The sequence below is a fragment of the Cytobacillus sp. FSL R5-0569 genome (genome assembly GCF_038007265.1).
In the GTDB taxonomy this organism is placed as follows: Bacteria; Bacillota; Bacilli; order Bacillales; family Cytobacillaceae; genus Cytobacillus; species Cytobacillus kochii.
Genome location: NZ_JBBOWW010000001.1, coordinates 4,495,706 through 4,553,376, shown reverse-complemented (window position 1 = coordinate 4,553,376; position 57,671 = coordinate 4,495,706). Strand labels below are relative to the sequence as shown.

At 38.0% G+C, this 57,671-nt stretch carries 57 protein-coding genes (2 of these 57 running past the window's edge); 44 read left to right on the top strand and 13 right to left on the bottom strand.

The window, feature by feature from the left end; all coding sequences use genetic code 11:
* The 9 genes from MKX78_RS23050 to MKX78_RS23010 all read left to right on the top strand — a co-directional run.
* Positions 1–861, top strand: the 3' portion of a protein-coding gene (locus MKX78_RS23050; RefSeq protein WP_307316401.1) for an alpha-D-ribose 1-methylphosphonate 5-phosphate C-P-lyase PhnJ. Its footprint begins 6 nt before the window's first position; the window shows 861 of its 867 coding nt (coding positions 7–867); the start codon falls outside the window, past its left edge; it ends in the stop codon at positions 859–861.
* A complete protein-coding gene (locus tag MKX78_RS23045; RefSeq protein WP_307316403.1) occupies positions 854–1,693 on the top strand; it encodes an ATP-binding cassette domain-containing protein in 840 nt (279 codons plus the stop codon). The genes MKX78_RS23050 and MKX78_RS23045 overlap by 8 nt, the downstream gene beginning before the upstream one ends.
* Before the next feature lie 15 nt (positions 1,694–1,708).
* Positions 1,709–2,914 carry a phosphonate metabolism protein PhnM gene (gene phnM, locus MKX78_RS23040; protein ID WP_095371453.1) on the top strand — a complete coding sequence of 402 codons (1,206 nt, stop codon included), beginning with the start codon at positions 1,709–1,711 and terminating at the stop codon, positions 2,912–2,914.
* Positions 2,911–3,621, top strand: coding sequence for a phosphonate C-P lyase system protein PhnL (locus MKX78_RS23035; RefSeq protein WP_307316405.1), 711 nt, complete (start codon positions 2,911–2,913; stop codon positions 3,619–3,621). Before phnM ends, MKX78_RS23035 begins: the two co-directional genes overlap by 4 nt.
* Positions 3,621–4,451 carry a PHP domain-containing protein gene (locus MKX78_RS23030; protein ID WP_095373574.1) on the top strand — a complete coding sequence of 277 codons (831 nt, stop codon included), beginning with the start codon at positions 3,621–3,623 and terminating at the stop codon, positions 4,449–4,451. Before MKX78_RS23035 ends, MKX78_RS23030 begins: the two co-directional genes overlap by 1 nt.
* Positions 4,452–4,568: 117 nt before the next feature.
* Complete coding sequence (locus MKX78_RS23025) at positions 4,569–5,594, top strand: PhnD/SsuA/transferrin family substrate-binding protein (protein WP_307316411.1); 1,026 nt, start codon at positions 4,569–4,571, stop codon at positions 5,592–5,594.
* Positions 5,595–5,615: 21 nt separating this feature from the next.
* A complete protein-coding gene (phnC, locus tag MKX78_RS23020) occupies positions 5,616–6,377 on the top strand; it encodes a phosphonate ABC transporter ATP-binding protein (RefSeq protein ID WP_307316414.1) in 762 nt (253 codons plus the stop codon).
* A gap of 11 nt (positions 6,378–6,388) precedes the next feature.
* Positions 6,389–7,177, top strand: a complete 789-nt coding sequence (gene phnE, locus MKX78_RS23015; RefSeq protein ID WP_095371457.1) for a phosphonate ABC transporter, permease protein PhnE — start codon at positions 6,389–6,391, stop codon at positions 7,175–7,177.
* Positions 7,177–8,016 carry an ABC transporter permease subunit gene (locus MKX78_RS23010; RefSeq protein WP_307316416.1) on the top strand — a complete coding sequence of 280 codons (840 nt, stop codon included), beginning with the start codon at positions 7,177–7,179 and terminating at the stop codon, positions 8,014–8,016. The genes phnE and MKX78_RS23010 overlap by 1 nt, the downstream gene beginning before the upstream one ends.
* 27 nt (positions 8,017–8,043) lie before the next feature.
* Here MKX78_RS23010 and MKX78_RS23005 read toward each other — a convergent pair whose 3' ends face one another.
* On the bottom strand, positions 8,044–9,213 hold the full coding sequence (locus MKX78_RS23005; protein ID WP_095373575.1) for an MFS transporter: 1,170 nt from the start codon (positions 9,211–9,213) through the stop codon (positions 8,044–8,046).
* A gap of 346 nt (positions 9,214–9,559) precedes the next feature.
* Here MKX78_RS23005 and MKX78_RS23000 point away from each other — a divergent pair, with 346 nt between their 5' ends.
* Both MKX78_RS23000 and MKX78_RS22995 read left to right on the top strand, forming a co-directional pair.
* Positions 9,560–10,849, top strand: a complete 1,290-nt coding sequence (locus MKX78_RS23000) for an MFS transporter (RefSeq protein WP_307316419.1) — start codon at positions 9,560–9,562, stop codon at positions 10,847–10,849.
* A gap of 83 nt (positions 10,850–10,932) precedes the next feature.
* Positions 10,933–11,922 (top strand): ornithine cyclodeaminase family protein, encoded by a 990-nt coding sequence (locus MKX78_RS22995; protein ID WP_341052563.1) that lies wholly within the window; start codon positions 10,933–10,935, stop codon positions 11,920–11,922.
* A 49-nt stretch (positions 11,923–11,971) separates the two neighbouring features.
* Here the strand turns inward: MKX78_RS22995 and MKX78_RS22990 are convergent, their stop codons facing one another.
* A complete protein-coding gene (locus tag MKX78_RS22990; RefSeq protein ID WP_095371461.1) occupies positions 11,972–13,459 on the bottom strand; it encodes a peptide MFS transporter in 1,488 nt (495 codons plus the stop codon).
* 724 nt (positions 13,460–14,183) lie between these two features.
* On the opposite strand from MKX78_RS22990, the gene MKX78_RS22985 reads away from it, so the two are divergent.
* The 7 genes from MKX78_RS22985 (at position 14,184) to MKX78_RS22955 (ending at position 20,605) form a co-directional block, all read left to right on the top strand.
* Positions 14,184–15,359: a ParM/StbA family protein gene (locus tag MKX78_RS22985; protein WP_095371462.1), complete on the top strand. Its 1,176-nt coding sequence runs from the start codon at positions 14,184–14,186 to the stop codon at positions 15,357–15,359.
* A gap of 10 nt (positions 15,360–15,369) precedes the next feature.
* Positions 15,370–15,951: a hypothetical protein gene (locus MKX78_RS22980; RefSeq protein WP_307316429.1), complete on the top strand. Its 582-nt coding sequence runs from the start codon at positions 15,370–15,372 to the stop codon at positions 15,949–15,951.
* 128 nt (positions 15,952–16,079) lie between these two features.
* Positions 16,080–16,817, top strand: coding sequence for a hypothetical protein (locus MKX78_RS22975; RefSeq protein WP_341052560.1), 738 nt, complete (start codon positions 16,080–16,082; stop codon positions 16,815–16,817).
* A gap of 221 nt (positions 16,818–17,038) precedes the next feature.
* Positions 17,039–17,935 carry an NAD(P)/FAD-dependent oxidoreductase gene (locus tag MKX78_RS22970; protein ID WP_307316435.1) on the top strand — a complete coding sequence of 299 codons (897 nt, stop codon included), beginning with the start codon at positions 17,039–17,041 and terminating at the stop codon, positions 17,933–17,935.
* A 20-nt stretch (positions 17,936–17,955) separates the two neighbouring features.
* Positions 17,956–19,617, top strand: a complete 1,662-nt coding sequence (locus MKX78_RS22965; protein ID WP_307316437.1) for a glycoside hydrolase family 13 protein — start codon at positions 17,956–17,958, stop codon at positions 19,615–19,617.
* Positions 19,618–19,665: 48 nt separating this feature from the next.
* Positions 19,666–20,142, top strand: coding sequence for a Cys-tRNA(Pro) deacylase (gene ybaK, locus MKX78_RS22960; protein ID WP_095371467.1), 477 nt, complete (start codon positions 19,666–19,668; stop codon positions 20,140–20,142).
* 130 nt (positions 20,143–20,272) lie between these two features.
* Complete coding sequence (locus MKX78_RS22955; RefSeq protein ID WP_095371468.1) at positions 20,273–20,605, top strand: hypothetical protein; 333 nt, start codon at positions 20,273–20,275, stop codon at positions 20,603–20,605.
* Between the two features lie 64 nt (positions 20,606–20,669).
* Here the strand turns inward: MKX78_RS22955 and MKX78_RS22950 are convergent, their stop codons facing one another.
* Positions 20,670–22,010: a YjiH family protein gene (locus tag MKX78_RS22950; RefSeq protein WP_095371469.1), complete on the bottom strand. Its 1,341-nt coding sequence runs from the start codon at positions 22,008–22,010 to the stop codon at positions 20,670–20,672.
* A 206-nt stretch (positions 22,011–22,216) separates the two neighbouring features.
* Here MKX78_RS22950 and MKX78_RS22945 point away from each other — a divergent pair, with 206 nt between their 5' ends.
* Genes MKX78_RS22945 through MKX78_RS22935 form a run of 3 tightly spaced genes read left to right on the top strand, consistent with a single transcriptional unit; the run spans position 22,217 to position 24,891 of the window.
* Positions 22,217–23,020, top strand: coding sequence for an ABC transporter permease (locus MKX78_RS22945; protein ID WP_307316446.1), 804 nt, complete (start codon positions 22,217–22,219; stop codon positions 23,018–23,020).
* Positions 23,021–23,028: 8 nt separating this feature from the next.
* The gene (locus MKX78_RS22940; RefSeq protein ID WP_307316448.1) at positions 23,029–23,826 is read left to right on the top strand and encodes an ABC transporter permease; all 798 of its coding nucleotides are present in this window, start codon (positions 23,029–23,031) and stop codon (positions 23,824–23,826) included.
* 45 nt (positions 23,827–23,871) lie between these two features.
* Positions 23,872–24,891, top strand: a complete 1,020-nt coding sequence (locus MKX78_RS22935; RefSeq protein ID WP_307316449.1) for an ABC transporter ATP-binding protein — start codon at positions 23,872–23,874, stop codon at positions 24,889–24,891.
* Between the two features lie 36 nt (positions 24,892–24,927).
* On the opposite strand, the gene MKX78_RS22930 is transcribed toward MKX78_RS22935, so the two are convergent.
* The 3 genes from MKX78_RS22930 to MKX78_RS22920 form a co-directional block, all read right to left on the bottom strand.
* Positions 24,928–26,661, bottom strand: coding sequence for an ABC transporter ATP-binding protein (locus MKX78_RS22930; protein ID WP_095371473.1), 1,734 nt, complete (start codon positions 26,659–26,661; stop codon positions 24,928–24,930).
* Positions 26,636–27,430, bottom strand: coding sequence for a MerR family transcriptional regulator (locus tag MKX78_RS22925; protein WP_095371474.1), 795 nt, complete (start codon positions 27,428–27,430; stop codon positions 26,636–26,638). Before MKX78_RS22925 ends, MKX78_RS22930 begins: the two co-directional genes overlap by 26 nt.
* A gap of 438 nt (positions 27,431–27,868) precedes the next feature.
* Positions 27,869–29,188, bottom strand: a complete 1,320-nt coding sequence (locus MKX78_RS22920; protein WP_095371475.1) for a short-chain fatty acid transporter — start codon at positions 29,186–29,188, stop codon at positions 27,869–27,871.
* Between the two features lie 96 nt (positions 29,189–29,284).
* On the opposite strand from MKX78_RS22920, the gene MKX78_RS22915 reads away from it, so the two are divergent.
* Both MKX78_RS22915 and MKX78_RS22910 read left to right on the top strand, forming a co-directional pair.
* Positions 29,285–30,349: a PQQ-dependent sugar dehydrogenase gene (locus MKX78_RS22915; RefSeq protein WP_307316452.1), complete on the top strand. Its 1,065-nt coding sequence runs from the start codon at positions 29,285–29,287 to the stop codon at positions 30,347–30,349.
* Positions 30,350–30,466: 117 nt separating this feature from the next.
* Positions 30,467–30,979, top strand: a complete 513-nt coding sequence (locus MKX78_RS22910) for an SRPBCC family protein (RefSeq protein WP_095371476.1) — start codon at positions 30,467–30,469, stop codon at positions 30,977–30,979.
* A gap of 61 nt (positions 30,980–31,040) precedes the next feature.
* Here MKX78_RS22910 and bshB2 read toward each other — a convergent pair whose 3' ends face one another.
* The 5 genes from bshB2 to MKX78_RS22885 form a co-directional block, all read right to left on the bottom strand.
* Positions 31,041–31,712, bottom strand: coding sequence for a bacillithiol biosynthesis deacetylase BshB2 (gene bshB2 / locus MKX78_RS22905; protein WP_095371477.1), 672 nt, complete (start codon positions 31,710–31,712; stop codon positions 31,041–31,043).
* Between the two features lie 21 nt (positions 31,713–31,733).
* A complete protein-coding gene (locus MKX78_RS22900; RefSeq protein WP_370873353.1) occupies positions 31,734–32,087 on the bottom strand; it encodes a YojF family protein in 354 nt (117 codons plus the stop codon).
* 192 nt (positions 32,088–32,279) lie between these two features.
* Entirely contained in the window at positions 32,280–33,107 is an 828-nt protein-coding gene (pdxK, locus tag MKX78_RS22895) for a pyridoxine/pyridoxal/pyridoxamine kinase (protein WP_095371479.1), read from the bottom strand.
* A gap of 105 nt (positions 33,108–33,212) precedes the next feature.
* Positions 33,213–33,770, bottom strand: coding sequence for a peptide deformylase (gene def / locus MKX78_RS22890; protein WP_307316458.1), 558 nt, complete (start codon positions 33,768–33,770; stop codon positions 33,213–33,215).
* Positions 33,754–33,954, bottom strand: coding sequence for a helix-turn-helix transcriptional regulator (locus tag MKX78_RS22885; RefSeq protein WP_307316461.1), 201 nt, complete (start codon positions 33,952–33,954; stop codon positions 33,754–33,756). Before MKX78_RS22885 ends, def begins: the two co-directional genes overlap by 17 nt.
* A gap of 155 nt (positions 33,955–34,109) precedes the next feature.
* Between MKX78_RS22885 and mobA the strand changes: the two genes are divergently transcribed.
* From mobA to MKX78_RS22820, 13 genes are all read left to right on the top strand, one after another.
* Positions 34,110–34,706, top strand: a complete 597-nt coding sequence (gene mobA, locus MKX78_RS22880; protein WP_218971977.1) for a molybdenum cofactor guanylyltransferase — start codon at positions 34,110–34,112, stop codon at positions 34,704–34,706.
* A gap of 30 nt (positions 34,707–34,736) precedes the next feature.
* Positions 34,737–35,201, top strand: coding sequence for a molybdenum cofactor biosynthesis protein MoaE (locus MKX78_RS22875; RefSeq protein WP_095371483.1), 465 nt, complete (start codon positions 34,737–34,739; stop codon positions 35,199–35,201).
* Positions 35,194–35,427 carry a molybdopterin converting factor subunit 1 gene (gene moaD, locus MKX78_RS22870; RefSeq protein ID WP_307316465.1) on the top strand — a complete coding sequence of 78 codons (234 nt, stop codon included), beginning with the start codon at positions 35,194–35,196 and terminating at the stop codon, positions 35,425–35,427. Before MKX78_RS22875 ends, moaD begins: the two co-directional genes overlap by 8 nt.
* Positions 35,428–35,431: 4 nt before the next feature.
* Positions 35,432–36,451: a thiazole biosynthesis adenylyltransferase ThiF gene (locus tag MKX78_RS22865; protein WP_095371485.1), complete on the top strand. Its 1,020-nt coding sequence runs from the start codon at positions 35,432–35,434 to the stop codon at positions 36,449–36,451.
* 471 nt (positions 36,452–36,922) lie between these two features.
* Positions 36,923–37,366, top strand: a complete 444-nt coding sequence (locus MKX78_RS22860) for an Lrp/AsnC family transcriptional regulator (protein WP_224936847.1) — start codon at positions 36,923–36,925, stop codon at positions 37,364–37,366.
* A 561-nt stretch (positions 37,367–37,927) separates the two neighbouring features.
* Positions 37,928–38,869, top strand: a complete 942-nt coding sequence (nikB, locus tag MKX78_RS22855; RefSeq protein ID WP_095371486.1) for a nickel ABC transporter permease — start codon at positions 37,928–37,930, stop codon at positions 38,867–38,869.
* A gap of 21 nt (positions 38,870–38,890) precedes the next feature.
* Positions 38,891–39,784: an ABC transporter permease gene (locus MKX78_RS22850; protein WP_095371487.1), complete on the top strand. Its 894-nt coding sequence runs from the start codon at positions 38,891–38,893 to the stop codon at positions 39,782–39,784.
* 19 nt (positions 39,785–39,803) lie between these two features.
* Entirely contained in the window at positions 39,804–41,342 is a 1,539-nt protein-coding gene (locus tag MKX78_RS22845; protein WP_341052552.1) for an ABC transporter substrate-binding protein, read from the top strand.
* An 8-nt stretch (positions 41,343–41,350) separates the two neighbouring features.
* Entirely contained in the window at positions 41,351–42,334 is a 984-nt protein-coding gene (locus MKX78_RS22840; protein WP_095373578.1) for an ABC transporter ATP-binding protein, read from the top strand.
* Positions 42,331–43,347: an ABC transporter ATP-binding protein gene (locus tag MKX78_RS22835; RefSeq protein WP_095371488.1), complete on the top strand. Its 1,017-nt coding sequence runs from the start codon at positions 42,331–42,333 to the stop codon at positions 43,345–43,347. Before MKX78_RS22840 ends, MKX78_RS22835 begins: the two co-directional genes overlap by 4 nt.
* A 233-nt stretch (positions 43,348–43,580) precedes the next feature.
* Positions 43,581–45,185, top strand: coding sequence for a gamma-glutamyltransferase family protein (locus tag MKX78_RS22830; protein WP_307316474.1), 1,605 nt, complete (start codon positions 43,581–43,583; stop codon positions 45,183–45,185).
* A 74-nt stretch (positions 45,186–45,259) separates the two neighbouring features.
* Complete coding sequence (locus tag MKX78_RS22825) at positions 45,260–45,790, top strand: chromate transporter (RefSeq protein ID WP_095373579.1); 531 nt, start codon at positions 45,260–45,262, stop codon at positions 45,788–45,790.
* Positions 45,787–46,326, top strand: a complete 540-nt coding sequence (locus MKX78_RS22820; RefSeq protein WP_095371490.1) for a chromate transporter — start codon at positions 45,787–45,789, stop codon at positions 46,324–46,326. The genes MKX78_RS22825 and MKX78_RS22820 overlap by 4 nt, the downstream gene beginning before the upstream one ends.
* 277 nt (positions 46,327–46,603) lie before the next feature.
* On the opposite strand, the gene MKX78_RS22815 is transcribed toward MKX78_RS22820, so the two are convergent.
* Positions 46,604–46,930, bottom strand: a complete 327-nt coding sequence (locus MKX78_RS22815; RefSeq protein ID WP_095371491.1) for a general stress protein — start codon at positions 46,928–46,930, stop codon at positions 46,604–46,606.
* A gap of 218 nt (positions 46,931–47,148) precedes the next feature.
* Between MKX78_RS22815 and MKX78_RS22810 the strand changes: the two genes are divergently transcribed.
* The 8 genes from MKX78_RS22810 (at position 47,149) to MKX78_RS22775 (ending at position 55,927) form a co-directional block, all read left to right on the top strand.
* Complete coding sequence (locus tag MKX78_RS22810) at positions 47,149–49,116, top strand: transporter substrate-binding domain-containing protein (protein WP_341052550.1); 1,968 nt, start codon at positions 47,149–47,151, stop codon at positions 49,114–49,116.
* Positions 49,091–50,434: a sigma-54-dependent transcriptional regulator gene (locus MKX78_RS22805; RefSeq protein ID WP_095371493.1), complete on the top strand. Its 1,344-nt coding sequence runs from the start codon at positions 49,091–49,093 to the stop codon at positions 50,432–50,434. Before MKX78_RS22810 ends, MKX78_RS22805 begins: the two co-directional genes overlap by 26 nt.
* A 142-nt stretch (positions 50,435–50,576) precedes the next feature.
* On the top strand, positions 50,577–51,545 hold the full coding sequence (locus tag MKX78_RS22800) for a TAXI family TRAP transporter solute-binding subunit (protein WP_341052547.1): 969 nt from the start codon (positions 50,577–50,579) through the stop codon (positions 51,543–51,545).
* 1 nt (position 51,546) lies between these two features.
* On the top strand, positions 51,547–52,647 hold the full coding sequence (locus MKX78_RS22795; protein ID WP_095371495.1) for an ABC transporter substrate-binding protein: 1,101 nt from the start codon (positions 51,547–51,549) through the stop codon (positions 52,645–52,647).
* A 21-nt stretch (positions 52,648–52,668) separates the two neighbouring features.
* Entirely contained in the window at positions 52,669–53,769 is a 1,101-nt protein-coding gene (locus MKX78_RS22790) for an ABC transporter ATP-binding protein (RefSeq protein WP_095371496.1), read from the top strand.
* Positions 53,730–54,671, top strand: a complete 942-nt coding sequence (locus MKX78_RS22785) for an ABC transporter permease (RefSeq protein ID WP_307316487.1) — start codon at positions 53,730–53,732, stop codon at positions 54,669–54,671. The genes MKX78_RS22790 and MKX78_RS22785 overlap by 40 nt, the downstream gene beginning before the upstream one ends.
* The gene (locus MKX78_RS22780) at positions 54,671–55,468 is read left to right on the top strand and encodes an ABC transporter permease (protein WP_341052544.1); all 798 of its coding nucleotides are present in this window, start codon (positions 54,671–54,673) and stop codon (positions 55,466–55,468) included. The genes MKX78_RS22785 and MKX78_RS22780 overlap by 1 nt, the downstream gene beginning before the upstream one ends.
* 129 nt (positions 55,469–55,597) lie before the next feature.
* Positions 55,598–55,927 (top strand): hypothetical protein, encoded by a 330-nt coding sequence (locus tag MKX78_RS22775; RefSeq protein ID WP_322909863.1) that lies wholly within the window; start codon positions 55,598–55,600, stop codon positions 55,925–55,927.
* A 795-nt stretch (positions 55,928–56,722) separates the two neighbouring features.
* Here the strand turns inward: MKX78_RS22775 and MKX78_RS22770 are convergent.
* A protein-coding gene (locus MKX78_RS22770) for an IS3 family transposase (RefSeq protein WP_341051231.1) occupies positions 56,723–57,671 on the bottom strand; the annotation gives its coding sequence in 2 pieces (ribosomal slippage) (positions 56,723–57,627 and positions 57,627–57,671; 1,560 coding nt in all) (it continues 610 nt past the right edge of the window).

The following is a 57,671-nucleotide window of genomic DNA, read 5'->3' as shown; positions in this document are numbered from 1 at the left end:
AGACTCCATCATTTTGCTTTCTTCGATGAAGGCTCAAAAAAAGAGATTAGAAGAACAATCTTAAAAGCGATTAGTATTCCAGGATATCAAGTGCCCTTTTCTTCGAGGGAAATGCCTATCGCTAGAGGTTGGGGTACAGGTGGATTACAGGTGACGCTATCCATCATTGGCAAAGACGATGTATTAAAGGTGATTGATCAAGGATCAGATGAATCAGTTAATGCAGTCAATATTAAAAAACTAGTTGAAAAAACGACAGGCATTGCCATTACGGAAGGAACAGCAGAAGCAACGATTATTCAGTCAAGACATCGCATCCCTGAGCAGCCTTTAACAGAAGGTCAAGTGCTCGTCTTGCAGGTCCCTGCTCCAGAACCATTGCGGTCAGTAGAAAAAAGTGAAAGACAAACGAAAATTCTCCATGCGGAAGAAGAATACAGCGGTGCTTGGCTACAGTTATTTGAACAAATTATGAAATATGGTCAGACCAAAACAGGAGCGGACCACCCCGTCTATGTAGCTGACCGTTATGTGATGGCACCGAGTCCTATCCCCCGATTTGATAATCATAAAATGAATCATTCGGAAGCACTTATTTTATTAGGGGCGGGACGAGAAAAGAAAATCTATGCGGTTCCACCTTATACAGATGTCCGTTCATTAGCATTTGAGGATTACCCATTTACTGTCGAATCTTTCGTAGAACAAGCTTGTCATTTATGCGGGGCAACAGATACGTTTTTGGATGAGATCATAGATGCAGATAAAGATAAAGTGTATTACCAATGTAATGATTCTCACCATTGTTTAGCACAAGTAAATGGGGCGATTCAAGGAAAAGGGGATATAAGCTATGCGTGATAAACCTATCTTACAAGTCCAGCGATTAGAAAAAGTGTTTGGAAGAAGCTGTAGTCATTGTCAGCATCAAGATACGAGACAGTTAGAAAAGAATTTTTGCCCTTATTGTGGGACAGTGTATGCCTGTCGAAATATCTCGTTTGAATTATTTCCCGGGGAAATATTAGGGATTGTTGGTGAAAGTGGGAGTGGGAAATCTACGCTTATGCAATGTTTATATTTTGATGAGACTGCGACAGGTGGGGAAATGTTTATCAACCATGAAGATTTTAAGGAGAAAAACATTTTTGCTCTTTCTAATCAGCAAAAAAGATATGTGCGCAACCATATCCTCGGAATGGTTTATCAAAATCCAGCAAAAGGGTTGAAGATGGACTTTTCCTCTATTGGTAATATCGCTGAGAAACTCATTGCAGCAGGCAATCGCCATGTCGGTGAAATGGAGCGTGTCGGAACGGAATTGCTCGACAAGGTCCATCTTCCCCTTTTTAGAATGAAAGAAGAACCCAAGCGGTTCTCAGGGGGAATGCAGCAGCGTGTGCAAATTGCAAAAGCCCTTTCTAACTATCCCCCCATTCTTTTCTTAGATGAAGTAACGACCGGGTTAGACTTATCTGTGCAAGCCAGTGTCCTTGATTTAATTAAAACGATTCAACGTGAGATGGGTATCAGCATGATTGTGGTATCACATGACTTAGCCGTTATTCGTATGCTAGCTGACCGCACAATGGTGATGTTAAATGGAGAAGTAATTGAAAAAGGGCTAACAGATCAAATCCTTGAAGATCCTCAAGACGCTTACACACAACAGCTTGTTTATTCGTTGCTATAAAAGAGGAGGGTGCATATGTATATTATTCATAACGGTGTGATTGTACTTGAAGATAGAATGCTAGAAAAACATGCAGTATTAGTAGAAGAAGAACGGATCAAGGCAATTGTAAGAGAAGATGAACTCACTTCATTTACCAATGTTGAAAGAATAGATGCAAATGGGGGTTATATTTCTCCAGGATTTATAGATATTCACTCTGATTATATTGAATCTATCATCTCGCCGCGCCCGACAAGTATGATGAATGTCCAAATGGGCCTGCGTGAAGCAGAAAGGATTCTCATTGGACACGGGATTACAACGATGTTTCATTCACTTTCTTTCTACCGGGAGGATATTTTCACCCATAAGCCCATGCGCTTACCAGAAAATGTACAGAAATTAGTTGAAGCGATTACGGAGACATCCGAGCAGCAACATCTTATTCGCCATCGCCTACATGCTCGTTTTGAAATAGATAATCTGGAAGGTGTCGACCGTTTAATAGAGAACCTCCGTTCAGGTAAAATTCACCTGCTATCTTTTATGGATCATACACCAGGTCAAGGTCAGTATCGTAATTTAGAAGTTTTTCGTGAAACGATGCGTGGTTATCGTGATTTAACTGAACAGGAGTTAAATCGTATTATCCAAGACCGCCTATCTTCAAAAGTGATGACGATTGATATGATGAAAGAGATTGCTGAAATAGCGATAAGGCAAGGGGTTAGCATTGCTTCACATGATGATGACCATAAAGGTAAGATTGACCTCGTCCAATCCATTGGGACCACAATCAGTGAATTTCCAATTACATTAGAGGTTGCTAAAAAGGCGAAGCAGAGCGGTCTATATACAATCGTTGGGGCGCCCAATATCCTTTTAGGTGGCTCGCACTCAGGCAATTTATCTGCAGCAGAAGCGATTCGAAATCAATGTGCAGATATTTTATGTAGTGATTATTATCCATCGGCCTTACTCCATTCTATCTTTACGCTCCATGAAAAGTATGATCAGAACCTCCTAGATATGTTCCAAATGGTCACTTCAAAGCCAGCGAAGGCAGTAAACCTTAATCATGAAATTGGTTCTATCAAACCGGGCTATAAAGCCGATTTACTCATCATTGAGAAATTGGATGATGGTTTTCCAACAGTAACATTAACAATGGTTAATGGTGTTGTGATAACGACAACAAATTACCGAAAAAACCTGGCGATGGAGGAGGTAATACGATGACATTCTTAAAAATTGAAGGTCTGGAGAAGAACTTTCAAATTGTGCATTTAGGTCAGACGATTCATGCTGTGCAACAGTTGAACTTCTCAATGAACCAAGGTGAATTTATTGGGATCACGGGCAAAAGTGGCAGTGGGAAATCAACGATCTTAAAAAGTATTTATCGCACATATTTACCTGAAGCGGGGCGGATTTATTTTGACTCAGAGAAATATGGATGGATTGATCTGCAAAAAGCGTCAGAAAGGGAGATTATCTATTTACGAAAATATGAAATTGGGTATGTGTCACAATTTTTAAATGTCATGCCACGAACAACCGCCCGCGAATTAGTAGAGCAATCTGTTTTGGAGACGGGGCGGTCATTATTAGAAGCACAAAAAGAAGCAGAGGAAGTGCTTTCTCATTTTGAACTTGATCGCAAACTATGGGATACGTACCCTAATACATTTTCAGGTGGGGAAAAGTTAAGGTTAAACATTGCCATCGCAGCCGTTAAAAAGCCAAGGTTACTCCTTTTAGATGAGCCAACAGCAAGTCTTGATCAACAGTCCAAGCAAAAGGTGAAAGAAGTGATTCAAAAGTTAAAGGAAAGTGGGACAACATTGCTAGGGGTTTTCCATGATATCGAATTTATGGATGAATTATGTGATCATATTTTTGAAATGAGCCAGCAATCGTTCAAAAGGGCAGGAGCGTCCTTATGATGAAGGCGGATTTACATGTTCATAGCGGTTTTTCAGATGGCGCAGATTCCATTCAAGTGGTTATGGAAAAAGCTGCAGCGACCGGTATCACACATATTAGCATCGTTGACCATGATACGGTAAAAGGGCAAGGGGAAGCCTTGAAATGGGCAGAAACATATCAGATTCAGCTCATTCCTGGGATTGAAATTTCCGCATTTGATTTCAAAAGAAACCGAAAAGTACACGTACTAGGCTACCATTATGATGCTAACAAAGGGCATATTTTAGCATTATGTAATGAAGTGCTTAAGCGTAGACAAGCCCATTCCATTTGGCAAATTGGGCAAATTCAACAGCAAGGCATCCATTTGTCTATAAAAGCAATATCGCAAATCGCCTCACCCAGTGAGACGATTTATAAGCAACATATTATGGCGGCCATTACGTCAGAACCTTACGACTCAGAAGCATATAAAAAGCTGTATCGTTCACTGTTTAAAGGAGGGGGAGTAGCTGCTGGGGATATTGCTTATGTGGACGTATATGATGCCATTCGAGCGATTAAAGCAGATGGTGGATTTGCTGTAATTGCTCATCCTGGTCAACTTGATTCCTATGATCTGATTGAAGAGCTTGTAGATAGTCAGATTGGATTGGATGGTATTGAGCGTAATCATCCTGATCATAGTGAAGCGGATCACCAAAGAATTGATATCCTTATGGCAAGGTATGGTCTTCTTATGACAGGTGGTTCAGATTATCACGGTGCATTTGGTTCATCAGTCCGTATGGGGGACTATGAGTCGCCTATAAACCGATTGTTAACTGATTATTTGGTTTGTAAATGATTAGTGAAAGCCGGTATATTTCGTGTAAAAAGACAGTAAATTCAGTCTTTTGTTTAGATTATTATGCTTAAATAAAAGTGAAATAAGTTAAATCGTTTATAAAGGGAGTGAATGAAAATGGGTAAAAAATCATATGGTTGGTTGCTGCTTGTATTATTGACTTTGTTGCTTGGTGCTTGCTCAGAAGAAGGAAATAGCGAGGCTTCTTCAAGTGATGATGTTGTCGATATTGTTTGGTATCCAAGTGAATCAGGATCAGATATGAAATCATCAAGAGATGACATTGGTGAGGTAATTGCTGATGCAACAGGTCGTGAAGTGAAGCACCATTTAACAACGGATTATGCGATCTCTATTGAGACAATGGTAAATAACAATGCGGAGCTCGCTTTTATGGGTGCACAAGGTTATATAGAGGCGAAAGAGCGTAATGACGCTATTCAACCATTAGTTGTTTCAACAGGAGAATCAGGCACGTTAGACGATGCCGTTTATCATAGCTGGTTAGCTGTCAATGTTGATGATGTAAATAACTATAAAGAAAATGGGGAATTTTCTTTAGATACAATTGCCGATAAAAAAATGTCATTTGTATCAAATAGTTCCACATCAGGATTTAAAGTACCTGCCTCTGATTTGATTGCCCATTTTAGCGATAAAAGTTTAACAGAAGAAGATTTAATGGAAGGTGGCCCATTATTCTCTCAGGTATTGTTCGGCAATTCACATCAAGGGTCTGCGGTTAATTTGTTAAAGGGAAGTGCTGATGTAGCAGCTTTTTGTGATACATGTGTAGAAAATTATGTTGAGCTTGTGGAAGGCGAAGCGAATCGTCCGGGTTCGATTTATCGCGTAAAAGATAATGCAGCTGAGCCATTTAGTCTTGTTAAGGGTAAGGAATTTGTGCTCATTAGTGTCACGCCGGTTTTAAATGCACCTTTTGTTGGCAATATCGACCTTTTAGGGGAGGAAGGCTTCAAAAAGCTACAAGACTACTTATCAAGTGACGAAGTAGCAAATAATGAGAAAATCTTCGTTCCTGAGGGCTCAGATCAATCGGCTTTATTCTTTAAGTCTGGAGAAGAAAGATTGGTGCCAGTAGATGATGAATGGTTTAACCCGATAAGAGAGCTATCTAAGTAATCTATGAGGAGGCGAAATCCTTTGGCATTATTAGAAATTAGGGCACTAAATAAATCCTATCAAGGTCACCGTGTACTAACAAATATCGATTTTACTGTTGAAACAGGCGAATTTTTATCGGTTATTGGTCCATCAGGAGCTGGAAAATCAACATTACTGCGATGCATCAATCGCTTAGTGGAAGCGGATAGTGGCGAAATCCTTTTTAATGGGGAAAACATTCTTAAACTTGGCAGAAAGTCATTGAGAAAAGAAAGAGCCAATATCGGGATGATCTTTCAACATTATAATCTTGTCCCACGTTTAACAGTTATCGAAAATGTACTTCATGGGCGCTTCGGATATAAGTCGACTTTACAAGGAATGTTCGGTATTTTTAGTGAAGAAGAAAAAGAAAGAGCTTTCTATCTCCTAGAGAAGCTGGGAATCGCTGAACATGCTTATAAACGCTGTGACCAACTAAGTGGAGGACAACAGCAAAGAGTAGGAATTTGCCGCGCACTTATCCAAGATCCGAAGCTCATCTTATGTGACGAACCGATTGCGTCATTAGATCCTCATTCTTCCAAGGTCATTATGGATTATTTGAAGTCTATTACCGAAGAAATGGGTATCACTTGTATCGTTAACCTCCATCAAGTCGAAGTAGCCCAATCCTATTCGAATAGAATTATCGGTTTAAATAAAGGACATTTAGTTTTCAATGGGCCAAATAGACAATTAGACTCTCTTCACATTGGAGAAGTCTATGGGATGGATACAAGAGAGCTTATAACGGTATGAGGAAGGCGAATATGTTAACAGATCAAAAACGATTAAGTAGGAAATGGCAACATCTCTTCTTACTGATTATTGTTTGTTGCTTCACATGGTTATCGATTGAAATGGTCCAATTTGACTTTTATCAAAGCTTGTTAGCTATTCCAACAGCTGGTCTATGGATGGTTGAAAATTTATGGATTACGGGGGATACTTGGCGTGAGTTTCCTGACATTATGTTGAAATTGGTTGAAACCATTCTCATGTCAGTAGCTGCGACAACGATAGCGGCATTCATTTCTTTTTTCCTCGGAATATCGGGTTCAACAACGACGAGGCGTAATGGTTTAATGGCGGGTTTATCTAGAGGAATAGCTTCTGTCGCGAGAAATATCCCTGTCGTAGCATGGGCGTTAATTCTTCTACTCTCATTTGGACAAAACTCACTAACCGGATTTCTTGCCCTATTTGTTGGTACAGTTGGCTTTTTGACGAGAGCGTTTATGGAAACGATTGATGAAGTGGGCTTAAAGTCTTTTGAAGCCTTAACGGCGACGGGGGCCACATATTTTCAAGTAATCTCCAAAGCTGTTATTCCACAGGCATTACCACAAATGTTGAGTTGGATGTTGTTTATGATCGAAACGAATATAAGAAGTGCAACTTTGGTTGGTATTTTGACAGGTACAGGCATCGGCTATACGTTTGACCTGTATTATAAGACATTAAATTATGAAGCGGTTGCGCTGGTGACATTATTAATTATCCTTACAGTCATCGCCATAGAACTCACATCGAACCGTATCAGAAAGGTGATCTTATAATGGGTATAGCCTATATAAAGCGCAGTAAAACGGGTCGAATTAATATAAAGATAGGCAATAAGGTTGACTATACATTAAAAGCCGTTCTATGGAGCCTCGGCATTGTAACTGTTGTTGCCTTCCTTTTTTTTGACTATACCGGCTTTCAGTTAACTTCCGCATTAAAGGAGACAATGACCAATTTACAGACAATGTTCCTTACGCCAGCTTTGACTCACTTTTCTTGGGGTGAAGCGTTTTATCAAGTCGGTGTTACATTAGCATTAGCCGTTCTATCGACAGTAATTGGAGCCGTAATTGCCTTTTTCCTTGCATTATTATCAGCGGAAAACTTATCAAATCAAGGTGTAGCTAAAGTTATTAAAACGTATGTCGCGTTCATACGAGCGGTTCCAACGGTTTTATGGGTTTTGATTTTTGCGATTGCAGCTGGATTAGGGAGTACGGCTGCAGTTTTAGGGATGCTGTTCCATTCCGTAGCCTATTTGGTAAAAGCTTTCTCCGAATCATTTGAGGAAGTTGATAAAGGGGTGCTCGAAGCGTTACGGTCGACAGGTGCTGGCTGGTGGCAAACTATCGTTCATGCAGTTTTACCATCTACAATGACTTATCTTTTATCATGGACATTTCTTCGTTTTGAAATCAATTTTTCGGTTGCTGTTGCAATGGGGGCGGCCGCAGGGGCAGGTGGCATTGGCTTTGAACTCTTTATGGCATCGGGATTCTACTTTGATTTAAGAGAAGTTGGTTTCATCACCTATTGTATTCTCCTTGTTGCGATACTATTAGAGCTTGCGTCGACACAGCTCAAAAAACGCTATTTTCCAAGTCAACATTAAAAGGCTGCCTTACATAGACAGCCTTTTTTAAGCTTCAAAGCTTTTTTTACCTGGTGCTTTCATACGGTAAACTTGAAATAATAATAATGCACAAACGGAAAGAATCATTCCTGAAATATAAGGAAATCCAATCGAAACAGTAAATAATAACCCGCCGAGAGGAGGACCGAGTATTCGTCCTAAGGAATCAAAAGAGGATAAAAGCCCTGTTATATTGCCATGCGCTCCTTTTGCTGATTTTGTTAATAGACTTGACACTGCAGGTCTTATCGCGCCATTGCCCATTCCGAAAATCGTAAGGAAGATTGCAGCGGTTAAGAAGTTATCTAATGTTAAAATAAGCCCCATACCAATCACACTGACGATTATGCCCCCTTGAATGACTGCTCCTTCTCCATATTTCTTAGATAGCCTACCGACTAACCCGCCTTGAACAAGAGCAGAACCGAAGCCCATTATCATAAAAATGATACCTAGTTCTGTTGGCTGTAGTCCTGCTTTTTGAAAAGCAAAATAAGCAAAGGTAGCCTCTAATCCTGCAAGAGACAGGGATACGCACAGATTCAAGATAAATAAAATGGAGGTCGTGCCTTTAAACGCTTCCCAAAATGAAGGACGCTCTCTACCTTCGCCTGTACCTGTTGCAGGTAACGATTCTTTTAAAACAAAAAGGACGAAAAGACTCGTAATGAGCGAGAGAGTTCCTGCTACATAAAAGGGTGTACTTAAACTTGCTTGGGAAAATACCCCACCTATTGCTGGGCCAAATATAAAGCCTAAACCTGTTGCAGCGCCAATCATCCCCATGCCCTTTGCACGGTCTTCCTCTGTCGTGATATCAGCAACATAAGCCATCGCTGTTGGCATATTTGCTGCAGACAGCGTTCCTCCGATGATGCGTGCGACAAATAACATCCATAATTCACTAGATAAAGCCATTAGGAAGAACGAAAGTGAGAGGCCTAATATGCCGATGAGCATGACTGGTTTCCTGCCATAACGGTCAGATACACGTCCCCATAATGGTGCGAAGATAAATTGCATAAGTGAATAAACGGCCATTAATAAACCTAATTGCGAGGGGGTTGCCCCAATTTCTTCTGCATAGAATGGTATAACCGGAATAATGACACCAAATCCGGACATAACGAGAAACATAACAGCAAACAAGATAGGTAAAGCTTTTTTCTTTTCGATCACAAAAGTCACTCCAATACTGATAACAGCTCTATAACATAAATATCATAAGGGCAGAGAAAAAGAAAGTGCTGTAGGAAATCAAAGTTATATACCTCTATTATGTCCAGTAATGAAGGATTTAGTGCAGATAATAAGAAGTATCTATTAATTATTATTCTTATAAAGTGATTTGGTGAGAAAATCTTTTACTAGCATAGCTTCTTGGGCATTCAGTCTATTATGAACCAATTAAATAAGTTAAAAGAACTTTTTTTAGAAAACTATAGATTTTTTTGTATAAATATACTATTATATTGAAAATACAATATTTTGATATTTCTTATAATTATAGGGAGGTGCTAGAATGAGTAAAGCTCAGAATAGAAAAGTATTAATTGCTAGCCTTGTTGGAAGCTCGATTGAATGGTTTGATTATTTTCTCTATGGTACGGTTGCTGCTCTTGTATTTAATGAATATTTCTTCCATAGTGATGACCCAACAGTCGGCTTAATGTTAGCATATGCTTCATTTGCGTTAGCATTCTTTATTCGACCACTAGGTGGAGTAATCTTCAGTCATATTGGTGATAGGGTAGGAAGAAAGAAAACATTAGTATTAACATTAACCATTATGGGTGGATCTACTGTATTAATGGGCTTCTTACCAACGTATGAAACCATTGGTGTCATGGCACCTATTCTGCTGATTATTCTTCGTCTTATCCAAGGAATTGGACTCGGAGGAGAGTGGGGTGGAGCTGTTTTATTAGCTGTAGAATATGCCCCAAAGGAAAAACGTGGATTATTCGGTAGTGTCCCACAAATGGGGGTAACTATCGGTATGCTTCTTGGAACTATTGCGCTGTCTATTATGACATTATTACCTGAAGAGCAGTTTCTATCATGGGGTTGGCGTGTTCCGTTTATCATGAGTGCATTACTCGTCTTCTTTGGTCTTTGGATTCGTAAAGGAATCGATGAAACACCATCGTTTAAAAAGGCACAAGAAAGTGGAGAGATTGCTAAAATACCAATTGTTGAAACATTTAAAACGTCTTGGAGAGAAGTACTCATTTCAGTAGGAGCAAAAGTAGTAGAAACCGCGCCGTTTTATATTTTCGGTACGTTTATCGTTTCATATGCAACGAGCGAATTGGGCTTTACAAGAACAGCGACCCTAAATGCAGTGACAGTAGGAACCATTGTTACAACTATTCTTATTCCTATCATGGGGAGTCTTTCTGATAAGATCGGTAGGAAGAAACTCTATATTGGTGGTACAATAGCAATGGCTGTTTTTGCTTTCCCTTATTTTTGGATGTTACAGCAAGGAACGGTTACTTGGCTTGTCATTGCAACTGTATTAGGATTAGGGATTGTCTGGGCACCGATTACAGCCGTCTTAGGCACAATGTTCTCAGAAATTTTTAAATCAAATGTTCGTTATACGGGTATTACATTAGGTTATCAAATTGGTGCTGCGGTAGCAGGTGGAACCGCGCCATTAATCGCTACAGCATTACTGGCCTACTTTAATGGTTCCTATGTACCGGTGGCATTATATATTATATTATGTGCTGCGATTTCTCTTATTGCCATGATTGCTGTACGTGAAAAAAGTAAACAAGAATTAGATCAAGATGTAGCCATGTAGTAGATTGTTAATTTAAAAAGCTCGGTACGTCATCGTATCGGGCTTTATGAGATGTGGTCAATAGTTGTAAGGGAGATGTTTTTATGCTTGTTTTATCAGAGAAAGAAATTAAAACATTATATGTAATGAAAGATGCGATTGAGGATATGGAAGCAGCACTTGTTGCTCATCATCAAGGTAAAATCGCGAGTCCACAAAGAACTGTTTTAGATATTCCTTCAAAAAAAGCATCGGCATTATATATGCCTAGTGCAATGGAGACAATGAAGAAAGCTGCAGTAAAAATAGTCACAATCTTTCCTGAGAACCCTAAAGAAGGGTTAAAAACAACCCAAGGTGTCATCTTGTTATCAGATACAGAAAACGGTACACACGTGGCTTGTCTGAATGCATCTTATTTAACTAGATTAAGAACGGGAGCGCTTAGTGGCGTCGCAACAAAATACTTAGCAAAAAAAGACGCAAAATCTGTTGCCGTGCTTGGTTGTGGTGCAATGGCAGAGGAGCAACTACAAGCTGTATGCGAAGTCAGAAATATTGATCATATATATTTATATAACCGTACAAGGGAAAGAGCGGAGAACTTTTATAACCGAATGAGAGAGATCCTGCCAAATTATAAAGGGAAAGTGGAAGTGGTAGCAGATCCTGATGATGCTGTGAAACGGTCTGATATTGTCAATTGTAGTACACGAGCAGTGGAACCAATATTCAAAGGAGCTAATTTGCAGCAAGGCACACATATCAATGGCATTGGATCCTATTTACCTAATATGCAAGAAGTGGACGTTGAAACATTAAAACGAGCGAGTAAAGTGGTTGCTGATACGATAGAAGGTGTAAAAGAAGAAGCTGGTGACTTTATTATTCCTAATAATAAAGGTGATTGGCATTTTAATGAGCTACATGGAGAGCTTACAGAATTAGCAGCACATACCATTAAGGGAAGAGAATCAGACGAAGAAATTACTTTCTTCAAATCTGTTGGAGCTGCTTATTTTGACTTAGCAGCTGCAGCAGCTGTATATGATAAAGCAAAAAAACAGGGAATAGGTACAGAAGTAGAGGTTTAAGCAAAAGAAAAAAGATGAACCGTCGTATAGGTTCATCTTTTTTATGAATTTATTTAATTCCTCGCATTTTTTTCTGGATTTTTGGTGCAACCAAGAAAAGGACGATTGAAAGGACAATGGATAAACCACCAATAATACCGAAGTAAAGTACTTCTGTTTCAGCTGAATAAAATCTAACCACTTGTGCATTGATGGCTTGAGCTGCTGCACTTGCTAAGAACCAAAGGCTCATTGTTTGTGCAGAGAATGCAGTTGGAGCTAGTTTTGTCGTTGCTGATAAACCAACTGGTGATAAACAAAGTTCACCAAGTACAACAATAAAATAACTTAATACTAACCAAAGTGGACTTACTAATGCACCTTCTGAAGCGAAATATCCAGGTACAAGAATAACGATAAAAGAAAGACCTGCAAATAGTAATCCGAGAGAGAACTTTTGTGGAATCGTAGGTTGACGATCTCCAAGCTTTACCCATAACCAAGCAAACATTGGTGCCAATACAATAATGAATAAAGGATTAAGAGATTGGAACCATGCTGGGGAAATAGTAATTCCCATAAATTCTAAATCCGTACGATTGTCTGCATAGCTGGCTAAGATTGTTGAACCTTGCTCTTGAATTGCCCAAAACATAACTGCTGCAATGAACAAAGGTATATAGGCAATTAATCTTGAGCGTTCCACATCTGTCGTTTTCTTACTTCTGTACATAACAGTAAAGTATATAATTGGAATTCCTACTCCTAAAATTCCGACAATAAAGACAAGACTTTCAAATGTTAAATATCCAGTAGGAATACCTACAGCAACTAGAATAGCAACAATAAGAATACCTAATCCTATTTGTGTAAATACTCGTTTCTTTTCATTTGGTGCTAATGGGTTAGGTACCTGAGTACCTGCTAGACCTAAATATTTTTTCTTAGTTACTTGGAAAGTGACTAATCCAACAAACATACCAACCGCAGCCACACCAAATCCAAGATGGAAACTTGTATCCATTAGTGAACCAACGATTAGAGGAGAAAGGAAACCACCCAGGTTAATTCCCATATAGAAAATACTGAACCCTGCATCACGGCGACTATCATTTTCGCTATATATATCGCCTACAACACTTGATACATTAGGCTTTAATAAACCAGTTCCCAAGACAATTAATACCATGGATACAAAGAACATGGCAACGCTTCCAGGAATAGCCAATGCGATATGTCCAAGCATAATAAGGATTCCGCCATAGAAAATAGCTTTAGAAGTACCAAATATTCTGTCAGCGAACCAACCGCCAATGATTCCAGACATGTAAACAAGTGAACCATATATAGACATTATAGATAAAGCCGTTGTTTGACTAAGACCTAAACCGCCTTGTGAAACTTCATAATACATGTAGAAAACAAGGATGGCTCTCATTCCATAGTAGGAAAAGCGCTCCCAAAATTCAGTGAAAAATAGTGTGAATAAACCTTTAGGATGTCCAAAAAATCCCTTCTGAGGCACACTATCGACAATACGTTGTTTGTCGTCAGACATATAACTTCCTCCTTTTTTTACTTATACTATAATAATGTTTTTCAGATTTTTGTCAAATCAAAGATAAGTATATTTTAGCCATATAAACGTATAAATATTGATTTAATGGGAATGATCCTTTTTTTAAAAATTATATTAAGATTATTCTGATAATGAAATAATATGTTTTTAGGTACAATTATAATAGGTGAACTTTATCAAAAATTCTAATCATGTTGATTACATTTCAGGAAATTTTGATAATTATATGTGAATTCCGAAGACCCACTAGCGGGAACTATAAACCATTGATAGTATTTTCTACTTAAATGATTCTGATACTATCTTTTATTCACTTCCAATAGACCTCCCTAAGGGCATGATAGTATCGTTCCCTTTAATATTTTTTATAAACAAATTAAGAGGTAGGGAGGTTTATGTTTACATGTATTCTGTAATTGAATACATGTAAACGAAATAAGTATGCAAGTTTACGTTATTGTTTACGTATGATAGTTCTTATGTGTACAAGTATGCAAAAATGTATACATGTTGATATATCAAGGTGTGTGCGAGTTTTGTCTTTTTGTAAACATTAAAGTATACAAGTATGCGTAATTTTGCTGTTTGTTTACGTTTTTACGATTTGGTAACTTTTCTCCCTGTTTCATTGCTTAATACTTCATTCTCTATTACTCTTAAACTATTAACTCAAATTTATGAGAATGAAAGGGTTGGATAAGAGATGACGAATGCAAGAATTGCGGCTGTCGATGTTGGTAATGATTCGCTTAAAGCTATTTTTGGTAAGGTAGAGAACGAGCTTAATTTACCGAATGTCGTAGCAAGAGATATTGAGGATAGACCAGTCATTGGAATTGAAGAGCTAAATAGTAAGGATCCGCTAGATGGCATACATATTCGTGTCCACTCCCCTGCTTTGAAAGAGAATAATGCAATCTATCGTGTGGGACATTTAGCAACCAAAAGTGATAACGCGTCAGAGCTTGATCCAGGCAGTAGTAAATCTGAAGAAGATCAAACATTGGTCATGTTATTTACAGCATTGGCATTGGATGCAGTTAACGAAGAAAAAGGAGCTACATTTAAGAGATCTGGTAATGTGGTTGATGCGAATTATTTATTAGGTACAGGACTTCCATTGAGAGAAGCAAAAGAAGGTAAGGATTCGGGTTATCGTTCTAAATTAATGGGTTCTGTTCATCAAGTTGAATTTTTAATTACACCTAAATACCAAGGGATAAAGGTTAATATTAAATTTGATGATGTTAAAGTATATCCTGAAGGCTTTGCTGCATTCATTAATTTGGTGATGGACAATCAATTAAATATTATTAATAAAGACTTAATAGATAAACGCATACTTATTCAAGATATTGGTGGTTTATCAACAGATATCGCTGTCATTAAAGATCGAAATGTGGATGATGATAAAGCTCAGGGCTTTAATTTAGGTGTGTCTGAATCTTTAGAAGCGATTAGAGAAGAAATAAGATCAAAACATGGTATAGAGCTTGATAGTCGCCGCGATGTCGTGGAGATTATTACAAGAAAAAACAATCGCAACCATATTATGGTTAAAGGTAGCCGCACAAGCGTTCATGACATTACAGATCGCATTCTTTTAGACTTAGCGAAGAAGCAATATCGTTTATTAAGAAACGTATGGCAAAAAAATTCGCAAACTGAGATATGCTATTTTGTTGGTGGTGGTTCCATCGTCCTAAAAGATTACCTCAAGACATTGAATAATAATTTAGATGGCTTTAACATCGACTTTTTTGAAGATGAAAAAGAAAGCATTTGGATGATGGCGAATGCCTATTATAAATTGGTTGCAGATTATGCAAGAAGAACAAACAAAGATAAGCAGGATAAGAAACCTGTTAAATCAAACTAGGTGAGTTTTGATGAAAAAACCAGCTTCTTCGGAATTGAAAAGGGGTCAGTCAATTTCATTCCGAATACCATCCGATACACCAGATTATTTACTAAAAGAGCTACAAAGGTTAAAAACAACAGAGAGAAGAAATTTTTCTAGTAAGGTTGCAGAAATTGTCCTTGCGGGAGTCAATCAAAATAAGAGTAATGAGAGAGAAGCTATTACGATTCCACTTCCGAAACACTTAACAAAGGTTCAAAAGGATTGGCTAAAACATGAGCATTCTGAGGCACTACTCGGAAGTATTGTGTATCAGCTTATTTCCGACCCACTCAGAGCCACAGCGTTATTAGCCTCTTTAAATAGTAGCTCAGCTAATATCGATGAAGCATTATATTTGCAAGAAGAATCAGGAGTTACCCCTGTTGATGAATGGCAGGAAACTGCTGCTGCGGAAGAACCTGCTGACGATGCGACGTTTGAAGATGAACTAGATAGTTTCGATTGGAATCAAGCGAAGAAAAACGAACCAGAAACACATAAGGAAGAAGCCGAAGAAGAAGATATTGATGATTTATTAGGTGGTTTTTTGTCACATATGAATAAATAGCAGGAAGGTTGCCGACGTGGGCAACCTTTTTGTTATTTTTAAACCCATGTTGGGTGGGGCTGTGAGGACAAGTCTTTTATTTGGGAACAAGAGAGAGAATCGCGACTAAAAGGAGAGCTCCTTAAGAAATGAGTAGCAAAAAAGGAAGAATCGCGACTAAAAAGAGAGCTTTCCAAGAAATGAGTAGCGAAAAAGGGAGAATCGCGACTAAAAAGAGAGCTTTCCAAGAAATAAGTAGCGAAAAAGGGAGAATCGCGACTAAAAAGAGAGTTTTCCAAGAAATGAGTAGCGAAAAAGGGAGAATCGCGACTAAAAGAAGAGCTCCTCAAGAAATGAGTAGCGAAAAAGGGAAAATCGCGACTAAAAAGAGAGCTTTCCAAGAAATAAGTAGCGAAAAAGGGAGAATCGCGACTAAAAAGAGAGTTTTTCAAGAAATAAGTAGCGAAAAGGGGAAAATCGCGACTAAAAGAAGAGTTCCTCAAGAAATGAGTAGCGAAAAAGGGAAAATCGCGACTAAAAAGAGAGTTTTCCAAGAAATGAGTAGCGAAAAAGGGAAAATCGCGACTAAAAAGAGAGTTTTCCAAGAAATAAGTAGCGAAAAGGGGAGAATCGCGACTAAAAGAAGAGCTCCTCAAGAAATGAGTAGCGAAAAAGGGAGAATTGCGACTAAAAGAAGAGTACCCCAAGAAATGAGTAGCGAAAAAGGAAGAATCGCGACTAAAAGAAGAGCTCCTCCAGAAATAAACAAAGTAAAAAGGAGTGTACCGCAAGTCTGGGTAACTAAAAAGTTAAAAATCAAATCGCTCGAAAACAATTTAAAGAATATTAGCACTTATCAACAGTTGTCCACAATAAAAAGTGGATAACTTTAAAAGGTGAAATTGATTCAAAGGAAGAAGTTATTTATATCACAGGAAAAAGCTATTAAACCAAGCGTTTGTTCGTATGTGTATAACCCTGTGAATATATATAATTTATCCACAAGTTAATTTATTTGTTGTGGATAATAAGTTTTTGTTGCCCTTTTTCATTTTTTTTCATCCGTTTGGAAACAATACGAAGATGAAAATGAGGAGGGATGAGGAGTATGAAATACGAATGCATCATTATTGGTGGTGGAATCGCAGGGTTACAGGCAGCGATTCAATTAGGTCGTTATAAACACCGAGTGTTAGTGCTAGATGATAATCAAGGTCGATCGTCAATCTGTCAAAGTTATCATAATATATTAGGTTATCCTAATGGCGTAAGCGGCCCTTATCTTAGGGAAATCGGAAGAGCGCATGGAGAGAAATATGGTGTTCATTATCAAGATGAACGAGTGGTAGACATTGTATACGAGGAAGAGGAGTTCATTATTTACACAAGAAGTAATAAGCAATATAGAGGCATGCGGTTATTACTTGCCACAGGAATCATGGACCATATTCCCCCTTATGAATCGCTCGGCCCATGTCTAGGTTTGACTGTGTACGTGTGTCCAGACTGTGATGGGTATGAGGTGAAGGATAAAACAACGGTTGTGATGGGTTCTGGAAACACGGGTGCTAATATGGCATTGACGCTTGCTTATTGGACGAATTCAATAATATTCGTTAATGATGAGAAAAAAGAAGTTTATCCACAAACTTATCAACAGTTAGAGAAATTAGGAATCGAAGTGATTGAAGAGAAAATAGCCGAAGTATTGGCAGATGGCTCATCGTTTCGGGGAGTTCGATTGGAATCTGGGCAGATTGTAGAAGGTGAGAGGGGTTTTATTGCTTATGGAGGGAATCATGTAAAATCAGACTTAGCAGCAAAATTAGGAGTAGAACGTTTAGGTAATCAGCATATTATAACGGATGGGCGCTCGAAAATGACGAATGTCCCTCATGTTTGGGCTGCTGGTGATGTTGTGGCTCATTCAGAACAAGTGACAATTGCTATGGGTGAAGGCTCTCAGGCGGCCATATGGATTCATAAATCATTAATTAATCGTTAGTAGAAGGTGAGGAATGGGATGTGACTTGGTGGAAAAACGCAATTGCCTATCAAATCTATCCGCGAAGCTTTCAAGATTCAAATGGGGACGGCATTGGGGATATACAAGGCATTATTCAACGCCTATCATATTTAAAAGAACTTGGGATTGATTTGATTTGGATTTGTCCGATATATCAGTCTCCTAACGATGATAACGGCTATGACATTTCAAATTATCAAGCAATTCTAGCTGAATACGGGACAATGAATGACTTTGATCAATTATTAGAAGAAGTGCATCAAAGAGGTATGCGACTAATTATTGATCTTGTTTTAAACCATACAAGTGATGAGCATGCATGGTTTATAGAGTCGAAAGTTAGCAAGGAATCGAAAAAGCGAGATTGGTATATTTGGAGAAAAGGAAAAGATGGGCAAGAGCCGAATAACTGGGCCAGTATATTTGGTGGTTCTGCATGGACATTTGATGAAAAAACGAATGAATATTATTTGCATATATTCTCTAAAAAACAACCAGATTTAAACTGGGAAAATCAAGCGGTGCGTCATGCACTATACGATACAGTCAATTGGTGGCTAGAAAAAGGAGTAGACGGCTTTAGAATTGATGCGATTAGTCATATCAAGAAAAGCCCAGGATTACCAGACATCCCTCCAACTAATCAAGAGACATATGTTCCTTCTTTCTCGAAGCATATGAATCAACCTGGAATACATGATTGGCTTTTAGAATTAAAAAAAGAAACGTATGGGAAGTACCCAGTCGTTACGGTTGGGGAGGCAAATGGGGTTAGTGCAGAGGAGTCTCTTCTTTGGGTTGGTAAAGATCAAGGAAAAATGGATATGGTCTTTCAATTTGAGCATCTTGGTTTATGGGATGCAGAAGAAAACCCAATCCTGGATATCATTGCTCTGAAAAAAGTATTAACAAAATGGCAAGTCGCGCTAGCTTCAGACGGTTGGAATGCTCTATTTCTCGAAAATCATGATAAGCCGAGAATTGTTTCAACTTGGGGAAATGATAAAGATTATTGGTATGAAAGCGCCACAGCCTTAGCATGTATGTACTTCTTTATGAAAGGTACACCTTTTATTTATCAAGGCCAAGAAATAGGCATGACGAATGTGCACTTCGAAGAGATGTCCTCCTATTATGATATCCTCACTCATCATCTATATAAGGACAAACAACAGAAAGGCTGGTCACACAAAGAGATTATGAAACTCATCTGGGCTTCTTCTCGTGATAATAGCCGTACACCTATGCAGTGGAGTTCTGATTCAAACGCAGGCTTTACAGAGGGCAAACCATGGATGGAGACAAATGAAAATTATACTAAAATCAATGTTACTCTCCAAAAAAATTCAAATCATTCTGTATTGCAATTTTACAAAGAGATGATTACTTTAAGGAAAACTCACGCTACTTTTATTGAGGGTGAATATAATCTTCTTTTTTCAAATCATAAACAGATTTTTGCTTATACAAGAGAAGATGAAGAACAGAGGTTTCTGGTTATAGTAAACCTGTCTGAGTGTAACGTAACTTTAAATTTAAATCACCAACTTGTCAGGGATAGTTCAAAGCTATTATTATGGAACTATCAAGCACAAGGCGATATATCGCTATCTAAGAAAATGGAACTCCGTCCATATGAAGCTAGAGTTTATCGAACATAAGCAAATATAAATATATATTTTTTCGTTATTTCTAGGAGATGTAGATGAATGGCAAAAGGAAAAACAAATGCGATGCGGTTATTAGATCAGTCGAAAGTAAGCTATGAGATCATGACTTATGATGTCGCGGATGGAAAAATAGATGGTCTTTCGGTGGCAGAAAAAACGGGGAAATCAGGTCAAACGGTTTTTAAAACATTAGTGACAGTCGGTGCAAGTAAACAAAACTATGTCTTTGTTATTCCAGTCGATAAGGAACTGGATATGAAAAAGGCTGCTAAGGCGTCAGGTGAGAAGAAAATTGAAATGATCCATGTGAAAGATATTCAGAAGATTACCGGCTATATTCGTGGCGGTTGTTCACCAATTGGTATGAAAAAACAATATCCTACTATTATCGATGCATCAGCAAAGGATTTGAAAAGTATGATTGTTAGTGGGGGTAAATTAGGTACTCAGATAGAATTAACGTTGCAAGACCTCATTAAAATGACAAGTGCAGAATTATACGAGATCGCTCAATAAAATACCAAATGCCTCAGAAGATGTTACTGCAGGCATTTTTTTGTTTTCTGGCTAGGGATTATAGTAATTTCTAAAGAGGTGTGAGGCCAAATAGTCACTATTCACATAAGATGTGCATGAGGTGATTAATATGAGTCATTTTAACGTACATGAACCAAAAGGTATTAAAGGGAAACTGTTAAAAAATATGGATATAGGTACATTCCAGCAAACGCCCCCTTCTTATAAACCGCCAAAAAAAATGCCCAATCTACCTGAAGAACAACCTGAATTCATTTTGAAACAAATTTGTGTGAAAGGATTATATCGTATTCACTGTATGGCGCTTAAAAATGGAGAACAACTTTGGTTTTGTCCAACCTTCGTAAAGGGGCAAACGTTGTATGGTTGGAGGTTTTATCATAACCGATGGATCTTTTTAGTTATACATCTATCAAAAGTTCAATCTATTCAATGTATATAAAAACGCCACCTGTTAGGAATGACAGGTGGCGAATAAAATTATTTCCCGAGAAAGAATAACGGGGTTAAAAAATAAAATGAGCAACCAATGTAATAACTGGTAAAGCAATAACTGTTCTAAGAATAAAAATTAATACTAAGTCAAAGAAAGATACAGGAATTTTAGAACCTAGTAGTAATCCACCAACTTCAGACATATAAATGAGCTGTGATACGGATAGAGCAGCGATGACAAACCGTGTCATTTCACTTTCTATTCCTGCCCCCATGACAGAAGGTAAAAACATATCTGCAAACCCAACGAATAATGTTTCAGATGCGGCAGCAGCTTCAGGTAGTCCTAAAAGCTCTAAAATAGGAATAAATGGCATTCCTATCCAAGTGAAGATAGGCGTATATTCAGCTAAAATTAACGCGAGTGTGCCGAGGGCCATAACAATTGGTGCAACACCCATCCACATATCTAAAATATTTTTAAAGCCATCGGTGAAGAAAGCCTTAACATCTTTATTTTTCTTTGCTCTATTAATCGCAGAATCAATACCCCAAGTAAAAGAATTATAGCCTTTAGGAATGTCCTCATCTGCTTCTTTTGCTTTCTCTTTATAATAAGTATCCGCTTTTCTTGAAAGTGGTGGGATACGAGGCATAATGAATGCTGCAATGATCCCTGTTGCTAGTATGGTTAAGTAGAAAGGAATAAAGTAATCCCCTAAGCCAACTTGAGAAATAACAACAAGACTGAAAGTGATAGACACAACAGAAAAAGTAGTTCCAATAATAGCCGCTTCTTTTTTTGTATAAAAGCCTTCTTCGTATTGCTTGCTTGTTAAAAGCACTCCGATTGTACCATCTCCAATCCAAGAGGCAACACAGTCGACTGCTGAACGACCTGGTAGTTTGAAAAGTGGTCTCATTACCTTGGTAAGTAAAGAACCAAATAACTCTAGTAGACCGAAATTGACTAATAACGGCAAAAGTAAGCCGGCAAATAAAAATACACTAAATAAAACGGGCAATAGATCAAATAATAAAAGTCCACCAGTAGCTGTAGACCAAACTGCTTCAACTCCCCATTGAAGATATGTTAGAACAGCAAATACAGCCCCGATGAAGCGGACAATTACCCATCCATATGTGACATTGAATAGGTTATTTAAAAAGGGTGAGTTTTTGAATATAGCAGGAGAAATCTTGGCAATCAAAGTTCCTACTAAAGTAAGGACAATAATAACGACCATAATAAGTGGAATAGATCCATTTAATAAATCCTGTATCCAGCCGGATAATATAGCGATAGGAATTGTTACCTCCCCATCAATACTAATAGGAATCATAAAGAATAAGATACCTAAAATTGACGGAATGAGGAAGGTCAACATATCCGATAATTTATATTTACGCATCAGTTGATGTCTCCTTCTAATAAAAATAAGTCAGACTACATTTTAATTCATTCTATATTAATTGCCAACCTTATACTTAAAAATGGTAGAGATGTTATTCTATTGTCAATTTTAATAATTGTCAAACTAAAAGGGGTGAGTCTTAGTAAAATTATGTTAAAATGTTTGCAGATGACGTGATTTTTAAAGAAGCAGGTGGGAAGTAGATGTTCAATTATCGATTGTATTGGACGTTTGCCAAAAAGTCTTTTCTACGTTCGGCTGTGTACCGATTTGATGTCTGGTCTAGACTCGGTTCTAATGTGATCTTTCTTTTAATGTGGGGTTCTATCTGGACAGCGTTATATGCGGGTAGAGAAGAGGCTGGTGGCATCAGTTTTCAAGCAATGCTTACATATATTGTAGTAAGTCAATTTCTCTCAGGTGTAAACGGGGCTGGGACTCCTCTCTGGGAAATACAAGAGAAAGTGCGTACGGGTGATATTTCATTGGAATTAATGCGTCCTTTTGATGTGCCTTTACGTTATTTATTCGCAGACTTTGGCAGTGTGTTTTTCTATATGATTACTGCACTATTACCTTTGTATATTATATTATTTTTCTTCATGGACCTTTCATTACCTAACGATCCACTTATCTGGTTAGCTTTTTCATTTGCCGCTTTTATTGGGTTTTTAATTCGTTATTGTATTGAAATGGCCTTTGGATTATTAACTTTCTTTCTAGTAGAAACCGGCGGAGTTGAGGATATCTTTTATTTTGCGATGTCATTACTATCTGGTTCGGTTATTCCATTGTGGTTTTTCCCAGGTTGGCTCGCGAGCTTTGCCTCATACTTGCCCTTTCAAGGTATTTATTACATTCCAAATGCAATCTTTATAGGTGAGATTGCAGGATATCAAATCCTTACTTCTATTGGTGTTCAGTTGTTTTGGGTGGTCGTTACATATATCTTTTTAAGATTAGTATGGAATAAAGCATCGCAGAAGGTTGTTGTTCAAGGGGGATAAGTACATTCATGAGATATATTGATTTATATTTTAAACTTGTTGCTGCTGGTATAAGGGCCCAGCTGCAATACCGATTTGCCTTCTTTATGAGGATTGTAGGGATGCTGACCTCGTATGCAGGAACGGCGATAACAATGTGGGTAATGCTCTATCAGTTTCAGGAGTTAGGTACATGGAATTTTTATGAGATGTTATTTTTATTTGCGATAGCTGTGCTTTCTTGGGGATTTTGCATTATTTTATTTTTCCATTTTCGTAGTCTTGATACATACATTTTGAACGGTACATTTGATCGTTTCTTAGTGCGGCCGATTAATCCTTTTTTTCACTTTATGGCGATGAAATTTGATGTGGCATCCTTTGGACAGTTTATTTTTAGTATCTTTATTTTTATTTGGGTAAGTGTAGAATTGCACATTCATTGGACCATTGCTAATGTCCTATTTTTATTAGCTGCAGTGCTTGGTGGAGTCCTTATACAAGGTGGCTTGCTCGTGATTATCTCAGCTTTTGCTTTTTGGACAACGAAATCGGAGCAATTTTATTGGGTAGTGATGTATCCGGCAAGAAACTTAACGAATTACCCATTAGTCATTTATCCAAAAATGGTGCAATGGTTTACGGCGTTTGTTGTTCCTTTTGGTTTTGTGAATTATTTTCCTGCAAGCGTTATCTTGGGTAAAGAAACGCCATACTTTCCAGAAAATATTGGTTATTTTTCACCATTGGTTGGTATTGTTTTCTTCATTATTGCCTATTACATTTGGATGCTAGGACTCAGCCGTTATAAGAGTACGGGCTCATAAAGCGTAGTGAAGGTTGGCAGTCATAAACAGAGTGGAGGGTAAAGAATGGCTATCATAGAAGTAGATCAGTTGATGAAAGAATTTAAAGTTGCGAAACGTGAGACCGGCTTTCTTGGTGCCATGAAAAGTCTGGTAAAACGTGAATTTTATACGAAGCATGCGGTAAAGGATGTAAGTTTCACTGTGGATAAAGGAGAAATGGTCGGCTATATCGGACCTAACGGTGCAGGGAAATCAACAACGATTAAAATGTTAACTGGAATTCTTGTACCTAGTGCGGGCACGGTTAAAGTAAATGGCATTGTTCCTTATGAAAACCGCCAAGCAAATGCAAAAAATATTGGTGTTGTCTTTGGGCAAAGAACGCAATTATGGTGGGATTTACCAACGATTGAATCATTCGAATTATTAAAGGAAATTTATCAAGTTTCACATAGCCGCTATAAAGAAAATATGGATACATTTACGGAAATTCTTGGGTTAGATGAGTTCATCAATACGCCAGTCAGGCAACTCTCTTTAGGTCAAAGAATGCGTGCTGACATTGCCGCTTCCTTACTGCATGATCCTCCCATTTTATTCTTAGATGAACCAACGATTGGGTTAGACGTAGTGGCGAAAGAACGCATGCGGACATTTATAAAAGAAATCAATAAAGAACGCGATATTACAGTTATTTTAACCACCCATGATATGGAAGATATCGAGCAACTTTGTAAGAGGATGGTATTAATTGATCACGGGCAGAAAGTGTATGATGGAGAAATGACAGTAGTGAAAAATCGATTTGGGAAAATCCGTACTCTTGTAGTAGATCTAGAAGAACATTCTAAGCCATTGACGCTTGAAAAAGCAGAAGTGTTTAAAGTAGAAGCAGGTAAGTATTGGATACGCTTTAATCGAGAAGATATATCTGCTTCGGGTGTTATCACACAAATTACACAAACACATAATATAAAAGATTTAACTGTCGAAGAGCCTGAAATTGAATCAATTATTAGTCGTATTTATCAAGAAGGCTTTGACGGTGTTGAGCAACCTATTCCTGTTAAAAGTAGGTCATAAAAGAAGCTGAGTAGAGGTATATGCCTCTCTCTCAGCTTAAGTTTGACTGATATTTAATTGCTTTGTAGCGAGTTGTACGTATAAAGGGTGAGATTGCATCAATTCATCGTGTGTCCCTTTTCCTGTGATTTTTCCATTTTCAAGAACAATAATTTGGTCGGCATCAATGATAGTTGACAGTCTGTGTGCAATGACGAGTGTTGTTCGGCCTTTCATTAAATTTTGGAGAGCTGATTGTACGAGTTGTTCGGATGAACTATCAAGATTCGATGTGGCTTCATCTAATAAAAGGATTTTTGGATCACGAATAATGGCTCTAGCAATGGCAATGCGTTGGCGTTGTCCACCAGAGAGTTTAATTCCTCGCTCACCTACATCGGTGTTTAAACCATTTGGCAATCTCTCTATAAACTCTGCTGCATGAGCTTGTGTAGTTGCTTGCAGTAATTCCTCTTCACTAATTTCTCTTTTCGTGCCATATGTTAAGTTTTCTCGAATCGTGCCAGACATCAGCGGGCTCTCTTGAGAAACATAACCAATTTGTTCCCGCCAATTTTCAAGAGCATACTCCTCTGCTGGCTTGCCATTTAATAGAATAAGGCCGCCATTAGGTCCATAAAAGCGTTCGAGCAGAGCGAATAGGGTCGTTTTACCGCTACCGCTTGGACCGACAAATGCCGTTGTTTTTCCAGCTGGAATGTGTAAATTGATATCTTTAATAATCTGGTCATCTTTATATGAGAATTGGAGTTGGTTAAAAGTAATCTCCTCTGGATGGATTATCCCTTTTGTTCCTTCATTCATATTCTCGGTAGGTGTATTCAACATATCCTGAATTCTTTCTGTTGCACCCATTGCTTTTTGATAAGCAGTAAAGAAGGAAGCCATTTGGGTAAATGGAACAACAATCTGGAACATATAAATAATAATAGCTACTAATGAACCAGCAGATAATTCCCCTGAAGCGACTCGTACGCCGCCATATCCAATTAGGACCACAAGAACAAACATCATAATAAAGGTCATAAATGGTGAGACGACAGCTTGGATTTTTGCTTCCTTTAAACCAAATTGGAATAAGCGCTGAATGTTTTTATTCCCTTTTTCAATCTCCGTTTTTTCAGCTTGATAAGCCTTCACAAGTCGAATATCTGATAAGACCCGACCAAGGTTGCTTGAAAAGTCAGCCATTTGATCTTGGGTAGATAAAGAGACTTTATATATTTTTTGCCCGAGCGGCATGATTATAAGAACGGCTAATGGAACAGCAATAAGCATGATGAGTGTCATTCGCCAGTCAATCATTAGTAGAATAATAATTGCCCCAATGATTGAAATCATTCCCGTTATAAACGTAATAATATGTTGTGTAATCAAAGTTTTTACTATATTTGTATCTTGTGTGATTCGGCTCATTGTTTCTCCTGATTGATGCTTATCAAAGAAAGGAATTGGGAGATGGATGGAATGTTCCCATAGTTTCCTTCGTAAAGAGGCAACCATTCTCTCTCCAATATAAGTCATTAAATAAAAGGAAAAACCTGAGGCAATTGTTTGGATAATGAACGCGCCTCCTAATAATGCAATGAGCGAAAGTTCAAGGCGAGATGTAGCTAACTGGTCGACCATATTAGCTGTGAATAACGGAACGACCAATCCTGCTGCGGTTTCAAGTAGGCTGAGTAGCAAAGCAACAATTATGATCCACTTTGGTACATTTGCGCCTTTTAATAATGACCACAGACTAGTCGTTTTCTTTTTTGTCTTCAATTTTTTCCATTCCTTTCTTTTCTAGATAAATGGAGATAGCTTGGGCAAGCCATTCTTCTTCTTCCACTGTAAATGGAGAGGGGAAAAGAACAGGAGCTTCGGCGAGATGGCGATCAATATCGTCATTTATTTCTGTTATGCGGAGAATGATTTCCTCTATATTGGGATAAAGGTCATAGAGGATATCCCAAATGGCTGCAACCACTGATTGGACATGCTCATCATTATGATCGGTGCCCACCAACTTTTTTATGTTTGCAAATTCTTTAGCGACTCGTTTGTTTAATTGTTGTTGTTTTTCATCAGAAATATTGTAGATATCTTGAATCATATGCTCAGGGATAAAATTCCTCATCCATTCTTTATGCTCCGCTTCCATTTGAATGGAGTTAATGAGCATAATGAAAATATTAGGATCAACTGTTTGATTTTCTTCTAAAATAGAAAGAGCATGGTCTAATGTTTTAATCATGTGATTTATTTGCTGTCTTTTGATAACGAGCTCTTCTCGTTGAAACGAAAGAGATTGTTGCAGATCCCACTCATTGTTGTTGAGAAGCTTCTGTATTTTATTTAATGGATAACCTAAATATTTTAAAGTAACAATCTTTTGAACTGTTAATATTTCATTTGTAGAATAATATCTATCACCTGTTTTGCTAGTGCGTGCGGGCTTTAATAAGCCAATCTCATCATAATAATGCAATGTACGAATGGTCGTATTTGTTTTCTTAGCAAACTCTCCAATACGGTAATAATCATTTGTCATAAGAGCCCTCCTTATGTAGTATTATAAAACCTCACGTTACGTTAGATACAATGGTAAAATAAAAAACTTATTCGATGTTGCTCAACACAATAAACGGTCGAATTTATTGGGTCCTTTCTCCTCACTTATTGGAGAATTAAATGTAAGAAACGGTAGATGAGTTGTTAAACACATCTTTTGGTCTAATAAATATCCTATAGGTGATGACTAGCAGAGGATAAGTGTGCAGAAGTTATGTAGATGCAAGTGGCAGCAAAAAGAGGCGATGTTGAGCGTAAAAGGGAATGCACCAATAGGTGAAATAGACTTTAGACAAATGATAATTTTACTATGGGGATTAACCAATCTAATTATCACACAGTCTGAAGCGATTTACATCACGAATTACTTCAGACTGGTGCATAAATCCTACTTAGTACTTTTCGTAAATTTGTTCGTTTATAATAGTAAGAAACCTAACGAAATAATGATTCCACTAGCAATTAATGTAAGTACACAAAAGCCCATAATATCTTTTGCTTTTAGACCTGCGATGGCAAGAGCGGGTAAAGCCCAAAAAGGCTGTATTAAGTTCGTCCAAGCATCTCCCCATGCTACCGCCATTGCGATTTTAGGAATGGAAACATCCAATGCGATCGCTGCGTCTAACATAACAGGAGCTTGCACAGCCCATTGACCTCCACCAGATGGTACAAAAATATTGACAAGACCTGCACTCAGGAAAGTAAATAATGGTAAAGTATGTTCATTAGCAATGGAAACAAATCCATTGGATATAACAGCCGCTAGGCCGGAAGCTGTCATCATACCAATAATTCCTGCATAGAACGGAAATTGAATAATAATGCCACTGCCACCTTTAACAGCATTCGTAACTGCCTGCAAAAAGTGACGAGGGGTACGATGAAAGAGAATACCAAGAAATAAAAAAAGAAAGTTTACAATATCTAAATTTAGGGCAAAACCATTAGTAACAAAATAATAAAATAAGAAGATTAATCCCATCACGCCAATAAGTAACGAGAGTATTTGGCTATTCTCTAATTTCTCTGCTGGTGTCATGGAATCTCTTTCTAATGTCGCTGCAGGTAAATCTTCTTTTAATAACGCTGGATCAACCGTAACAGTATCATCTTTAGCTGGAAGCATGATACGATTGACAATAGGTAAAACAATAAAAAGTGCGATAGTGATAATCAAGTTAAATGATGAAAAGATGGTTTCGCTTGTTGGAATAATCCCAATCAAATCTTCGGAAAAATGACCTGGAGTGGCAATTGTTAGCGGTGTTGATCCTGAAATACCACCATGCCATATAACAAAGCCTGAGTAAGCGCTTGCAATTAATAGCCTGTAGTCGACTCCTTTTACATGGCGCGCTAACTCTTTGGCAAATAAAGCACCAATGACTAATCCAAATCCCCAGTTAATCCAACTAGCAAGTAATGATATGATTGTTACAATAATAACAGCTTGCCCAGGTGTTTTTGCTTTTGAAGCTAATGCACTCAGTCCAGCTTTGAATATAGCGCTGCTTGCTAATACATGACCGGTAATTAATACTAGCACCATTTGCATAGCAAAAGATAATAATCCCCAGAATCCTTCACCCCAGAATTGGACCATTTGATATGGACCACTATCAGTAAATATGAGTCCAAGTGCAAACACTAAAAATGTTAAAATGATAACAAATAGAAATGGGTCTGGTAAGTATCTTTGCATTAAACGATTAAAAAAGCTAACAATTATTTTCATCTATCATTCCCCCTTTTGATAGAATTTTATCATATGATTCTGAAAATTATTACTTTAATATAACAAGATTTTAAAAAAAGAAAGGATGTAGATTTAGTGAAGAAACTGACTATTTTATTTGTTGCAAGTTTCCTACTTATTCTTATGGGTTGTAATTCTAACAATGAAATGGATGAAGAACCAGAATCGGTAGATGTATCGAATCAGCAAAAGGTAGAAGTGGTGGCAGAAGACCTTGATATCCCTTGGTCAATTAATAAGCGCGATGATGTATTCTATTTATCCGAAAGAACAGGTACAATTGCTAAAATTGAAGGGGGAGAATTAACTCGTCAACCCGTAGAATTAGAAAAATCGTTATCAACGGCACAAGAAGCAGGATTACTTGGGTTTGTTTTAATTGATGATGGTACAAAAGGGATTGCATATTATACATACGAGCTCGATGGTCAACCGTTAAATCGTGTTGTCACATTATCATTGGATGATCAAAAACAGATGTGGGTGGAAACGGATATACTTTTAGATGAAATTCCGAGTGGTGCTTTTCATCATGGGGGTAGGCTAGCGATTGGCCCAGATGATAAATTATATGTCACTACAGGAGATGCGACAGAACCTGAACTTGCACAAGATCAAAATTCGTTAGCAGGAAAGATTTTAAGGATGAATAAAGATGGCAGTATTCCAGAAGATAATCCTTCAAAAGAATCTTATCTTTATAGCTATGGTCATCGTAATCCTCAAGGTTTGGCTTGGACAGATGAAGGAGAAATGTACGCAAGTGAACATGGTCCAACAGCAAATGATGAAATTAATAAAATAACCGCACTTGGGAATTATGGTTGGCCTGAAATTACGGGTACAGAGGAAAAAGAAGGGATGATTACCCCACTCGTCACCTCAGGAGATGACACAACCTGGGCACCATCAGGTATTGCTTATGCAGATAATAATCTTTATATAGCAAGTTTAAGAGGTACCGCAGTCATGCAGTTAAATTTAGAGACAAATGAAATGTCTACTTTAGTAAGTGACGTAGGTAGAGTAAGAGATGTTTATGTCGATGGGGATCATCTGTATTTTATCAGTAATAATACAGACGGCCGCGGCAATCCGGCAGAACAGGATGATCGGTTATATCGATTAAAAATCAGATAAGTAGCAAAACGATAAGTGAACAGCAGTTAATCTTCTATTCGTCTAAGATGACAGCGACCCCAACTTTATGGTAAGAATGAATGTAGATAGTTAACGAATGGAGTTGTAGAAAACATAATGTCTGACTTTCGCACAACCGTAATTATTCATAAACCAGTTGAAGAAGTTTTTTCCTATATGGTCGATATAGATAATATTCATGAGATCATGCCACTTGTAGTAAAGAGAGAAAAGATCAATGATGGGCCATTAGCTGTTGGTACAAAACTGAGAGAAACAAGAAGAGTTCGTGCTTCCGATATCACATCTGAAATCGAAGTATTAGCATATGAAACAAATAAAGTATTTGCAACGCGTTCCAATTCCAACGGTTTAATCGCAGAATACTATTATCGTTTTGATGAAGTGGATGAAGGTACACAGGTTGATTTAGAAGCTAATATTAAAACAACAGGATTTAAAATGAAGCTTCTGCGTAAATTTTTAGTGAACATGGTACATCGTGAAGATGGCTATCAATTAACGAATTTAAAAAATATGCTTGAAGGTACGAAAGAAATATCTGATGAAGATGTCTCCAAAGAAGGCGAACAGATAGAAGAAAGACCTGAAGAAAATCAAACAAAATAAGCTTTTAATAGAAAACAGAACTTCCAACGGTATATGGAGGTTCTGTTTTTTTAAAAAGTATTTATTCATCAAATTGATAGGTCCAAAAGCGTTCTTGGTTAATTCTAGCCATCACAGCAGGGTCCTGTTTCTTAAGGTTTTCTTCCATTTCCTTAATCATTAACTGTGTTTGTGAGACATGGGCTTTTAATGTATTCAATTTAATGTCAGCAACTTCTGTTACATCATGAACAACATCTGCCGCACCAATTTCTTCCTCACAATTGTTAGAAAAAGCGACGCAATATACCTTTGGACGTTTTTCTTTTGGAAGGTTTTTAACGGCATGAATAACTGCCGCTCCTGTTGCATCATGATCTGGATGCACTGCATAACCCGGGTAGAATGTTATGACCAAAGAGGGGTTTAATTCTTCTATGATTTCACCCATATGTTGTGCTAGTTTATCTTCTGGTTCAAATTCAACCGTTTTATCGCGATAACCAAGCATTCTCAAGTCAGTTATGCCCATCGCTTTAGCGGCATTTTGAAGCTCTTGTTTTCGAATATGTGGCAATGATTCTCTTGTCGCAAAAGGGGGATCGCCCATATTTCTACCCATTTCACCCAGTGTTAAGCATGCGTAAGTTACAGGTGTGCCATTTTGAATATGCTTGGCAATCGTACCAGAAACGCCAAATGCCTCATCATCTGGATGAGGAAAAATAACAAGTACTTGTCTTTCTTTTTCCATCATTCTTCCTCCTTCCGCTATTTATTCAAAGGGTGTTTCGCTAATTTCTAGAGAAACCGCTAGTTTACCTTTAAAATCATGACCAGCCATTAATAAGCGATCATGTTCATCTATTTCATAATGGGTAATGCCTTCCGCATACACCCAACCGATGTCAGTTTTTAACCCGATTCTGTAAGGTCCGTTTCCGGCGATTTTACTATGAATATATTTTAGTTTGGCATTACGAATATAGGCACCTGATGAAAAGAAAGTCTCATCAAAGTGTGAAGCGTAAGCACCGTTTGTTGTTTCAAGGTGGATATAAACGTCCTTATTTGCACGTTCATCCAAAGCCAGCTGTACTTGTTCTTTCATGACGATATCCAAATTCATTTCCCCCTTTCGAAAAGCATTTCTATATAATTTGTCAAAATGAGAATTAAGCTATCCATTTGATTCTTTTATTTTACTAAAAAAAAAGTGGTTTTGCATAATGTGTGACTCAGGGAGCAGCATGATTAGAAGAATTGATCAAGAAACAAAAAGGAGAATGCTCACTCGAGAGACATTCTCCTTAAAATGTTATTATTGTTCAACCTTCGTACGATCCGCACCAAAAGTACGGTAAGCACCGTGCATTGTTGGTCCAACATATTCATTTAGTTTGAATCCATGTGTAATGGCTGCAGTGATAAAATCTTTGGCTACATCGATTGCTTCTGTTACCGATTTGCCCTTTGCCAGTTCAGCAGTGATGGCACTTGAGAAAGTGCACCCTGCCCCATGGATGTAAGGCGTATTAATCAGTTCAGCCTGTAAGATTGTGAAATTTTCTCCATCAAATAAAAGGTCAATGGCTTTTTCAGATTGCAACTTACTGCCACCTTTAATGATGACATATTTTGGACCAAGTGCATGAATCTTTTCCGCCGCTTTTTTCATTTCTTCAATTGTTTTGATCGGTTTCACTTGTGCAAGTTGTGATGCTTCAAAAAGATTTGGTGTCACAACGGTTGCTAAAGGAACGAGTACCTCACGAAGGGCATCCGCTGTTTCAGGATGTAGTACTTCATCTTCGCCTTTACATACCATTACTGGATCAATAACTGCAGGAACGCCACTCTCTTTAATTGTTTTGGCAGCTGTTTCAATAATTTCCACTGAACCAAGCATACCTGTTTTCATTGCATCTATGCCAACAGAAAGGATGGTTTCAATTTGAGCCTCTAATGTACTAATTTCAATTGGAAAAACATTATGATGCCAGTCGTTTTTAGGGTCCATTGTTACAATAGTAGTAAGTGCTGACATTCCGTACACACCAAGCTCTTGAAAAGTTTTCAAATCAGCTTGAATCCCCGCACCACCACTAGAATCTGATCCAGCTATAGTTAAGACTTTTTTCATAGTCATCTGACGTTTCCTCCCTGGAGTGATAGATTAGACATGCATTTTATCATCATTATAACAATTATTTTAAAAATGTATATGGTCTCTATTTTAATATAGTGAATCTGGTTATATTTTATTTATAATTGGTTGATTTTTATCAATTCGCTCGTAAAACATAATACCGTTTAGATGATCGATCTCATGTTGCATAAGAATAGAGGCAAATCCTTTAAAAGAGAGTGTGACTTCCTCACCTTTTTCATTATACGCTCTAACTTTAATTTTTTCATAACGTGGCACTTGGCCGAATACTTCACGATTAACTGATAAGCAGCCTTCTCCTTCTGGAATACAAATAATATTTGTTGAATGACTGATAATCTTCGGGTTAATCAATTGGTATTCATATGATTGCCCTTTTTCATCTTCATATTTAGCAGCGAACATTCGTTTAGCAATGCCGATTTGATTGGCTGATAAGCCAGTGCCAGGGCGTAATTTGTATTTCTTAGCTAATTTCTCATCCTGACTATTTCGTAAGTATACGAGCATCGCTTGTAGCTCCGCTAAATCTTCCTCAGTTGCCGGTAACCTTAAATCCTCTATTGGTTGATGAAGAATCTCATGCTTTTCATCGACAAAATCTTTCATGGTAATTATCGTATCTTTAGAAATTTTCCTCATAGTTAAAAACCTCTTCTACATTTGTCTGTAATGACCTTGCAATTTTGAAGGCGAGCGCTAAAGTTGGGTCATATTTATCGTTTTCAATACAATTAATGGTCTGCCTACTAACGTTGCATTTCTTAGCTAATGCCTCTTGTGTTAAGCGCAGCTGTATTCTTAGCGGTTTTATCCGGTTTTTCAAATCGTAGTCCTGCCTCTCCTGTCAAAGGTTTTGGACATTGTTTAAATTAACAAACATTTTCCCGTTTGTCTATCTTTCAGTTTTATCCATTGCATAGCCACCGGAAAATCGCTTTAATGGTATATATAGACGTGAATGGTGAAAAAGGTGGTAGTATGCAGAGTACCGGAATTATTTTAGCGGGTGGTAAGTCGAGTAGGATGGGGGAAAATAAAGCTTTGTTAGCGGTGAATGGGGAAACAGTAATCGAACGCCTAGTAAGGGAGTTGCAATCCGTAACGAATGATATTCTTATTGTAACAAATACACCAGAAGATTATCATTTCCTCCCTGTTAAAAAGGTAAGTGATCGCTACCCTAATAAAGGTCCGTTAGCTGGAATTGAGTCTGGCCTATATCATTCTACAAATGATGAAAATATTATTGTTGCTTGTGATATGCCCTTTGTTACGGCTGAAACAATGAAATGGCTTTTAAACCATCTCGAAGGCTATTCAGCAGTTATTCCTGAAGTGAATGGTCAAATTCATCCACTTCTTGCTGTCTACCATAAGAGAGTAAGGGAAATAGTAGAGAAATGTTTAGAGGCAAATGATTTGAAGCTACAGTTATTCTTAAATCAGTTAAAGGTAAAAAAAGTAACAGAAGAAGATGTAACTCGGCATCGTCTAGTTAATTTTGAACAAAGCTTCTTCAATATGAATGACCCGAGTGATTGGAGGAAAGCAATACAAATTTCTAGTAAGAATTGATAAAATAGAACTTAGATGCGAGGTGTTAAAATGAAGTTTGGAATTTCAAAAGAGCCAATCAATATACAAGAAGTAATTGATCATGTCGTACAAAGAAACGCAGGCGCTATTACGACGTTTATTGGAACAGTAAGAGAATTAACTAAAGGTAAGAAGACTTTGTTTTTAATATATGAGGCATATGAAAGTATGGCTATAAAAAAGCTTGAGCAAATTGGCACGGAAATTAGGGAGCGATGGCAAGGAGCCGAAGTAGCAATTGTGCATAGAGTAGGTAAATTAGATATAACGGACGTTGCTGTTGTGATTGCTGTCTCGACACCTCATCGTGCTGATGCTTATGAAGCAAACCGATATGCCATTGAACGTATTAAAGAAATCGTACCCATTTGGAAAAAAGAACATTGGGAAGATGGACAAGAATGGATTGGCGACCAATTGGAAAAAGTATCTTATCCTGAAGGGAAACCGGAGGCGAAACATCTAGATGAATAATGTATTGTTTTTTGCTCATTTAAAGGATGAAGTTGGTGTGGAAAGTTTACAAATAGAGGCGAAAGGTAAGAGCGTATTAGCGTTAAAACAAGAAGTACATGAAACGTATGGTTTATCATCAATTGATAGTGTCATGACAGCGATCAACGAAGAGTTTGCTGAAGATGCTGATGTGATTCAAGAAGGGGATACGATTGCCTTTATTCCGCCAGTTAGTGGAGGCTAATGTAATGAATGATAGATACTCAAGGCAATTATTATTTTCTCCCATTGGTGAAAAAGGGCAATCACTCATTGGGCGTAAGCATGTCTTAATGATAGGGGCGGGGGCACTTGGTTCTGGCAATGCTGAAGTGTTAGTTCGCTCGGGTGTAGGCAAGTTAACCATCATTGACCGCGACTACGTAGAAGCAAGTAATCTCCAAAGACAACAGCTTTATACGGAAGAGGATGTAAAAGAGAAGTTGCCTAAAGCTATTGCTGCTAAGAAGAGACTAATGGCGATTAATTCAGAAGTTGAAGTGGTGGCGATGGTAGCTGATGCTGTGCCGTCTTTGTTAGAAGATCTCGTTAGTGAAGTTGATTTAATTCTTGATGCGACAGATAATTTTGAAACGCGAATGCTCTTAAATGATATATCACAAAAACATCACATTCCATGGATTTATGGTGCATGTGTCGGCAGCTTTGGAATGAGTTTAACCATTATTCCTGGTGTGACACCCTGTCTGCATTGCTTGTTGAAGAAGATTCCTATTCAAGGTATGACCTGTGATACAGGTGGAATTATAGCTCCTGCTGTGCAAATGGTTATCGCTCATCAAACCGCAGAAGCACTCAAGATATTGGTAGGTGACTTAGATGCCATTCGCACGACTTTTACAAGCTTTGACATGTGGCGAAATCAATATTCGAATATAAAGGTTGCTAAAATAAAGGATACAGGTTGCTTATCATGTGGGGAGGCACCGACCTATCCGTTTCTCCAACAAGAAAACTTAACAAAGACGACTGTACTTTGTGGAAGAGATACGGTGCAAGTGAGGCCATCGACTGTCCAGCAATTAGACTTGCAAAGGCTATCTCAACAAATGAAGGTGTCGGGCTATGACACGAAAGGGAACCCGTACCTTTTGTCAATTGATCTGAAACCAGAAAGAGTTGTAATCTTCCAAGATGGTCGGGCACTCATCCACGGAACAAAAGACCTGGCACAAGCACGCTCCATCTACCAAAAATTATTAGGTTAATAAGAACCGCATCTTCTGTTTGAAGAGCGGTTTTTCTTGTTTGCTTTTAAGGAGCCAAAAACAAACAACATGGTGGGTGTTATTGCCGATATGAACATAACATATAAGAAGTCCAATAAGTAGAGTGGGGAAACGGGAAATCTCAACCAACGCAGGTTATTTTAGATCGAAAACTGAATTGAGTGCCGAGTTAAAGCGATTTGAAGTTCGGTCAGAAGCAAACACAGAAAGGAAACAAAACGAATCTGTACACCGTATATTATTACAATTCCGTGTATACCGTCGGAGGTGGTATAAAAAAGATTGAATCATTGTCTCTCATATCGCTAACTGTGTAACGCTGTTTTCATAAAAAAATCATTAAATGAGACAACAGCGTAAATAGTATTTGATAATTTCTGTTTGATATGATAATTAAATATACAGGTTAATTTCATTTTTTACATAGTCAAAAGAGAAGGTGGTGTTTTTTTGGATCAGGTCGATAAGAAGATATTAGATTTATTAATTGAAAATGGTAGAATGTCTTATGTTGATATTGGTAAACAATTAGGTCTTTCCCGAGTAGCCGTAAGGGAAAGAGTGTCTAAACTTGTTGAAGATGGTGTGATTGAACAGTTTACAGTTGTGATTAATAGTGGCAAGGCAGGGAAAGAAGTTTCCGCTTTTTTTGAGATTGATTGTGAACCGAGTTCGTTAGTGAAAGTAGCCGAGGCGTTGGCGGAGAATGCAAGTGTTGCTAGTTGTTACCAAATGACCGGCCCCTCTACTTTACATACACATGTGTTAGTAGATAACTTTGATGCACTTGAGAGGTTTATTAACGAAGAATTATATGCCCTAGATGGCATTACGCGTGTGGAAAGTAACATATTGCTAAGAAGATTTAAAAGTCGTCGCGGGTTAAAATTGTAGTAACATTGCTTATTTTGTATCGAATGCAAGCTGCGATAATAACAATTAAGCCAATTGGAACTTCTGATTAGACATTCTGATAGATAGCGGAGGTAATCCCAAGTAGCACGTCCAACTTCGGAACAACCGAAAAGATAGCTGAACAGCACCAACCAATTTGTCCGTCTTCTGAAAAGAAAACCTCCTAACTTTGCTAGATTCCTGATCAACGAGATTTGATACCCTATTAAACTTAAATATTTTTTGAAAAACAGGTACTCGCCACTGGCGGGTCTTTTTTTTGTGTGGGACAAGAAATTGGTAAATTACCTTTTGTTTTTGAAAACGCTTTACCTATCGATAACTAAAAGATAATAAATAATTATACTTAAGTTACATAATGAACATATTTGTAAAATAATGAAAACAAAAGGAAATTGAAATAAAAAATAATTTAAAAAAATGAAAAAATATATAGAATTTTGTATATTTATGTTTTATAATCATTTTTAAATTATTTTAAACATTTAGTAATTAAAAAAAGGAAAATGATTAACAAATGATTTCGAAGGAGGGGTGAAATTGGTCGGATTTATATTCAGAAGATTTTTTCAACTTGTGATTCTACTATTTGGTATTTCCTTTCTTGTATTCTCATCCATGTATTTGGCGCCTGGTGACCCGGCATCAATGATTGGAGGGCCAACAGCATCAAAAGAAGATGTGGAGGCGATAAGAGATAATCTTGGTTTAGATGACCCTTTTCTTACACAATATGGTCGCTATGTAGTAGATCTTGTACAAGGTGATTTAGGATATTCATATCAAAACCAACAGTCTGTAGCTGAGGCGATTGGGGTAAGACTGCCAAATACGCTAAAGTTAGCAATTGCCAGTATGATTGTCGCCATTGTTATTGGTATTTTAACAGGGTTGATATCAGCTCTTAAACAAAATTCTTGGCTAGATGTAGGGTCAACAACCTTTGCTCTTGCGGGTATCTCTATACCGAACTTTTGGATGGGTGCTGTCCTTATCCTTATATTTTCCGTTAACTTACAACTACTCCCGGTCGGTGGGTTATCTTCACCATGGTATACCATTGAAGGGGTGAAGGAATTAATCTTACCTGCAATCACTTTAGGGACAGGGGCAGCTGCGATGATTGCTAGAATGACGAGATCATCTATGCTTGAAGTAGTAAGGGCAGATTATGTAAGAACAGCAAGAGCAAAAGGTGTAAAAGAACGCGAAGTTATATGGATTCATACATTAAAAAATGCGATGATTCCTGTTTTGACAGTGATTGGTGTGAACTTTGGTTCGCTATTAGGAGGGACCATTATCACTGAAAAAGTATTTGCGATTAATGGTGTAGGTAGGCTAATGATTGACGCCATAGCAGCTAGAGATTTTCCGATGGTACAAGGCTCTGTTCTTTTAGTAGCTACACTCTTTGTTGTTGTGAATTTAGTCGTTGATGTGGTTTATACATATATTGATCCAAGGATTAAATATCAGTAATGACGAAGGGAGGAAAAACTGATGCCAGAGGTTGTTCAGGCAACGAATAGTCCAGTAGCAGTAACACCGAAAAAGGATAATGAGTGGTTGTTAATTATAAAAAGGTTGCTACGAAATAAGTTAGCGGTTCTTGGGTTAATCATTATCATTCTTCAAATCGCCATGGCGTTGTTGGCACCTATTATTGCAACCCACGATCCCGTGAAGCAGGACCTATCAGCTAGTGAATTACCTGTATTTAGTGAGGGTCATTGGTTAGGCACAGACAATTATGGAAGAGATGTTTGGAGCCGAATTGTTTATGGCTCACAAATTTCTCTATTAGTAGGGATCGTAGCTGTAGTGCTCGGCCTTCTTGGTGGCGTTACGCTAGGTTTACTTGGTGGATATTACAAAAAATTAGATGGCATTATTATGAGATTTGTCGATTTATTATTTTCATTCCCAGGGATTTTACTTGCTATGCTCATTATTGCTGTACTCGGTACAAGTTTAGTAAATGTAGCTATCGCTATAAGTATTTGGTCGATACCTTCCTGTGCACGAATTGTGCGAGGGTCCGTTTTATCGATAAAGGAAAAAGAATATATTATGGCCATGAAATCGGTAGGTGCTTCAGATCTTCGTATTATGATTAAACATATATTACCAAATTGTTTTGCGCCTATTATAGTTTTTGCCACAATGCGAATGGCTACGGCTATTCTTTCAACAGCTGCATTAAGCTATTTAGGCTTAGGTGCACAACCACCTACCCCTGAATGGGGATCAATGATTTCGCAAGGACAGGCTTTTATGTGGTCATCTCCACATCTAACGATTGTACCTGGGATTGCCATCATGTTAACTGTATTTGCTTTTAATGTATTAGGGGATGGATTACGAGATGCCATTGATCCTAATATGAATGTATAAAAATTGGGGGGAATTAAGAATGAGGAAAAAGTTATTAGCAATACTAGCGATATTCACATTAATGATTGTATCTGCTTGTTCAAGCGGTAATGAACCGGCAAGTGGGGAGGGTGAAGGGAACGGTAAAATCGATACATTTACATATGCTTCACTATCAGATGCAGTAGGGCTATCACCTATTATGACAAATGATAGTGCATCAGCTAATGTGACTGACCATGTGTATGAAAAGTTGTTTGATAGAAATACAGAAACAATGGAAATAGAACCTAAATTAGCTGAATCTTATGAAAATCCAGATGAGAACACTTGGCTGATTAAATTAAAAGAAGGAGTTAAGTTCCATGATGGAACAGACTTTAATGCAGAAGCTGTTAAATATACTTTTGATAAATTAAGAGATCCAGAGACAGCAGCCCCACGAGCTTCACTAATGGAGCCGGTTGAATCTATTAATGTGATTGACGATTACACAGTTGAAATCAAAACTAAATATCCATACGGTCCTTTTCTAGCGGCACTGTCACATTCTAATGCAGCCATTGTAAGCCCAACAGCTGATAAAGAGGGAGATTTAAATAAAGAGCCTGTCGGTACAGGGCCATTCAAATTTGCGAAATGGGTACCAGGGGATCAAGTCGTATTAGAAGCCAATGAAGACTATCGTGATGGCGCACCTGCGATTCAACAATTAATTTTTAAAGTTGTTCCAGAAATATCAACAGCAATCTCGATGTTACAAACAGGAGAAGTACAATTTATTGATAACCTTCCTATGGAACAGATTGAAAGAATTGAAAGTCTTAAGAATGTAACAGTTGAAAAGGTGGATGGGACACCAGAATACTATTTCACTGTGAATCATGGAAAAGAAGAATACCAAGATGCAAAATTACGTGAAGCTTTTGCTAGCGCGATTGACCGGGATGCTGTTGTTTCAAAAATGAACGGGTTAGGCATTCGCAGTGATAGTGTCATAGGGCCAAAAGTATTTGGGTACGTAGAATCTGCTGCTCAAGCAGGTACACCTTATGATTTAGAAAAGGCTAAAAGTTTAGTAGAGGAAAATGGATTTGGAGAGAAAACGTATAAGTTATTAACACCAAATAGAAGTAATTTCTTACTGATGGCTGAAATCGTTCAAGCGCAATTGTCAGAGGCCGGGTTTAACATCGAAATTGAGTCAATGGAATGGGCTTCATTCCTAGATACGGCAAGACAAGGGAACTTTGATTTAACCTTCTTAAGCTGGTCTAACTTAACGGCTGATGGCTCAGAATTATTTTATCCTAATTTCCACACTGATAATGTAGGTGCATCAAATAGAGCACAATATAGTAACGAAGCATTTGATCAATTAGTAGATGAATCGAGAACAACAACAGACCAAGATAAACGGTTAGAACTATTAGATCAAGCTAATCGCTTAATGTTAGATGACGATGCAGTCGTTATTATGTATCACTCCATCGTAACAGCTGCAATGGATCAATCTTATGAAGGTCTACTTTTAGAAGCAACTGGTAAATGGAATCTATCAGAAGTAACAAGAAAGTAGGTGCAACAATGGGAGAGGCTTTACTAGAAGTGAAAAATATGATTACAGAGTTTCGGACAGCAGACGGGTATTTACCTGCTGTCCGCGATGTTTCATTCTCGCTAAATAAGGGTGAGACATTATGTATTGTTGGCGAATCGGGCTGTGGTAAAAGTATAACTTCTCTCTCAATTATTGGATTGTTACCTAGTAACGGTAGAATTGCAAGTGGAGAAATTAAGTATGAGGGAGAGGCTATTCAAAGTCATACAGCTGAACAAATGAGACAGATTCGTGGCAACCAAATCTCGATGATATTTCAAGAACCGATGACAGCGCTGAATCCTGTTTTAACGATAGGCTATCAGTTAAGAGAACCTCTAATAATTCATGAGAAATTATCTAAAAAAGAAGCCCATAAAAAGGGAATTGATCTTCTGAAAAGTGTGGGTATTCCTTATCCTGAGAAAAGAATGAGTCAATATCCACATGAATTAAGTGGAGGCATGCGTCAAAGGGTAATGATCGCGATTGCGTTGTCATGTAACCCCGGATTACTGATTGCAGATGAACCGACGACTGCGTTAGATGTGACGATTCAAGCGCAAATTCTAGATTTGATTAATGATTTAAAGCAAGAATATCATATGGGCGTAATCATGGTGACCCATGATATGGGTGTTGTTGCAGAAGTAGCTGACAGAGTAATGGTTATGTATGCAGGGAAAAAGGTAGAAGAAGGGACAGTAGAGGAGATTTTTAATCATCCAAAACATCCTTATACCGTTGGACTGTTAAATTCTGTACCAGATGTAGACAAACCTGACTTTGAACTTGAAGCTATTCCTGGTTCTTTACCTAGTTTAAATCAACAAATTCAAGGTTGCCGATTCCACGACCGTTGTAAATTTGCCATGGAAACATGTAAACAACAAGAGCCACCTGCCTTTGATTTGTCTCACTCTCATTCGGTGAGTTGTTGGCTTGAAGCAGAGGAGGTAACAAATCCATGAGTGTCGCAAATGATAATGGGAGAAAAAAGACCCTTCTTGAAATTAACCAGTTAAAGAAGTACTACCCAATCAAGGGTGGTTTGTTGCAAAGGGTACAATCTCATGTGAAAGCAGTAGAAAATGTTTCTTTTAAATTATATGAAGGTGAAAGTTTAGGTGTTGTAGGCGAGTCAGGGTGTGGAAAATCGACGTTAGGAAAAGCCATTCTAGGATTAGAAGAATTAACGGCCGGGACAGTTAAATTCAAAGAGACCGAAATACAATCATTAAGAAAAAAAGAAAAGCTTAAATTTGTGAAAGAAATGCAAATGATCTTCCAAGATCCCTTTGCTTCTTTAAATCCTAGACAAAAAATAGGTCCAGCTATAGCAGAGGTTTTTTCCATACATACATCTATGTCCAGTAAAGAAAAAAAGTTAGCGGTTTTAGATTTATTAAAAGAAGTAGGCTTAAAAGAAGAGCATTATGATCGTTTTCCTCATGAATTCAGTGGTGGACAAAGGCAGAGAATTGGGATTGCACGTGCCATCTGTTTAAATCCATCCTTTATCATTTGTGACGAGGCAGTATCTGCTCTCGACGTATCTGTCCAAGCACAGGTGTTAAAGTTATTGAAAACCTTACAGCAAAAGTATCAACTATCTTATATGTTTATTTCTCATGACTTAGGTGTTGTTCGTTATTTTTGCGATAGAGTACTAGTGATGTATTTAGGGAATACGGTTGAGGAGGGAAAGGTAGAAGATTTATATAATGCTCCTCTACATCCCTATACACAAGCATTACTTTCTGCTATTCCTAGACCCTCTATTGAAAAGAAACGAAATAGAATAAGGTTACAAGGTGATTTACCGAATCCGGCAGATCCTCCTTCTGGTTGTCCCTTTCATACCCGTTGCCCAATAGCGAGGACACAATGTATGGAAGAGAAGCCTCAATGGAGAGAGTACGGTGAGGAACATTATGCAGCTTGTCATTTTGCTGGGGAATCTATTTTTAAAGAAGCGAAGTGAAATTCCTTTGAAGAGCGAGGTGCTGTTAGCTAGCATCTCGTGTTTTTATTGTAGGTTAACATTTGTGTAAGAATAATCAAGATAATTAACATATTGATTTTGAAGAATTTAAAATATATTAGATTTAAATCCTGTTATTATCATTAATTTTATTCTATAATCTGTAATGTGTAATATACATTACGTAAGTTAAAATTGATTTTATATTTACAAATGTAAAAGGAGAGGTTAATTTGGATTACTTACATCACCCATTCTCGGCAAAAAGACATACAGTGTTCGCTAAAAAAGGAATGGTAGCGACTTCACAGCCTTTAGCAGCACAAGCAGGTATTGAGATATTGCAAAAAGGGGGGAATGCGATTGATGCAGCGATTGCAACAGCTGCAGCATTAACAGTCGTTGAGCCAACTTCAAATGGAATCGGTGGAGATGCCTTTGCTCTCGTTTGGGTAAAAGATCAACTTCATGGATTAAATGCTTCTGGCCCTGCACCTCAATCTATTTCTGCTGATGAGGTTAAAAAGCGTGGATTCACAAAAATGCCAACATACGGTACCATCCCTGTTACTGTACCCGGGGTACCAGCCGCATGGGCAACGTTATCGAAACGGTTCGGTAAACTATCTTTACTTGAATCATTAAAGCCAGCGATTAGATATGCAGAAGAGGGCTATCCGCTGACACCGATTCTAGGGAAGTATTGGAAAAGGGCATATACGAAGTTTAAAGAAGAATTTACGGATGAGGCTTTCGAAGGATGGTTCGAAACGTTCGCACCGGGGGGAAGAGCACCAGAGATCGGTGAATTATGGCGTTCAGAAGGGCACGCTAAAACCCTTCAAGCAATTGGAGAGTCGGAAGGCCGCTCCTTTTATGAGGGTGAATTAGCGGAACAAATGGATGCTTTTATGAAGAAACATGAAGGTTTTTTAACAAAAGAAGATCTGTGTAAATATGAGCCTGAATGGGTAAATCCTATCTCTACTCAGTACAGAGGTTACGATGTATGGGAGATTCCTCCGAATGGTCAAGGAATGGTTGCGTTGATGGCACTTAATAATTTTGAGAGATTGTCAAAGCCACAATGGCAATCAGCCCAAACGCTTCATGAACAAATTGAATCGATGAAACTTGCCTTTACTGATGGAAAAGCATTTATTACAGAGGCAGCAGATATGCCTATTGAAACAGAAGAGTTACTTTCTAAGGAGTATGCGGATAAACGCAGTCAAACAATTTCGGATATCGCTTCCAATCCGGAACCTTATGAGTTGCCGAAAGGCGGTACAGTATATTTAGCTGCTGCAGATGAAGAAGGAAATATGATTTCTTATATTCAGAGTAATTACATGGGCTTTGGCTCAGGAATTGTGATCCCAGGTACGGGCATTAGTTTACAAAATAGAGGTCATGATTTCTCATTGGATGACAATCATCCGAATTATTTAAAAGGTGGCAAACGGACTTATCATACAATCATCCCTGGCTTCTTAACAAAAGATGGTAAGGCAGTTGGTCCTTTTGGTGTAATGGGCGGCTATATGCAACCACAAGGTCATTTCCAAGTAGTAACCAATACGGTCGACTATGCCTTAAATCCGCAAGCTGCACTAGATATGCCAAGATGGCAATGGATGAAAGAAAAATCTATTTTCGTAGAACCAGAGTTTCCTAATTATATAGTGCAAGAGTTAGAAAGAAGGGGTCATCAAGTTACAATTACACCGGATGGAGGAAGTTTTGGGCGTGGGCAAATCATTTGGCGTAATCCTGAGACTGGTGTATTAATGGGTGGAACTGAATCCCGTACGGATGGTACGATTGCCGCTTGGTAGCATCAGCGAAAGAAAAACAACGAGAAGAAGCTAAGCCTCAAACACGCCAAGGCTTACGTTTACAAAAAGAATTAATGATTGGGAACTTCCGTACTGGAATGTTAGGGTTTGGCGGTGGACCATCCTCTATACCACTATTCCAGCAAGAAGCAGTAAAGAAATACAAATGGATGACAGAAGAAGAGTTTGCCGATACTTTGGCATTGGCTAACACGATGCCAGGCCCCATTGCGACAAAGATGGCCGGTTACATTGGCTACCGTGTCGGAGGAATCGTAGGAATGATTAATGCCCTTGTTTCTTCCGTTCTCCCTACTGTTATTATCCTTATAAGTCTTCTGCAAGTTTTACAAGCTTATAAAGATATTCCATGGGTAAAGCATATGTCAGCATCGATTGTCCCGGTTGTAGCTGTGATGCTGGCGCAAATGACTTGGGAATTTGTAAAGAAATCGGGCACGACGCTTGGGTGGAAGAAAGCTATTATTCTCATATTAGCGTCTTTCTTACTTACAGAAGTGACGCACTTGCATCCAGGTATTCTCATCATGATATTAATTATTTCCGTCTTTATTCCTTTTAAGAGGAAGGAGAATCCATCATGATTTATTGGGAAATCTTTTTAGCTTTCTTTATTCCAGGTATTCTTGGTTACGGTGGTGGACCTGCGACCATTCCCTTAATTGAAAATGAAGTCGTCGGTAAATATGGCTGGATGTCCACTCAAGAATTTAGTGAAGTCCTAGCGATTGGGAATTCCTTGCCAGGGCCGATTGCGACGAAAATGGCCGGTTATATCGGCTACGCAGAAGGGGGAATTTTAGGTAGTTTCGTTGCCCTCTTTGCTACAATAGCTCCTTCGATTATCTTAATGCTCGTACTGATGGCGATTTTAATGAAATATAAAGACACCCCTCAAGTCAAAAATATTTCTAAAATTGTCCGTCCAGTGATCGCTGTGTTGCTAGCCGTCATGACCTTCCAATTTCTGAAGGATTCCTTCTCTTCATTAGGGATGGTTTATTCTCTTTTGATGGTCATTGGTAGTTATTTTTTATTAGAAAAAATGAAAATGCACCCCGCCATTGTTATTAGTATCGCTTTAGCCGTAGGGGCCATTTCGGGATTGATTATCTATTAGTCTAGGTGAGAGAACGTAAGACCGAATGAAAAACTGCTTTGGTTCAACAAGTTATCACAGAGGGATATCTGCAAATGGATTCGCAACTTCGTTCTTTAATCTGAGAAGGACGATTGCCCTGTTTGCAAGATCCTCATGCTGAAATGAAGTCATCAATAGAAGGGAATATGAGAAAAATCTATTAATCTTTCATCCTACTCTTTAATTATAAAAACCGGTAGCGATTCGCTACCGGTCATATATAGTGAAATGGGGGGAATTATATTAGACATAAAGATTAGTTTTTAGTAGAGCCGACAACAACAAGTTTACCTTGATCAAGTACTTCTTCATACCTCTCAGCTTCAACATCAGTCATACCAACTGATCTCATTTTAGAACGTAATTCATCGCCTCGGCTTTTGAAGACGTTTCCGATGGAGTCAAAAACACCTTGTTCTTTCATACCAATATCATTTGTATCTGTTGCATCTGTTAAATTTTCTGAGCGGTCTCTGTCATGTGCGAATAAGTATATATCCTTCTTAGTATAACCTTCGTTTTCAAGAGAGTTAATGATGCTAACCGCCTGTACTCCGTTTTCTACAACTTCGATTTTATACATAGTTTACATCCTCCTCTTTTTTGAAGAGTATCTTGTGTCTCTTCTTAGTGTATATATATCCGTTCTACAATAGATTAAACCTTAATGTTTATTGGTAAAAAATAGAATCATTAATTGATAGATAAAAATGTTCTTTGGAGCCTTGTGTTATGAAAGTGATTTATTTATTATTTAAATATAAAATATTTATAATTTTCTAACATAATAAGGAGATCATTTTGCGCAAAGTATTGCTCGTTTTCATGTTTTTCACTCTCTTCCCATTCACTCATGTCTTAGCAGAAGAACAAGTGTATCGAATAGGAACAGAAAAAGCGTTTCCACCATTTTCTTATCTTAATCAAAACGGGGAGCTACAAGGCTTAAGCATTGCCATCTTAGAAAGGGTAGCCGACAAAAATGATGTGAAGTTTGAGTTTATCCCTATGGATGGAAAGCAAGCTGAGGAAGCGTTAAAAAGGGGAGAAATAGATGGTGTTGCCGGGGTCACCTATAGTATAGACAAGGAGAAGTATATGGACTTTTCCACCCCTTATTTTACGATGTCGGATTCATTAGTGATACCTAGACGCTTGAAAGACGAAGTAGAGAATATAGAAGATTTGCGGGATACGCATATAGTATTAAAAGAAGATACGGCTGGATTAAATACATTAATAAACTTGCGAAATAATAACTTTACTGTGACGACTAACCAATACAACGGTTTATTTATGCTTTGGAATGGCCGCGCGGATGTTTTTATTGGCAACAAATGGACCTCATATTTTTTTTTAGATCGGTATGAGTTAGAGAAACAATATGTTGTGTTAGATATCATTTTGGATCCTGCAGATTATGCTGTAGCTGTACAAGAAGGGGACGAGGAATTTCGACAGTTCTTAGATAAAGCCATCATTGATTTAAAGGCAACAGGGGAAATGAACCAGCTGGTTGATTTTTGGACGAAAGGTGAAAATGAAGAGGAAATCACAAGGTTAAAGGATTTCATTACCATTTTATCAATATTTATGGCCATTGGTGGTTTTATTCTTATTCTCATCTATATATGGAATTATCGGTTGAAATTAGCTGTCAATGAACATACGAAAGAACTGACTCTTTTGAATGAGGATTTGCATGACCAACGGCAACGTACCGCTGATAGCAATGCTTTTAAAGATCAAATAATCAATAATATAGATGCTGGCATTATTACTTTTGATTTGAACTTTATGATGACGAGTTGCAATTCAAGGGCACTTGATATTTTAGAGTGGCCCCAACAAGAGGGGATTGAGCATTCACCCATTTTTAAAGAAGTACGAACGCAATTCTATCATGATAGTGCCAATCAATTCGTGCTTCATCGAAACGGTCAACGGAAAATTATCTATTATTCATTGAACGAAATGTATAATTCTTTGGAAAATCAAGCAGGGTATTTGCTTACTATCAGAGATGAAACGGAAAAGGTCCAATTAGAGCAGAAGTTACTCACACAGGAAAAGCTTCATGCGCTTGGACAGTTAGTCGCCGGTGTTGCTCACGAAATAAGAAACCCATTAACATCCATTAAAACATTTATCAATTTAATTCCAAGAAAAATAGTACAAAAAGACTTTCAAGAGATGTTAGTCAAACATTTACCAAAAGAAGTTGACCGGCTAAATCAGATTGTCACCGATCTTATTGATTATGCGAGACCAAGTACCCCACGTATTCAGCCATGTTCTGCATCTGAGTTAACTACTATGCTGACATTCTTACATGTAACGATGAAGGATGAGCACATTGACTTTCAATTAAAAGTACCAGATGGGTTAGTTTTTTATATTGATCCGCAGCAAATTAGACAAGTACTTTTGAACATTTTACTGAATGGGGTGGATGCAGTAAAGAATGTTACTGGGAAGCGTATAGAGTTAGAAATGTATCATCTAGATGGAGAATGCGGAGAAATTTCAATTAAAGATAATGGTGAAGGGATGAGTGTGGAGCAACAACATCATATTTTTGATCCGTTTTATACGACAAAAGCAAAAGGAGTCGGTCTAGGGCTTACACTTTCTTATCATTTAGTACAAGAAAACAATGGGGACATTAGCGTAACAAGTACGAAAGAAGAAGGGACACGGTTCGTCATTACTTTACCTATTTATCGAGAGGAGGATTCGCTCAATGAAGCCAGGTCTACTCGTCATTGATGATGAAGCTGCGATTTGTATGTCAATAAAGTTTGCCTTAGAAGATGATTATCAAGTATATACAACCATAGACCCAAAGGAAGGGATAGAGTGGGTGAAGAGTAAACGAATCGATATCGTCTTATTAGACTTAAGAATGGGGGCTGTTAGCGGTCTAGATATTTTAAAGAAAGTGAGGGAAATACGTTCGGAGCTCACGGCCATTATGATGACAGCTTTTGCTAGCATTGAGACATCGATTGAGGCAATTAAACAAGGTGCCTATTATTATATTGAAAAGCCGATTGATATGGATAAATTATCTGTGTTAATCATGCGCGCACTGCAATATAAACAAGTCTCAAATCGCCTGGAGTCAAAAGATAAACAACTGGAAGCACGTGCGTTTTTAGGGACAAGCAAGGCGATGCAACAAGTATTCTCAATGATTGATCGCATTAAGGACATCGATTCAAGCGTACTTATTACGGGAGAAAGTGGAACAGGCAAAGAATTAGTTGCGAGGGAAATCCATTTTTCGGGTAGAAGGTATCAAGGTCCATTAGAGATTGTCAATTGTGCGGCTATTCCTGATAATTTACTAGAATCAGAGCTGTTTGGTTACGAAAAAGGAGCCTTTACAGGAGCCACTCAATCGAAGGATGGCAAATGTGTTGCAGCTAACGGCGGGACATTATTTCTAGATGAAATGAGTGAATTGCCTTTGTCTCTACAAGCAAAGCTTTTACGAGTCATCCAAGAGCGTGAAGTCACACCACTTGGATCTAATAAGAAAAAGCAACTCGACATCCGTATTATTAGTGCAGCCAACAAAAATATCGCGCAAATGGTCAAAAACGGTGAGTTCCGCGAAGATTTATACTTTCGCTTAAATGTGATTCCTATTCATATGCCACCGCTTAGACAAAGAAAGGAAGATATCCCGCTACTCATCAATCATTTGATTCAAAAATTTAATCAATCAATGAACAAACAAAAAGAGGGTCTGACACCGAAAGCGATGGAAGTGCTTCTCCATTATCCATATGCAGGGAATGTCAGAGAACTTGGCAATATAATCGAGTATGCTGTGGCGTTATCAATGGACCGATTAATCGACGTGTTAGATTTGCCCCATTTCGTCCAAGGTCATGCCGAACATCCGATGAATGAGGATGAAATGATTCAATTACCACTTGGTATCCCGATGAAGGAGGTAGAGAAGCGAGTTATTACTGCTACCCTTAAGCACTATAAAGATCATAGGCAAAAAACCGCTCATTCCTTGCAGATTTCGGAGAGGAGTTTGCGGGATAAGTTGAAGAATTATAAGAAATAAAAGAACCGGCAATATTTTCTGCCTCATACGGAAATAATTGCCGGTTTTCCTTTTGATAAAATTGTAAGCGTATACATAAAACAATATTATGAATTTTGGCACAATATTTGCATTAATAAAACTAAGGAGGATGTTAGTAGGGATGAAGTCATTTTTGTGGGTGGCAATTATTTTTCTGTTAAGCGGTTGTTCGAATACTCATTCCGAGATCCGGTCTTCTTATGATCCATATAAGGCTCCATCAGAAGAACTAGCGGTTGGGAAAAAGTCAATCGTGCTGGCAACAGGTGATGTATCAGGTGTGTATTATCCGCTAGGTACGGGGTTAATGACGATTTTAGAAGAATATAATAAGGCTGCTTTTGGTACAAGAGTGACAAATGCTTCGATTCAAAATGCGAAGCTCGTAAGTAGTAATGAGGTAGAGCTTGGGATATCGATGGCTGATGTATTGTATTCTGATGAACTATCACAAAAACATTTAAATGTATTAACCAATCTCTATCGCAACTATATGCAAATCGTAACATCAGATCCATCCATTGAATCCTTATCTGACTTAAAAGGTAAGCGAGTCAGTTTAGGTGCAGAAGGAAGTGGCACAAGATTTACGGCAGAAAGGCTATTAGACGCAGCAGGGCTTAGTCAAGAGACAATGGATATTTCGTATTTATCCTTTACCCAATCGGCTGCGGGTATGAACAATGGTACCATTGACGTTGCCTTCCTCTCTTCCGGATTACCTAATCCAGTTATCGAACAATTGCTAGAGGAGGAGAATCTTACGTTAGTTAAGGTAGATGAGGAAACAAGTAAGCGCTTAAATCGGCAATACGAGGGTTATGAGTGGCAAGAAATTCCGAGCTATACATATGAGGGAATAACGGAGCCGACACCGACAGTTACAGTACAAAACGTGCTGTATGCGAATGAAGAATTATCTAATGAGCTGGCTTATCACATTTTAAAAGGTATCTATGAGCACTTAGATGAATGGGCCGTCTATCATCCAGCCGTAGCAAATATGACGGTTGAAGAAGCAGCAACTAATATAGCGATTCCGCTTCATCCAGGTGCCAAACAATATATAAACGAAGTAGGGGGAAAGTAAAATGAAAAAAATCATTACGGCATTATCTATTTTTATGTTGCTATGTCTAGCTGCTTGTGGGGCGCCAACACCACAAAAATCCGGTGAACAAGCAAGTTCAGAAGGCGGAGGCTCAGATAGTAAGTCAATTACGGTAGCGGGTAATGGTGGCGTTATTGAACAAACGATAAGAGATGTAATCGCACCGAAATTTGAAGAAGAAACCGGTATTAAAGTGAATTATATCCCAGGATTATCAGGAGAGATTCTTTCTAAAGTAGAGTTACAAAAGAATGCGCCACATATTGATATCGCTTTCTTTGTACCAACTGATGTTTATCGGGCGAATGAAAAAGATTTAACTGAGACATTAAGTGAAGAGAACGTACCGAACTTCTCCAATGTCATTGATGATTTCGTATCTGTTGAGGGTGCGGGGGCACCAGTTTTTGGCTTAGCTATTGCCCCAGCATATAATACGGAATCATTCGAAAAAAATGGTTGGGGACCAATTGAATCTTGGAATGACCTTGTATCCGGAGATTATGAAGGAAAAACCGCATTTGTTGATATCACAAATGACTGGGGATTTAATACATTAAACGCGTTAGCAATAGCAAATGGTGGGAGTACAGATAACGTTAATCCTGGTATAGAAAAAGCGAAGGAATTGGCAGGTTACTCAACCACTTTCTATAAAAACTCAACACAGGTGATGCCAGCGATTCAACAAGGTGCTGCTGACCTATCTGTTTTAGGTTCTTATGTAATTAGTGATTTAGCTGAATCAGGTATACCAATTAAAATGGCGATACCAAAAGAAGGTGTTCCACTACAAGCCTTTAGTGCAACTTTAGTGAAGAACACACCAAAAGAAGAGCAAGCTCTCCAATTTATTGATTATCTTGTGAGTGAGGAAGCACAATCGTTAATTGCAGAGGAAGGGTTCTATCCAATTGCTGAAGGAGTAGAACTACCTGAAAAATATCAAGAATCTATTGGGATAGCAGAGGATGATCCAACATTTAAGCCAGATGTCCCTCAATTCGCGGAAATTAGAGCGGAATGGTCAGATCGTTGGAATAAAGAAGTCGTTCCTGAAATTGGCAAACTACTAGAATAATAGAAGAGGAGGCATAATGAGATGACGACAGCGATAAGCGACGTAGAAATTAAGGGAGCTATAAAAAAATTCGGATCAAATATTGTTCTTAATTCCATCGATTTAGAAGTAAGGCAGGGTGAGCTTCTCACCTTGCTTGGCCCTTCTGGATGCGGAAAATCGACCACTTTAAATTTAATTGCGGGTTTTCTTGAGGCAGACCAAGGAGATGTGTTTATTAAAGGAAAAAAGGTGACAAAGGTGCCTCCATATAAAAGAGATTTGGGTATGGTTTTCCAAACGTATTCTCTTTTTCCACATATGACGGTTTATGACAACTTAAGCTTTGGTTTAAAATTAAGAAAAATTTCCAAGTCAGAACAAAAAAAGAAAATCGATCGTGTTCTTGAACTTGTAAAGTTATCAGGGTTAGAACATCGCTATCCCCGGGAACTTTCAGGCGGACAAAGACAGAGAGTAGCCATCGCCAGAGCGTTGGTTGTTGAACCGGAATTATTATTATTAGATGAGCCATTATCGAACCTTGATGCGAAGTTAAGGCATGAGCTTCGCTTAGAAATCAAAAGGTTACAAAAAGAAATCGGTGTAACGACTATCTTTGTTACCCATGATCAGGAAGAAGCACTATCGCTTTCCGATCGTGTCGTAGTAATGAATGCAGGTAAGATTGAACAAATTAGTACACCGACATCCATCTACAAACATCCAAAAACAGAATTTGTTTTTCAATTTATCGGTAAATCTAACTCATTTGAAGGTATTGTTACATCAACAGATCAAAAGCGGATTATGGTTCAAGCGGGTCAAGAAGTCACATCAGTAAGTTGGGATAATGTGATTGGAGAGAATCGCACGTTCCAAAAAGGGGATGAAGTAAAATTATACATTCGCCCAGAAAACATTCATATTTCTGAGTCACAAGAGGCTGTTGATGGATATGAACTACATCCTGCGAAAATCACACAACTGAATTACTTAGGGACTTCTTGGGAAATAGATGTCGCATTTATGGGGAAATCTCTGCAAATATTAACAAATGAGTACCGTTCATCATGGAAAGAGGGAAGCGAGGTGTTTGTAGGATGGAAGCCGCAAGAGCTCAAAATCATCAGAAAAGAGTAGAACCTAAGGGACAACCGCCGCAACAAGAGAGGCGCGTGAAAAAACGGAAGCCATGGGCACCTGGCTTGTTGTTATTAACACCGATTCTCTTGTTCTTATTCGGATTTTTTGTTGTACCGATGTTATATATTTTGTACTTAAGCTTTATTTCAACTGATAGCTTAAGTGGTGAAGGCGCTAGTTACAGTTTATCAAATTATATCACGCTCTTTACGGATAGCTATTATTTAAACTCTTTATGGATTACGGTTAAGATTAGCTTATTATCTAGTCTGGTTGCGCTCGTATTGGGTTATCCGATCGCTTTAACGATGGCAAAGGCTTCTGCAAAAATGCGCGCACTTATTACACTACTGATTGCTTCACCTCTTTTAGTTAGTATTGTTGTTCGTAACTTTGGCTGGTATTTATTACTTCTACCTAATGGGACCGTTAATACACTATTAATGGATATGGGTCTAATTAGCAAGCCTATGAATCTATTGTTTTCAGAGGTTGGTGTCATTATAGGTCTTTCAAATGCCTATTTACCATTTATGGTACTAGCTATAGTCACAAGCTTATACAATATTGACCCATCATTAGAGAAGGCATCGGCCATCTTAGGTGCAAGTCCATTAAGGAACTTCCTTTCGATTACATTACCACTGAGCTTACCAGGTATTGTCTCTGGTTGCGTTTTAGTCTTTAGCTTATCGATGAGTGCCTACGTAACACCGGCACTTATGGGTGGAGCGAATGTGCCTGTGATGCCAGTTGTTGTATACGACCAAATTAATAATCTCCTGCAATGGACATTTGGATCGGCATTATCATACGTTTTGCTTGGGACAACGCTTCTATCAGTCTTTTTATTTACTCGAGGGTTTGAGAAGAGTAAATTCAAGGAGGTGTTCCGTTAATGAATGCCATTGGGAAATTACGCGGAGCATGGGCTGTTATTGGGATTATCTACATCTTGATACCACTAATCGCTGTCATCCCTGCATCGTTCACAAAAGCAAGCTATCCAAGCTTTCCGCCAGAAGGGTTTTCGTTTCAATGGTATACGAAAATCTTGGAAAGGCCTGAATTTATTGACGCCTTCATGAATAGTTTGCAATTTGCAGTGCTTGCAGCACTATTTGCCGTTATATTCGGCACACTAGGTGCGCTAGCTATTGCCAAGTATGATATTCCCGGAAAGTCAGCGATTACATCCTTTTTAACGGCGCCACTTAGTGTACCTCAGCTTGTATTAGGGATAGCATTATTAATTTACTTCACACCATTAATGCTTGCGGGTACGTCAATAGGATTCCTAATTTCACATATTATCATTTGTATTCCATACGTGATTCGTTTAGTGTTAACTGGCTTAAGCGGTTTTGATTATAATTTAGAAAAAGCGGGGGCAATTTTAGGCGCCAATCCATGGACGGTCTTCTGGAAAATCACGCTCCCATTAATCCGACCTGCAATTATCTCCGGTGGCCTTTTCGCTTTCTTAACCTCCTTTGATAATGTAACGGTCTCACTCTTTATGATCTCTCCTGAAACACGCACTTTACCAATTGAAATATTCTCTACCATGCAAGATGCTTATAATCCAATTGTTGCCTCTGTATCCAGTGTTGTCATATTCATCTCCGTGATTCTCATCGTCATCTTAGAGAAAATCCACGGTGTCGGAAAAGTTTTTGGTGGGGGCCATCATTAATTATTTCTTTAGTCAGGATTAGCGCGCACATTGATATGTGCGTGCTTTTGCTCGTTCATAACAACAATTGCAGGAATAAACAAAGCGTGTCTTGAAAGTTAGACTAATCAATAGTAAGGGTGAATATAAATGAGAAGATTAAAAGAGATTTATAGATATATGTTATTTCGGCTGTTTGGGAGAAAGTCTAGAAAAGTAGGGTTGGCATTATTTGCTCCATTAAAGATATTCCCTGAATATATAGTTGATACGGAAAATGGCCAAGTGACTGGGTTAGTCATGTATGATGAGAAGGTTTACTTGACCGTTGTTGTAGATGTTCTGAACGAAAAAACTTCCGTAAAAGGAAGCCTTAGAAGAATCCATAAATTTACGAAACCTTTTAAAAAGCACAACTATATAGAAATGATTGAAGAAGAAGCTAAATTTTTGCTAGAAGATAAATGCCCAAATGAGTAAATCTCCTCAGGAGGTCTAGAGTAAAGTGGGAGAGTGGAAATAATTGTATAATAAGATAATGGAATATAATCGATAGGAACCTGGAAGGATGGAGGTAATAAGATGAGCATTTAAATAGAATATAGTAACACAGCTTTAATATTGACCTATCAGGTCTTACGACGATTACCTCTTTTAGGAAAACAATCAAAATTCCTTACCATGTGATTGAAGAAGTGCAGACTGGAAGTTTCAAGTTCCCCTTAACAGCAATTAAAAGAACAGGTATTACTACAGTCGGTCATAAAGCAGTGCTTTTCATTATTAATAAAAAGAAATATTTTATCCTATTAAAACGAAGAACAAGTAGTACTCCTCGTTTTAATACTTTGAATTTGATAGGTGAGTGATTGAAAAAGGTGATCCAAAATAACTAGAGAAAAGCTTCGTGATGCGCTGTGGTCATATGAATAAATAAAAGTACTGTTTATTAAAGTAACAATCTATCAACTTAGAGAATGGGCAATGATAGATCTAAAGGTAGGAGAATGAATTTGAATAGGATTATTAGTATTATACTTGCCATAGTATTTTTTGCTTTTCTCTTTGGATATGAACCTATACAACTTATTTTTGAAGATGTATTTGCATTGATGTACCCATTTTTAATCTTACTAGGCCTTATCACATTAATCATTATCCTAGGGGTGTTTATAAAATAGATCTGAAGATGGCATTCTATCTCTATAAGGATTGATCCGGATGATTAGTGAACAGCCCCCTGTCAAGTAGACAGTGGAAATAATAAAAAGTTACCTAAGCGGCTATAGCTCTATATTCCATAGGGCTATAGCCGTTTAGTCGTTTTTGGTATCGATTATGATTATAGAAGTGAATATACTCCGTTATGGCATTGGAAAGTTCCTCATAGGTCATAAATTTATGTAAATAATATTTCTCACATTTCAGTGTTCCCCAAAAGGATTCCATAGGTCCATTATCGATACATCGCCCAACGCGAGACATACTATGAGCCATTTTTAACTTTTTCATCCTACATTTAAATCCATAGGAGGTGTATTGATAACCACGGTCGCTATGAATGAGAGGCTTCTTTCCCTTTAAATGCTTTGTCGCCTGGTCAAGTGTATCAAACACCAGTTCGTTGTTATTAGAATGCCCGAGAACATAACTAATAATAGAACCATCATAGAGATCACGAATGGCACTTAAATAAGCTTTTTGGGAGGAACCATATTTAAATTCTGTGACATCCGTGACCCATTTTTCATTTGGCTTTTTAGCTGTAAACTCACGATTTAATATGTTTTCCGTGACATATTGGGGGATAGAACGTTTATATCGTTTTTTCTTCACTCGAATCACCGAGCGTAATTGAGCCACTTTCATTAATCGATAGATTCTCTTATGATTCAGTGCCTCATTAAATTTTCTATTCAAATGAAGAGTCATTTGGCGATAGCCGAAGATCCCCTTCATTTGAATATGTAGGATTTTCATCTCTTTCATAATAGCTTCATTCAGAATCTCTTGGGAAGTCGGTTGACGTCTTAGCCATTTATAATAAGCGCTCCGAGTGACGCCCGCGATATCACACAGAAGAACTATGCTTAGATTCTCTTTCTCATGTAGTTCCTGTATGGCGACATACTTATCTTTAAATCGAATCCTGCTTATTTCCGCCTCCTTTCGAGTTCCTCCAACTTTTTTAAGAATAAGTTCTCTGCACGTAATCGTTCATTTT

Bases quoted from the DNA above. Each gene is read 5' to 3' on its own strand.
- MKX78_RS23045 (WP_307316403.1), top strand. From the start codon at position 854: ATGCGTGATAAACCTATCTTACAAGTCCAGCGATTAGAAAAAGTGTTT.
- phnM (WP_095371453.1), top strand. From the start codon at position 1,709: ATGTATATTATTCATAACGGTGTGATTGTACTTGAAGATAGAATGCTA.
- MKX78_RS23035 (WP_307316405.1), top strand. From the start codon at position 2,911: ATGACATTCTTAAAAATTGAAGGTCTGGAGAAGAACTTTCAAATTGTG.
- MKX78_RS23030 (WP_095373574.1), top strand. From the start codon at position 3,621: ATGAAGGCGGATTTACATGTTCATAGCGGTTTTTCAGATGGCGCAGAT.
- MKX78_RS23025 (WP_307316411.1), top strand. From the start codon at position 4,569: ATGGGTAAAAAATCATATGGTTGGTTGCTGCTTGTATTATTGACTTTG.
- phnE (WP_095371457.1), top strand. From the start codon at position 6,389: ATGTTAACAGATCAAAAACGATTAAGTAGGAAATGGCAACATCTCTTC.
- MKX78_RS23010 (WP_307316416.1), top strand. From the start codon at position 7,177: ATGGGTATAGCCTATATAAAGCGCAGTAAAACGGGTCGAATTAATATA.
- MKX78_RS23000 (WP_307316419.1), top strand. From the start codon at position 9,560: ATGAGTAAAGCTCAGAATAGAAAAGTATTAATTGCTAGCCTTGTTGGA.
- MKX78_RS22995 (WP_341052563.1), top strand. From the start codon at position 10,933: ATGCTTGTTTTATCAGAGAAAGAAATTAAAACATTATATGTAATGAAA.
- MKX78_RS22990 (WP_095371461.1), bottom strand. From the start codon at position 13,459: ATGTCTGACGACAAACAACGTATTGTCGATAGTGTGCCTCAGAAGGGA.
- MKX78_RS22985 (WP_095371462.1), top strand. From the start codon at position 14,184: ATGACGAATGCAAGAATTGCGGCTGTCGATGTTGGTAATGATTCGCTT.
- MKX78_RS22980 (WP_307316429.1), top strand. From the start codon at position 15,370: ATGAAAAAACCAGCTTCTTCGGAATTGAAAAGGGGTCAGTCAATTTCA.
- MKX78_RS22975 (WP_341052560.1), top strand. From the start codon at position 16,080: ATGAGTAGCAAAAAAGGAAGAATCGCGACTAAAAAGAGAGCTTTCCAA.
- MKX78_RS22970 (WP_307316435.1), top strand. From the start codon at position 17,039: ATGAAATACGAATGCATCATTATTGGTGGTGGAATCGCAGGGTTACAG.
- ybaK (WP_095371467.1), top strand. From the start codon at position 19,666: ATGGCAAAAGGAAAAACAAATGCGATGCGGTTATTAGATCAGTCGAAA.
- MKX78_RS22955 (WP_095371468.1), top strand. From the start codon at position 20,273: ATGAGTCATTTTAACGTACATGAACCAAAAGGTATTAAAGGGAAACTG.
- MKX78_RS22950 (WP_095371469.1), bottom strand. From the start codon at position 22,010: ATGCGTAAATATAAATTATCGGATATGTTGACCTTCCTCATTCCGTCA.
- MKX78_RS22945 (WP_307316446.1), top strand. From the start codon at position 22,217: ATGTTCAATTATCGATTGTATTGGACGTTTGCCAAAAAGTCTTTTCTA.
- MKX78_RS22940 (WP_307316448.1), top strand. From the start codon at position 23,029: ATGAGATATATTGATTTATATTTTAAACTTGTTGCTGCTGGTATAAGG.
- MKX78_RS22935 (WP_307316449.1), top strand. From the start codon at position 23,872: ATGGCTATCATAGAAGTAGATCAGTTGATGAAAGAATTTAAAGTTGCG.
- MKX78_RS22925 (WP_095371474.1), bottom strand. From the start codon at position 27,430: ATGACAAATGATTATTACCGTATTGGAGAGTTTGCTAAGAAAACAAAT.
- MKX78_RS22920 (WP_095371475.1), bottom strand. From the start codon at position 29,188: ATGAAAATAATTGTTAGCTTTTTTAATCGTTTAATGCAAAGATACTTA.
- MKX78_RS22910 (WP_095371476.1), top strand. From the start codon at position 30,467: ATGTCTGACTTTCGCACAACCGTAATTATTCATAAACCAGTTGAAGAA.
- bshB2 (WP_095371477.1), bottom strand. From the start codon at position 31,712: ATGGAAAAAGAAAGACAAGTACTTGTTATTTTTCCTCATCCAGATGAT.
- MKX78_RS22900 (WP_370873353.1), bottom strand. From the start codon at position 32,087: ATGAATTTGGATATCGTCATGAAAGAACAAGTACAGCTGGCTTTGGAT.
- pdxK (WP_095371479.1), bottom strand. From the start codon at position 33,107: ATGACTATGAAAAAAGTCTTAACTATAGCTGGATCAGATTCTAGTGGT.
- def (WP_307316458.1), bottom strand. From the start codon at position 33,770: ATGAGGAAAATTTCTAAAGATACGATAATTACCATGAAAGATTTTGTC.
- mobA (WP_218971977.1), top strand. From the start codon at position 34,110: ATGCAGAGTACCGGAATTATTTTAGCGGGTGGTAAGTCGAGTAGGATG.
- MKX78_RS22875 (WP_095371483.1), top strand. From the start codon at position 34,737: ATGAAGTTTGGAATTTCAAAAGAGCCAATCAATATACAAGAAGTAATT.
- moaD (WP_307316465.1), top strand. From the start codon at position 35,194: ATGAATAATGTATTGTTTTTTGCTCATTTAAAGGATGAAGTTGGTGTG.
- MKX78_RS22865 (WP_095371485.1), top strand. From the start codon at position 35,432: ATGAATGATAGATACTCAAGGCAATTATTATTTTCTCCCATTGGTGAA.
- MKX78_RS22850 (WP_095371487.1), top strand. From the start codon at position 38,891: ATGCCAGAGGTTGTTCAGGCAACGAATAGTCCAGTAGCAGTAACACCG.
- MKX78_RS22845 (WP_341052552.1), top strand. From the start codon at position 39,804: ATGAGGAAAAAGTTATTAGCAATACTAGCGATATTCACATTAATGATT.
- MKX78_RS22840 (WP_095373578.1), top strand. From the start codon at position 41,351: ATGGGAGAGGCTTTACTAGAAGTGAAAAATATGATTACAGAGTTTCGG.
- MKX78_RS22835 (WP_095371488.1), top strand. From the start codon at position 42,331: ATGAGTGTCGCAAATGATAATGGGAGAAAAAAGACCCTTCTTGAAATT.
- MKX78_RS22825 (WP_095373579.1), top strand. From the start codon at position 45,260: ATGATTGGGAACTTCCGTACTGGAATGTTAGGGTTTGGCGGTGGACCA.
- MKX78_RS22820 (WP_095371490.1), top strand. From the start codon at position 45,787: ATGATTTATTGGGAAATCTTTTTAGCTTTCTTTATTCCAGGTATTCTT.
- MKX78_RS22815 (WP_095371491.1), bottom strand. From the start codon at position 46,930: ATGTATAAAATCGAAGTTGTAGAAAACGGAGTACAGGCGGTTAGCATC.
- MKX78_RS22805 (WP_095371493.1), top strand. From the start codon at position 49,091: ATGAAGCCAGGTCTACTCGTCATTGATGATGAAGCTGCGATTTGTATG.
- MKX78_RS22800 (WP_341052547.1), top strand. From the start codon at position 50,577: ATGAAGTCATTTTTGTGGGTGGCAATTATTTTTCTGTTAAGCGGTTGT.
- MKX78_RS22795 (WP_095371495.1), top strand. From the start codon at position 51,547: ATGAAAAAAATCATTACGGCATTATCTATTTTTATGTTGCTATGTCTA.
- MKX78_RS22790 (WP_095371496.1), top strand. From the start codon at position 52,669: ATGACGACAGCGATAAGCGACGTAGAAATTAAGGGAGCTATAAAAAAA.
- MKX78_RS22785 (WP_307316487.1), top strand. From the start codon at position 53,730: ATGGAAGCCGCAAGAGCTCAAAATCATCAGAAAAGAGTAGAACCTAAG.
- MKX78_RS22780 (WP_341052544.1), top strand. From the start codon at position 54,671: ATGAATGCCATTGGGAAATTACGCGGAGCATGGGCTGTTATTGGGATT.
- MKX78_RS22775 (WP_322909863.1), top strand. From the start codon at position 55,598: ATGAGAAGATTAAAAGAGATTTATAGATATATGTTATTTCGGCTGTTT.